Source organism: Pseudomonas sp. TREG-RG-20F-10-E-6-01 (genome assembly GCF_022662455.1).
Classification (GTDB): Bacteria; Pseudomonadota; Gammaproteobacteria; order Pseudomonadales; family Pseudomonadaceae; genus Aquipseudomonas.
Map to the genome: position 1 here is coordinate 284,374 of NZ_JAKNQP010000001.1, position 57,091 is coordinate 341,464.

Below are 57,091 nucleotides of genomic sequence, written 5' to 3' on the forward strand. Positions count from 1 at the left end.
AAAGCCCGTGACTCAAAGCAGCTATTACCGTGGGAAATTTCCCCACGGTTTGCTGCCTCAAGGAGAGCCCTATGCCGTGGTATGCCTGGTTGATTTTAGTGGTCGCGATCGGTTCGATCGTCGGTGGTTTATTGATGCTGCGTGACAGCGCCAACAAGGTGGAACTCACCGACGAACAACGCAAACGCGTGGCCGAGCGCAACGCCCAGGCAGACTCAAAGGACGCCCAGGACCGCTGAACCTGGCGCTACTCCCACGCAGCCTTGGCGATATGCAACCCGTGCTGGCCTTTATAGGCCGCACGTTCGGGCTGGCTCCAGCCATTGAGCAACTCCTCCTCCAGACGATAAATCTCCACACCCAAAGGGCGACACACCGTCAACGGATCCTGCGCGTCAGGCCCCCACATCGGCAGCGACAAATCCCCGCCCGGGCACGTCGACAGCGCGCAGAGCAAATCAATCTCGGCAAAAAACTCCAGGTAGTCGCCCTTCTGCGCCGGGCAGGCTTTCATGAAGTACATGTCATCGTGATTGAGGCCGGTGCACTGGAAAATGTTCAACACGTCATGCACGTCGAATTCCGTCAGACCGTGGGGCAGCACTGCGCGTGTCAGGTTTGAGTGGCAATGGTGATGAAAGTCTTCGCCGGTGAGCATGCGATTCACATACGGATCGCAGCGCGTGCCAAGCAAGTCGTGCAGGCGCCCGCCATGCTCATCGATGCCATAACTCGCCAGGCTGTCATCGGTGATGGTCACCAGCGGCCGCAGAAACGGCAGGTTCGACCACAGTCGATCATGAGTGCTGACATGTGCGCCTTGTAACTGGCGGGTGCGTGCGGCCCAAAGACGTTCGCGAGGATCGTTGGCATTCCACACGTTGAAGTCACCCACTTGTGGCCCAACCGGCGTGGTAACCCGGAACACATGCCCGGCCGGCACCTTCCACGCTTTGCCCGTGCGAATCGGCACGTCGAACTGCTCGATCAATGTGCGTTGGTCCGCACGATCACGAATGCGCTCATAGAACGCGGTATCAACCTGCAGCGCAGAACCTTTACTGACCTGGTACGCGGCCGGATAGTCTTTATACATGGGGCAATCCTCCATCAGGGGTGATCAAACAAGGCCAGGGAAAGGCGTTCGGAATCGTCCAGGTACAGGCTCATCGCCTCCTGCGCAGCCGCTTTGTTGCCGCACGTCAGCAACGCATAGATCTCCTGGTCGCGCTCCAGCCAGGGCGACTGGAAACGCTGCTCATCGGGTGCCGCGCAAAACACCAGCCGCAGTTGAGCTATGACCTGGGCGAAAAACTCATCAAACAGTGGGCTGCGCATCAGCCCGACAATCCGTTGGTGGAACGTCAGGCTGTGAGTCGCCACTGCGCGCCAGTCCTCGCGCTCCCTGGCCAGGGAGGTGGCTTCGATTGCGTTTTGCATGTGCTCGGACTGAGCATCCGTCAGCCCACCGCTCTGGGCGATAGCCTGCAATTCGAGGGTTCGGCGTACAACGAACAGGTCACGCACTTCATCTCGTTCCAGCCGCCGCACCATCACGCCTTTGTTGCGCACATAACGGGTAAGCCCTTCCTGCCCCAAACGGTGCAAGGCCTCGCGAATGGTATTGCGCGATGCGTTATAAATTTTGACCAGGTCCACCTCGACCAGCGCCATGCCGGGCAACAGCCGCCCGCCAATGATGTCGGCACGCAGTTCAAGTGCAATCTGATCCGCCAGAGACAAGCTGAGCGTCATCATCACCTCACGATTGTTGAACAATCCCTGAGCCAGATGTAATCACTTTTCATGCCAGTACCGCTGAACGATGTGTGGATGGGTAAAAAAGCTTAACTCCGTTAACATGCCCGCTCGTCCACGAGGCCGCCCATGCGTTATTCAGCAGACCATAAAGCCCAGACCCATCAACGCATCATCAAGGACGCCTCAGTGCGCTTTCGCCGCGACGGCATCAGCGCGACCGGCCTGCAGCCCCTGATGAAAGCACTCAATCTGACGCACGGTGGCTTTTACGCGCATTTCAAATCCAAGGATGATCTGGTGGAAAAGGCCCTGCAGGCTGCCGCTGCAGAACTGGATGCACATTGCGAAACTCTGTTCAGCCAGGAGCGGCCGCTGGATGCATTCATAGACAACTATCTGTCTGACTGGCACCAGACCTCTCCCGCTGAAGGCTGCCCGCTGCCGACCATGTCTTCGGAATTGGGCCAGAGGGGACAGCAGAGTCCGACCACGGATGCTGTGCTTGAAGCGCGATTGAGGCAGGTTGAATCAACGTTGGATCACGCGAATGCCGACGAACGAAGCCTGGTACTGATGTCGACGTTGGTAGGGGCATTGGTGCTGGCCAGGAGCGTAGAGAGCCAGGCATTGGCAACGCGGATCATGAAAGTCGTGCGCGAGAACTTGAAAGATCATATCTCAGACAAAGAAAAGGCCGGTCAATGACCGGCCTCTTGGGCAACGTTTACAGACTCAATTAATAGCCAGCCTGTCGCGGTTTTTCTCCAGCAATGCCTTACCGATGCCTTTGACTTCCAGCAACTCGTCTACTGCAGTGAAGGGCCCATTGCTGTCGCGATAGGCGACAATCGCCTTGGCCTTGGCGGCGCCAATGCCGAACAGATCGCGGCGCAGGACTTCGGCGTCGGCGGTGTTGAGATTGACCTTGGTCGTTTCTTCAACTTTCGCCATCTGGGCGACGATGGGCGTAGGGGCTTCGGGTTTGGCGGATGGGGCTGCGGTGGTGGCGACGGAGACACTCGCGAGGAAGGCAAAGATCAGGGAAGAGATATAGGTGTTTTGCATAGGTGACGCTCCATGACATCGGTAGAAGAAAAGCAGCTTTTCCGAAGCTGCCTTTCTAACTTAGGTGATGTTTGGAGGGAGTCAAAAGTGAGTCGGTTACAGCGTGTGTTTTTCTATTCCGGCAGAACGACTCACTCGTAGATTTGTAACTTTTAAACTCATGGTTCAAGTCGACGCTGCTGATATATCCAGTCAACAATTTCCCCATCCGGCGTATAACCGCTGACGGTGTCGCGCAACAACTGGCGAACCCGACTGAAATCGTCCTGATCAATTGCGGCCAGTAGCTCAGAAAGCTTGACCTTCAACACTTCCCACGGCAAGTAGTCCTCGTTAGCGCTCATGATCATCGGATGTTGTGTTGCAACAACATTGTCCCCGATAAGCAACTCTTCATATAACTTCTCGCCCGGGCGCAAACCGGAAAACTCAATGGCAATATCGCCGTGAGGATTTTTGTCGGACCGCACACTCAGCCCTGAGAGATGGATCATTTTTTCAGCCAGTTCGACAATCTTGACCGGCTCACCCATGTCCAGCACGAACACATCTCCGCCAAGCCCCATGGAACCCGCTTGAATGACCAACTGAGCCGCTTCAGGAATGGTCATGAAGTAGCGGGTGATCTTCGGGTGCGTGACCGTCAGCGGTCCACCAGACTTTATCTGCTTGTGAAACAGCGGGATCACCGAACCGGAGGAGCCTAATACATTGCCAAATCGAACCATCGTAAAACGGGTTTTATTCACCCGCGACACGTTGGTTTTGTCCCCAAACAGCACGGGGGCAGGTTCACGGCTCAATGCCTGCAGGGTCAACTCGGCAAGACGCTTGGTGCTGCCCATCACGTTTGTTGGACGCACGGCCTTGTCGGTGGAAATCAACACAAAATTCGATGCGCCCGCTTGAACCGCCGCCTGCGCCGCGTTCAGCGTGCCGATAACATTGTTCAGCACACCCTCTGCGATGTTGTGCTCGACAATGGGTACATGCTTATAGGCGGCAGCGTGGTAAACGGTATCTACCCGCCAGGCCTTCATGACATCCAGCAGCTTTGACGGGTCCCGCACTGAACCCAGGATAGGCAGCAGTTTTACCGGTAACGATTTACGAGTAATACGCTGTTCCAATTCTGAAAGAATACTGTAGAGATTGAACTCGCTGTGCTCAAACAAGAGCAAGGTTTTGGGTTTAAGCTCCAGAATTTGCCGACAGAGCTCTGAACCGATCGAGCCACCCGCCCCCGTGACCAGGACACTCTGCCCCTTGATGCAATGCTCAAGCAGATCGCCTTGCGCAGGCACCGAATCACGTCCCAGCAAGTCCGCAATATCGACCTCTTGAATATCGTCAACCTTGACCCGTCCACTGGCCAGGTCCATAAAACCCGGGACGCTACGAACGTGTAGCGGAAAACCTTCGAGAAAACCGAGAATCTCCCGGCGCCGCCCGCGATTGGAGGACGGGATTGCCAAGAGAATTTCCTGTGCTCCCGTAGCGTCGATCATCCTCTGGATATGCTTGGGCTTATAGACCTGGAGGCCCGAGATGACACGGTCCGAAATAGACGCGTCATCGTCAATGAACGCAACCGGGCGCATCACTCGGCCCATACGAAGCGCTGCCACCAGCTGATTCCCCGCCGCACCGGCGCCATAGATGGCAACACGTGAAAGACCATCGTCACGGCTGGTAAACGGGACGTGTTGGGCAGCAGCAAACCAATCGCCTAAAAAGTACTGACGCATGGTCAAACGCAAGCCACCGACCATGATCAAACTCAACCACCAATAGTTGAAAATGATCGACCGGGGCACCACGTTCTGATGGTTGCTATACCAATAAACGACCACACCCAGGATTAAAGAAGAAAGGCTGACGGCCTTGATAATTGCGACCAACGCATCGTTGCCAAAATAACGCATGACAGCGCGGTACATACCGAAGCGAATGAACAGGGGTATCGCAACCACCGGCGCCGCCAGGAACAACCACAAGTGCATTTTGACCGGGTTGATCATCTCGTCGATTCCGAGACGGACTAAAAACGCCATCCACAGTGCTAAAAATACGAGTATGACGTCCGCCAATACTTGAATCAGTCGTTTTTGATGACGAGGCAATTTCAATAGCCACGTACGCAACCGGTTTATCATGATTCACCTATCGCCTATGCGTCAGATCAAAAAAATTTCTTGATCGCATTACAACGCAGAACAAAAAACATACTTTGTATAATCAACCTGAATCGGCCAATCAAACACTGCTACGGTATTAATGTGAAACACCATCACGTTTGATGACCTTCAAGGCTGTTAAAAACAAGATTTTTAGGTCGAAAAGAACACTCATGTTTTTCGCGTAAAAAGCATCATAGCCAACCTTAACCGGTATGGGCAACTCGTCACGGCCGTTGACCTGCGCCCATCCCGTAAGACCTGGACGGATAAGGTGTACGCCTTGCTCGGTGCGCAGCTCAATCAGATCGGCCTGATTAAAAAGCGCGGGTCTGGGTCCTACAAAACTCATATCACCTGCGATGATACTCCACAGCTGAGGCAATTCATCCAGGCTCGACTTTCTTAGAAAGTTGCCAATAGGCGTCAAGTATTTAGACGGGTCGAGCAGCAAATGCGTGGCCACAGCAGGCGTACCAATACGCATCGAGCGAAACTTTGGCATCCTGAACAATACGTTGTTCACCCCTACGCGGTCAGACCAATACAGTGCGGGTCCTTTTGACGTCAATTTAACCGCCACCGTAACAAGCAAGATCGGGATCAAGAGTATGAGCAAGGCAAAGAGGCTCAGTACTAGATCAAAAAAACGCTTCATGTTTCCACCAACCTTTCAATTCACAACCGTTTAGACGAATATTTAGCGAACTTTCCTGAATATTTGGCGATTGAAACGGACAACCAGGACGCCAGCGCTTTTTTGCGCAGAATACAAGGGTGTTCTATCAAATGCCACGACAGGAGAGCCGGAACCAGTGCAACGGGAAGCGCCACGAAAATCATTTCAAAAGGCGATATTCCTTTCCACGTGTGCGCAAGGATCTCCTGGGTAGGAAAAGCATATATGTACAGACCGTAAGAGTAATCCCCGAGCTTATTGTATTGGCGTGCGAACCACTGGGTGTTGAAGGCAACGAAAAAGACGGAATAACTCCATGCGATCACGAACACTTCTACGAACAAAGGGGACTTGTAGGAACACAGCGCGGCCAACCAGCTGAGGGTTAACATCCAGACGCTCAGCTGAACCTTGGTTCGGTAGGCATAAAATACCATGCCAATAACAAACGCAAAGCTCCACTGCACCCACGTGCGAAACTGAAAACCTGCAATCAAGTATTCATTTTTTTGCAACAGGTTAAATACTGCATAAAACACAAAATACAGCACGAAAAATATCGAAACCCGGCGAGTATGTGTCAAACAACCGATAACACCGAGCGCGAACACCATCGCGTACAGCAGCACCTCATAATACAACGTCCATAACGAACCATTGATTCCGGGGTAGGGATTGTCCTGAAACAAGCCTGGCAACTGAAAGTGAATATCCTTCAGCTTCAGATTTCCTGTGATGTATTTGTGTACTTCTTTAGAAGAAAAATAATCATGCAAGCTAAAATCGGTGAACAACGGACCGATTACCCAAGCACTTAATACCAGGACCACCAACAGCGCAGGGTACAACCTTAAAAACCTGGCCACGACAAAATCAATCTTTGTCTTGGACCGCTCATAACTCAGCGATATGAAAAATCCGGATATGCAAAAAAAAGTGAATACGCCCAAGCCGCCGAGTGTTATTCCGAGCTGAGCCATCAACGGCTCAACTTCGGTAGCGCCTCGGGATAGCGGAAACGAATGTGACACCAACACGAAAAATGCCGCAACCATCCGGATAAAATTGAAATTATTATCTCTGGACTTAAGCAGCTCAGCCAAATTACCCATGCGACGGTCCGCTCTGTTTTTCTTGATAATGCCGAGCCGTGATTGCAAAAGCCTCGTCAATACTGACTGGAGGTGTCCAGTCTAAACATTCCCGCGTGTCCGTGATATCGACCTGAAGCGAACCACACAACCGTTGCAAAAACTCTTTCTTGCCCACTAACGCTGCTGCAACATTCAACAACGCATAAGGAAAAGCAAAAACATAGGATGGCTTGTTCATCGCCACGGCGAGCTTTTTCAGAATCTGTCCAATAGACAGATCGTGACCATCGCTTACTAGGAACACACGGTTCGCCGCGGCAGGATGTTTGATGCATACGCAAATCAGATCGACCAAATTATCAATGAAGACGAGGCTTCTTCGGTTATCAATCGTGCGAAAAGGAAGTGGCAGCTTCCTGTTAACGACAGAAAGCATTCGTTCAAAATTGGCTTTCACGCCTGGCCCATAGACCAGGACAGGCCGAATGATGACGACATCCATTGAGGTGTGACGCGCCAGCTCTAAAAGCGCTTGCTCTGCCTCCAGCTTGGACACTCCATAATCGTCGAGCGGCGCAGGGGCATCCTTTGACGTAAACGCACGGCCAGCGCTGGTTTCTTCACCATTGACTTTAACCGAGCTTATATAAATGAATCTCTGCACGCCGGCGTCAGCTGCTTGCCGAGCCAGATTGAGCGTCGCGTTCACATTAACTTCCCGAAACGCCAGCAACGGATTGCTATGGGTTTCGTTCATGATGTGCGCTCGACCGGCAGAGTGAATGACTACGTCAACATCCGACAGTGGCGCTGTCCAGTCAATGTCCCCGGTCAACGACTCAATAACAAAATCCTGCACGCCAGGGCGCGGCGAAGTGTCCGTCTTGCGGGTTACATTCACCACTTGATACTGAGCCTTAACCAACGCATCCAGCACTGAGCGCCCTACAAAACCCGTTCCGCCCGTAAGAAGCACTGTGGGCGCGCCTGCAGCGGAACCAACGCTAATTTCATCCAACACTGTTAAGTCCTCTCAGATGAAAGAAGCGTTTTAAATAACTTGTCGTATTGAGAAGAGACGCCTTCCCAACGATAACGACGCACCGCAATCTCATGCATTTTTACGCCCAGCGCAGCGCGCTCGGTTTCATTTGCAAAAAGACGTGACGCGCAATCGACCAGTGCCTCGCTGGACGAAAAAAACTTTGCACCGTCCTCGGTAGACGCACGATTGAAAGACACGTCGAATGCAATCACAGGCAAGCTCAGCCACATGGCCTCAACCAAAGACGGGTTGGTGCCACCCGCACTATGACCGTGAATGTAGACGGTCGCGTTACTGCGCAGCGGGCTCAGTTCCTCACTTTTGTAGATAGGATCCAATAAGTGAAGATGTCCAACGCTCGCGTATTTATCCTGCAGCGCTACGCCGTATTCGCTTTGTTTCCAGTTCCCCACAATCACCAACGGCAAGCAACCCATACTGAAGGCCTCGAGAATAATATGAATATTATTCTCCGGCTCGATCCTACAGACTGAGAATGCGTAAGGCTTACGAAGGAATGGATAATGCTCAAAGTCCGCCTCTCCCAGTGCACTGGTAGCCGCCTGATCGCCGCCGTAGGCAATGAGAGTACTTTCACGTGAATACTCATCGCGGACATAGTCCTGAAGCACTTTATTATCGGTAACAATCGCATCGGCGTATTTAACTGCCATGGCTTCTGAAAATTTCAGGAATTTTTTCGCCAGGGTCGACCACTTGGCGCGCTTCCACTCGTATCCGTCAATATTGACTACAATCTTCTTCTTGGTAAGCAGCTTTAAAAAAGGAAGCGCAATACAACCCGAAACGCCCAGCAACACCAAAATATCATTCTTTCGGTAGGCATGTAACATACTGACAATATCGTAAGGAATACTTTGCACGCCGTTAGCTTTTAACGGAAGGTAAATCAAATCGGCATTGCGATACTTTGCAGGCCGCGTTGGATATGACGTTGCGCTGCAATAGACCGAGATCTCGTATTCACGATCCAGGTAAGTGACCAATTGCTCCGATAACGTTTCCCACCCACCATACTGGGCTGGGAGACCGACCGTGCCGATCACTGCTATCTTAAACTCCATTAAACACCTCAATCACGTCACTTTCAAAGTTATCAACTGAGAAACTAAGTGACTTCACTCTCGCAGCCTCAGACAAGCGAAAGCACACCTCGGGATTTTTATGAAGAAACGCCAGTTTGGCGGCTATGTCCTCCACACGATTTGAATCAATGAGATAACCTTCCTTATCCTCCGACACCAGTTCGACAGGTCCACCTACCGGAGGAACAATACAGGGTACGCCAAAGGAAAGCGCCTCGAGAATCGTCAAGCCAAACGTTTCCACCCACTCCTGCGGCTTCGAAAGGCTCAGTAAAACACTCGCCCTCTGATAATAAGGAATCACATCCTTGCACCGGGAAATAATAGTCAAGTTATCAGGCAATGTGACCCTCGAAAAAAAATCGTCCACTTCAGAATCGCTGGCACCGAGCACCAGACTGAATTCAATATCCTTTTGATCGTTTAACAGATTAGCTATACGTACGAACTCATTCACACCTTTGTAAGACTTTAAGGAACAGATCATCAGCACACAGAATTTATTATCCGACGCGTAGGGATATACGTGACTCGCACCACTACTCGCCATATCCTGTGGAATCGAATTATAAATCACACGGCTTTCTATGTTTGAAAAACATTCAGCCTTGGCTAGAAAGCGCGAGACGAAAATATTTCTGCTGGAGCACCTTTCAACCATCCACCGCAAAAACAGCTTCAGCGGTTTAGGGCGGATTGAGGTTTCATGAATATGATAAATAACCTGTATGCCGAGCACTCTCCCTGCTAACGCCGCGCCGAAGGGAAGTAGCGTATTGACATAGAAAATCGCAGAGGCGTGACGATAGCGTAATAATTTTATAAACAGAATCAACTGCGAAAGACTATAACTCAACAGCGTCAAATACTTATTTTCAAATCTTTTATAAAAATAGCGCTTTTGTACGCATGGCGCTAAGGAGAGAAAACCACCTTCCGCGCCTCCTCCCACATACAATTCGGCCTCGAAGCCTTTCTTTGCCACTGCCTCAATAACCTGCAAAAGAACCTTCGGGCTCCCGCTATAGTCATTCAACAAGTGGAAAAATATAATTTTTTTCACTGCAAGTCCTTTAGCTGCGTTCTTTTATACGCTTTGCCGGAACGCCCGCGTATATGGAGTTGGCAGCGTATCGTCCAGCCTTCAAAACTGCTCCTGCGGCTACAACGCACCCGTCCTCAAGAACAACACCATCCAGCACAGTCACTTTAGCCCCTATCCAACAATTATTGCCGATGTGGATCCCTTCATTGTTAACGCCCTGAAGGCGAATAGGTAGTGTGGGATCAGAAAAATTATGATTCTCCGAATGAAATGAAACATAATTCCCGATGATTGTGTCACTTCCTATAGTAACGCCCCCGGCGCAACCCAAAAAACTACCGCTGCCGATGCCTACATCATTGCCTACCGAGAGCCCTTCGCCTAATTGAGTCAAACTACCCGTGCACTCGATGGTAACATTTTTCTTTAAGGAAACCCCCCGCCCAAAGACAATGCCCTTGACCGCCAATGCGTCGATAAAGCATCCATCGTCAATGACCAAGCCTTTACCTGCAGTGATCATTGATCGGGCCTTTAAAGTGACGCCTTTTCCTACAAGAATAACTGACAACCTCCTGAATTTTAAAAACCCGTTAAATGCCATTAGCGCTTTTGAAACAACGAAATTCAAAAGATAGGCATCAGAAATACGCTTGTCAATTTTGATGCCACGCTTTCTCACTCTAAAAGAAAGAAATTCAACTAATTCTATCAGCATTATTTTTTCCTTTAAACGACGAATAGTAGGAATGGAAAAATCCTGCGTTCTTATACGAGAAGCTCTTTCTTAACGATGAGACAAGCAAATAGGCCTCCATGACACAACGAAAGAGGTAACCCTTATGCTCAAAGATGACGCGCAGCCCCCGGATCATTTCTTGAAAGCGAAAAATGGCTCGTTCAGCGCTGTCCGATGTATGTTCGGAAAGGTCGTGCTGCAGGCAAGTGTCCAACACATAAAAATGAGGATAAAAGGATTCGTACCTTACAAAGAATGCGGTATCCGTCGCGTAAAACTTAAGACGTTCATCAAACAGCGGCGACATTTTTTCGTAACAAGACTTATTGAAAATCACACCACTATTGATAGCTAACTTATTACGTGATGAATTAATGCCACTGTCAACGTGGTCGGACAATCGGCCGAAGAACCAGAAGCGTAGTCCCGGACTTACCAATTTCTCTCTTGAATAAATTTTTGGCAACATGACGCCAAACAAATCAACTGCCGACGCGGCTTCATATTCAAGCGCTCGGGAAATCGCCTCAACATAATTCTGGCTTGAATAATCCGTATCATCATCCGAGATCATGAAATGCGTTGCGCCCCCTGCAAAAGCTATGTCCGCAACGCGATTATAAATATAAGCCAAACCGTTATTATCACCCTCAAACCACGTCAAATTTTCGCTCGACAACGCCGGCGAGCATTGAGGCGTATTATTCCACACGAAAAATTCAACGCTGATACCTTGCGCATCGAAGATGTCGACATTACTCAATAATGTTGTGATGGCAGCAGATTCTTTATAATGCCTTTTATAAAGAACGATCAATATCGAAATCTTAGTTTGCACGATATTTCGACTCATACATCACCACCACTGTAATTGACGCGAACAGGTACAGCACTACACTATTTGTATATGACTGAAAGAAAAAGCTGCTAAGGAAAAAAGGGTAGCTGATTACCATATAATCAGCCACTCCCCTGATAAATACATTCCCCCCGATACGCAGCTGTTGAGTAGCGATGACAATCTTGCTATAGAAACAGATCAACCCGAGCATTAAAGCAACGCCCAGATAACCAGAGGACGCCAGCAGATTCAACCACAGCGAGTCAAACCAATATGTCTGACCCGGCCCAATAGCCCCGAAACCAAGACCCAATGGCATTGTATTGAGCGATTCAAGTACCACCGACCACTGCCGAACCCTGTCAAGAGCGGAGAGATCCTCCGTATATCCGAGCGCCAGGTATAGAAAAATAGAGCCCGTCACGCAAATAAAATAACTGTATCCTAGAAGCCCGATAAAAATGCTTCGACGTAATAACTGTAACACTGCCAGGAAAAAAACAGCTGAAACCATACCGATAGCTGCCGTCCTCACCGAACCATAAATAATCAGCACAGTGGAAAATAGGGCCACCAACAGATACAGGAAAAAGCTTCGATCATAGGTCCTCTTCCTGAAGGCTTGCACAAGCAGGCAACACGCAAAGAGCGTGGTGTTCAAAATAAAGGCCGAAAACTCAAGGGTGCCCGTAAAGAAACCTGACATCCTCGGATTTCCATCTCTCATCGAATTATAGATCTCCAGTTCGAAACCTTTCTCGGACAGTAGAGGCCAATACCAGAATTGTCCCGCATCGCTGATTGTCAGGTATTGATAAATAGCATATGCGCCTGAGACAAAAGTCATTACGACGAGCGTGGAAAATATAATACGCAACTTTGTTTCAAGCGCCAGACCCAGGCACACTGAATTGATCATCAGCGCAAAGAGAATCGGCATGGCGAATGATCGGAATATTCGGAACGATGCTTCGGAAAACTCGCCGCAGATGCAATAAAATATTACAAAAAACAGGATGATCAGAAGCTGTTCTTTATACCGCCGAGGAATCGTATACCGGGTTCCCACTTGGAAAAAAGTGATTAGCACAGTGAGAAGAATATACGCTAGCACAATACCTTCGCGCCAGGCTCCAACGACACTAGGGGCGTGAAGCGTTAAAATGACGTAGTCCGAGAGTATGAGCATTATCAGAAGTAAGCGTAGACCTAACGCCCTCATGCTTTGCCCGTCCGGCTTTCTTTAAAGCGAAGTCCGCTGATTTTCAAACGCGCCAGCTTAAGGGCTACTTTGATTTTTTGCGTGGCGCTGAGTTCGAGAAATAGAGCACGCATAAATTTTTTATCAAATTCAATTAATCTGGAAACGACCTCCGGCGGAATTGCCGACGTTATTTTTCCCGGCTGCTCGTAGACGCTAATATCTCCCGTCCACGCCACGTGCTTCTCCATCTCGTTGGCACACATGATATCTTCGTAGAGACAAGCCAGATAGCGGGACTTAACTGCCTCATACCCGTTAACAGCCAGCACTGACGCAATAACAGCTCTATCATTGCTCCCCTGAAAAATGCTGTTAATAAACGCCTCTACACTGTCACGCTTCAAATTATCGGCCGGTGAATAACCTTGTATAGGCGCGCGTAACCCGACACAACGGCGGCCATTGAAGAGTTGCTCCGCAAAGGCAGTCCCGCCCGGCGTAGGGTAACTGTCGACGTAAAAATCTGCGCGCTCCAAGAGTGCCAGGTAGCTTTCGTAAGGCAACGAGGAAACTACTTTAAACCTATTCCAATAGCGCAATTTTATTGGCCACCACCACGTATTGGTAAGCGGGTTGGCGCCGACGACCCAGAAGGTTGAGTGTTTAAACTCAGCTAGCACTTTGCGTATGGCTGGCCTGAGATCATAGTCTTTGACCGGTTTAAACTTGAAGGGCGATGCCGCACTGAAAAAGTTTAATGTGCTATTTTTATTGGGCAGGCTGTGATGCTTTGATAACAACTTATTGGTCAACGGAATCCCTAGAAAAGACTTGCTTCCAGAGATCGTTTTCTTCAGGTCTCGACGACGGCCAAACGTGCTCAGTTCAAAGTATATATCTGCTACCGAACTGCCGTAAGTAAACACATGATCAGCATGGTTTACGAAATAGATCTTCGTCGTGCTGACAGTCTTTAGAATCTTGCATGCGATGACAGAAACCATATCATCTGGGTGAATATGCAACACCACTCTTTTATATGGTTTTAGGCACTGAATAATTTCAGCAATTTTCTCGATGGGTGTGTAAGCACTGATCAGGGTGCTTTCGGAAAAAAAACCTCGGGTTCGCTCAATCGCACGCTCGGCACTTTTACGCGTTATCAGCAGAGCAGGCTTTTCCGTATGCATTGTCGAAAGCTGTTCCATAAGCCGCGTGTGCCCACCAATGAGATACGGCTCAGAGATCAGATGGATACAATCCTTCAACGGCGAGTGAATTTCGCCAACTGACAATACACTCATGCATCGAGCAGTTAATATTTCCTCCAGTTCGGGATCGTCGTAAATACCTTTATCAACCGCCCACAATATTGCCCCATACACCTCCGCTAAATCGACGCTCTTGTTAACATCTTTTTGCATTAGAATTAAATCGCGGATTGAAGATAGCAAGCGACTCATGGGCAAAACATCCTCATCCTGCGTTATTTTTATTTAGTTTTCTATAAATAAGAAAGTACATGACTATCAAATACATACCGTAATTAGCTGCGTGAGCCCACGTAACACCCACCGGACCGCCCACTTTCGTCAGCAACACCGTAAGCACGTAAAAACTGAGTGCAAAAAATATCTCTGTGAGAATATACATTTTAACCATTGCCTTACCCAGCATCAGGTAAGCAAGTATCCAGCTGGCAATTTTAAGCGTGTCTCCCAGCATCTGCCATGCGAAAAAATCCCGCATCGGACTGAACGCTTGGGTGAAAAGCAAGCCGATAATAAAATCCCTCAAGCTATAGATCACCACCCCACAGACCATCGCGACAGGAAGAATCAGTTTATAACCTTGAAGAATCTCTCTCTTGATATCCAGCGGATTGACCAGCTCTGACAACTTTGGTAAAAAATACAAGCCCAGCGTTGTAGTCACTAACAGAAGATAAGCGGTACTCAGACGCCACATGGCCTCCCAATACCCGGCGGTTTCCCAGCCGAACTCCGCACCTAGATAATTACGCACCAGGATATGGCTAACGGGCACGCATGCAGCAGTCGTGAGCGCCATCGCCGTGAACTTTGTCAGGTTGATCGCAATTTGCCTGTCTAACTTGCCGAGCAGACTGGAAAATCGGAACCATTCGGTTTTGTAACACAGCAGGCATGTCACGAAGAAAGCGATAGACTGATACAGCACCAATGAAATCAGCGCACCATATAGACCAAACTGCCTCACCATAATGATAATGACTAGTAGAGAAAGGAGACTTCCACCAATATTAGCCAGTATGTATCGATTAATTTCTTTTTTGCCATTGAGGATCGCAAGCAGCAATGTATTAAATGAAAAGAATATGACGGTGGCTGCGCACCATACAAATACGCTATATAAAGCCTCATCATTAAAACACCACACAGCCAACGGCTTGCTGAATATAACGATAAGCACCGATGTCAATACAGATCCTATACAGGCAATCGTACCCGCCGTGCGCCATACCCGGCGCTGCGCATCTTCATCATTTTGATATTCAGCAGTGTACTTCGTAACGCCAGTACTGATGGCCCCTGTCGAGAACGTCGTTACCATCTGCACGGCGTTCTGAAACTGCCCTAAGGCAGCGTAGCCCGATGGACCTACATAGATGGCCAACATTTTATTGATGCCCAGCAAGGTGAGCATCTTGATAACGACCGCGATACCGTTGAGGAAGCTTGTTCTGAGCAGCGTCATATTCAGGCGTCTATAGAGAAAGCGTTGCAGGCCTCAATGACACTGTGAACTTCTGAATCGGTCATGATCGGGCTCATCGGCAGGCTCAATACCTCGCTGTGGATGCGCTCCGTAACAGGAAGCGACTGGTTATAAAAATCGGCGCTCGCATAGGCCTGTTGCTGATGAGGCGGAATCGGATAGTGAATTAATGTTTGAATACCCGACGCGTTGAGATGACGCACCAGTTTTTCCCGAACCTCGGAGCGCACCACGAACAGATGCCAGACGTGGGAAAAATGTTTCATTACATCGACGTCGCTGCCCAAGGGCAGTTTAATCAAGGGATTTTTAATTTCATTCATATAAAGGCTTGCCACACGACGACGAGCCTCTGTCTGTGCCTGCAGGTACTTGAGCTTGACGCTCAACATTGCGGCTTGAATCTCATCCAGGCGGCTATTTACGCCTTGCACCAAATTCTTATACTTTTCGTGTGAGCCGTAGTTTCGCAGAGCCTGAATCATGTTCACCAACTCAGCATCGTTGGACGTGATCGCGCCTGCGTCACCCAACGCTCCGAGGTTTTTACCTGGGTAGAAACTGAAACCGGACGCATCACCCCAGTTGCCGGCACTTCTGCCGTCGATCTGCGCACCATGAGCCTGGGCACAGTCCTCGAGTACCAGTAGATTCTCACGCTTGGCAATCGTATTGATTGCGCGCATATCGGCCAGTTGCCCATAGAGATGGACCGGCAGGATCAACCGAGTTTTGGTCGTCAGCGCACGCTCGAGATTCTCAGGACAAAGATTGTAGGTGCTTTCGTCAGGCTCGACCAAAACCGGCTTCAGGTTGTTTTCCGTTACAGCCAGTAGCGTTGCGATGTAGGTGTTGGCCGGAACAATGACTTCATCGCCATCCTTGAGCTTTCCCAGCTCTTTCCAGGCACGCATAGTCAGTGTCAGAGCATCAAGGCCGTTGGCAACGCCGACGGTGTGGCTGGCGCCGGTATAAATGGAAAACTCTTCCTCGAAGCGCTTGAGGAACTCGCCCTGAATGTACCAGCCCGAGTCGATGACACGTGTGGCCGCCTCAACGAGCTCTTCACGGAGAGCCTTGTTCAATGACTTTAGATCGAGAAATTGAATCATCAAAAATACCTGACGTAGGTGCTTCGTTATTAGGTGCGTGAAGGCACAGAAGGTCTCTGCACCACCACAAATTCATGCCCTCTTTGATCCGACTAGGATCGGAAATCCGGGCTGCGATACCTGATCTCTCCAAAGCGTCACGCTTGATCGATCGGATCCGCAAAACTTTCCGTCTTTAACTGGGCGCGTATGTGTTAACAAAACGCTGGGGCGTTGATGATACAGCGCCTATTCTCCAATTCAACAAAACTGAATGATGAAAAAGCGACTAATGCTGAAAGAGTTGCCCACAATGGTACTGATCTGCCACACCCCATTAGTGCGCAACCAATTAAATAGCTCGCTAACTTATTAGGTGTATAAGACTTTCAACAGCTTTCAATAATGAGCCTACAGAAAATACGCACGCCAAACGGCGCGCTCACCGAGTCTTCGCTCCAGACGCCTGCTCCTTTGCCCGTTGCTCGATCGAAGGCGGTGGATTCGTTAATCGTTCCAGAGCAATAGTCGCTACTTGCTTTGTATTCAAGGGCGATCACAAGGAATACTGGCGACCGCAGATGCCGCCATCCGAGACACTAACGACCGAGATTTTCTTTGAGGTAAAACGAGTTGAAGCTGCGCAGAGGGCAGTTTTGCAAGAAGAGTGTAGAGTTTTTCACTTCCAGGCGTTGTTACACTATCTATGACCTGGTGCTTCTACCAAATGAGGGTGCGCTATGCGCCATCTTTCAGCAGCATTTCCCGCTCACCCTGAATCTAACGCCTAACAGGTCAGACATATGTGTAGTACATATCCGAGTAATCAGAGTGCGGCGCACTGAATACTCAAAGAAGAAGCATTAGAATGGCTAATACCTCAAGATATCTAACTACAGCACTACAGACCCGTAAGCCCACGTGATAGAGCTCTAGCGGTTAGACAACGACCTCACCGCACACCTTTGGCATCAGGATAGGAGGTTAACCGCGCACTGCCGAGGTCGACCTATGGCGCCGGCTACGCGCCAGCCCAACGCCTAACAGTGGACCGATTAACATCCCGATGATCAACGCGACCACTACAAACACCGACACTGGCATCTGTACAGTCGTCCAGCCCAGGAATGAAAGGGCCACGCCCTGCTGGTTTTCCAGCACAAAGCCTAAAATTACTAGCACAACAATCAATGCCGCCAGCACCAGAACAACGCGCTTTACCCCACGCATAAACTTCTCCTACCCCAAAAAGACTCAGACGCCTTCTTCCTCGTCTTCGTTCACCCGGTCCCGCAATTCCTTTCCAGGCTTGAAGTGAGGTACAAACTTGCCATCAAGGCTGACCGACTGCCCGGTTTTTGGGTTACGACCGACGCGCGGTGCGCGGTAATGCAAGGAGAAACTGCCAAAACCACGGATCTCAATCCGATCCCCAGTAGCCAAACATTGGGACATTTGCTCAAGCATAGTCTTGATAGCCAGCTCTACATCCTTGGATGAAAGCAGCCCTTGATGGGTGACAATTCGTTCGATCAACTCCGACTTCGTCATATTTTTCCCTTCTTTTTCAAGCAGCTAGGAAAAGCGCTTCAAAGGTTTTAGCATGACTTGATGAATTTGAACAGCCCACTAGACAACTTATCTGCTGCACAGGCGGACACCCGCAACATGCGCCTTTGAGCCTCAATTACAGATCACCAGCATAGTGCGAGTTACAGCGCCGGCGGGATTCCAGCCGAACGGATAGTCGCCCTCTTCGTCCTTCGCATCGCTGGATCGAGTGATGACCTTATAGCCTTGCATCTTGCATTCGCGGGCAGCGCGCTTCTCGCACTTGCTCCAATTGCCACCGAGGCCCGAGCAGTCGACCTCGATACCACTGACACCGCGCTTGACGTGAGTTTTGGCGCTGGTGGTAGAGCAGCCGGCAAGCATGACTGCGGCGAAGATTAAAATAAACTTGTTCATCGAAATCCTTATTGAAACAACATCACTGACAACCGTGCTTTTAATAAAACTATAGCCAGTTCTGACACTGTGCTGCGCACCTTGGTTCTCGGTATTGATTCAACGAATTTCAGGCACAAAAAAGGGCGACCGAAGTCGCCCTTTTTCTATGGTCTGACAGAACTTAGTTCTGTTTTTCCATCTGTGCACGCAGCAGGTCGCCCAGAGTGGTAGGACCAGCAGAAGGCTCAGAAGAGGCTGGCTTGTCGCGCAGGCTCTGAATGGCTTCTTTCTCTTCGATCTCGTCTTTCGACTTGATGGAGAGCTGGATTACACGGCTCTTGCGGTCAACGCTGATGATCTTGGCTTCTACTTCCTGGCCTTCTTTCAGAACGTTACGTGCGTCTTCAACGCGGTCACGGCTGATTTCGGAGGCTTTCAGAGTCGCTTCGATATCGTCGGCCAGAGTGATGATGGCGCCTTTAGCGTCAACTTCTTTCACAGTGCCTTTAACGATTGCGCCTTTGTCGTTCTCTTGAACGTACTCGGAGAACGGATCGCTTTCCAGTTGCTTGATACCCAGGGAGATGCGCTCGCGCTCTGGGTCAACCGACAGGATAACGGTGTCCAGCTCGTCGCCCTTCTTGAAACGACGAACAGCTTCTTCGCCAACTTCGTTCCAGGAGATGTCGGACAGGTGAACCAGGCCGTCGATGCCGCCGTCCAGACCAATGAAGATACCGAAATCGGTGATCGACTTGATGGTGCCGGAGATTTTATCGCCCTTGTTGAACTGGCCAGAGAAATCTTCCCATGGGTTAGATTTGCACTGCTTGATGCCCAGGGAGATACGACGACGCTCTTCGTCGATGTCCAGAACCATAACTTCCACTTCGTCGCCGACTTGTACGACTTTCGAAGGGTGGATGTTTTTGTTGGTCCAGTCCATTTCGGAAACGTGTACCAGGCCTTCCACGCCTTCTTCCAGCTCTGCGAAGCAGCCGTAGTCGGTCAGGTTGGTAACACGCGCGGTTACGCGAGTGCTTTCTGGGTAACGAGCTTTGATAGCAACCCATGGATCTTCGCCCAGCTGCTTCAAGCCCAGGGAAACGCGGTTACGCTCACGATCGTACTTCAGAACCTTGACATCGATCTCGTCGCCAACGTTGACGATTTCAGAAGGATGCTTGATACGCTTCCAAGCCATGTCGGTAATGTGCAGCAGGCCATCGACGCCACCCAGATCGACGAATGCGCCGTAATCGGTGAGGTTCTTGACGATACCTTTGACTTGTTGGCCTTCCTGCAGGGATTCCAGCAGAGCTTCACGCTCGGCGGAGTTCTCTGCTTCCAGGACGCTGCGACGGGAAACGACAACGTTGTTGCGCTTCTGGTCGAGTTTGATGACCTTGAATTCGAGTTCTTTGCCTTCCAGGTGCGTGGTGTCGCGCACTGGACGAACGTCGACCAAAGAACCTGGCAGGAACGCACGGATGCCGTTAACGTCGACAGTGAAGCCGCCTTTAACCTTACCGTTGATAACGCCCTTGACCACTTCTTCAGCTGCGAAGGCTGCTTCGAGAACAATCCAGCATTCAGCGCGCTTGGCTTTTTCACGGGACAGCTTGGTTTCACCGAAACCGTCTTCAACCGAGTCCAGAGCAACGTGAACTTCGTCACCGACATTGATAGTCAGGTCACCAGCATCGTTGTAGAACTGTTCCAGCGGGATCAGAGCTTCAGACTTCAGACCAGCGTGAACGGTTACCCAGCGAGCTTGGTAATCGATATCAACGATAACACCGGTGATGATGGAGCCTGCCTGAAGGTTCAGGGTTTTTAGGCTTTCTTCAAAGAGTTCCGCAAAGCTTTCGCTCATTTTAATTCCTGTTGATAAGGGCGAAGAATACGCCCATCTCCACACCCCAGACGGTGTGGGTCAGTTTCAATTAAAAGAAGCACCGCAGGACTATGACTGGTCCCCTGCAGCCTTCTTGGTCACCCGGTGATATCGCGAATGGCGATTTCACTCAAGATGCGTTCCAGCACCTGCTCGATGGATAACTCCGTGGAATCCAGCTGTATGGCGTCAGCCGCCGGCTTGAGCGGGGCTACCGCACGCTGGGTATCACGCTCATCGCGTGCACGGATCTCATCTAGCAGACTCGACAGACTAACACCATCGACTTTGCCCTTCAACTGCAAGTAACGGCGGCGCGCCCGCTCTTCGGCGCTGGCGGTGAGGAAAATCTTCAACGGCGCGTCTGGAAACACCACGGTGCCCATGTCGCGACCATCCGCGACCAGGCCCGGCGGTTCCTGAAACGCCCGCTGGCGCTGCAGCAGCGCGTCGCGCACGGCCGGCAGTGCGGCAACCTGGGAGGCCCAGGAGCCAACTTGTTCGTTACGCAGATCATCGGTCACATCGTCGCCTTCGAGGATGATGCGTTGCGGATGACCTTCCGTCGCGCCGACGAACTGCACATCAAGGTGCGCCGCCAGTAGCTTCAGGGATTCTTCGTTGGTCAGGTCGACGCCGTGGTTACGCGCGGCAAAGGCCAGCAAACGGTACAGCGCGCCGGAATCCAGCAGGCACCAGCCCAGGCGCTTGGCCAGAATGCCGGCAATCGTGCCTTTGCCCGAGCCGCTTGGCCCGTCGATGGTAATCACCGGTGCTTTGATATTCACAATTGAGCCTCTTGGGCAACACGAATGCCGACATGGGCACACAGTGTAAGAAAGTTCGGAAAAGATGTAGCCACATTGGCACAGTCACGGATACGAATCGGCGCCGTCGCCCGCAGGGACGCCACACTGAAGGCCATGGCAATCCGGTGATCGCCATGGGAATGCACCTCGCCGCCGCCTATCAGGCCACCGTCAATGATAATCCCATCGGGTGTCGGTTCACACTTCACGCCCAACGCCAGCAGACCGTCGGCCATTACCTGGATACGGTCGGATTCCTTCACGCGCAGCTCTGCAGCGCCGCGCAACACGGTACGGCCCTGAGCACAGGCCGCCGCGATGAACAACACCGGAAACTCATCAATCGCCAGCGGCACCAACGCCTCGGGAATCTCGATGCCGTTCAGCGCAGCAGCACGCACGCGCAAATCGGCGACTGGTTCACCGCCGACTTCACGCAGGTTTTCCAGCGTGATGTCCGCGCCCATCAGCCGCAGGATATCGATCACACCGGTCCGTGTCGGATTGATCCCCACATGCTCCAGCAACAGCTCGGAACCCTCGGCAATCGACGCCGCGACCAGGAAGAATGCAGAAGAAGAAATGTCCCCCGGCACTTCAATATGCGTGGAGGTCAACGCATGGCCCGACTCAACCGACGCCGTAGCGCCCTGCACCTGCACCGGATAACCGAAGCCGCGCAGCATTCGTTCGGTGTGGTCACGGGTCGGTGCAGGCTCGGTCACCGAGGTTTTACCCTCGGCATACAAACCCGCCAGCAACAGGCAGGATTTGACCTGCGCGCTGGCCATTGGCAGCGTATAGGTCAGGCCTTTTAATGCCTGACCTCCACGAATAGTCAACGGCGGACGCCCTTCCGGCCCGGTTTCAATCACCGCGCCCATTTCGCGCAGTGGCTTGGCCACGCGGCTCATCGGGCGCTTGGACAGCGAAGCATCGCCGGTCAACACACTGTCGAAGCGCTGCGCCGCCAGCAAGCCGGACAACAGGCGCATCGACGTTCCGGAGTTGCCCAGGTAGATCGGCCCCGGCGCCGGCTTCAAGCCATGCAGGCCAACCCCATGGATGGTCACGCGCCCATGGTGCGGCCCTTCAATCACCACGCCCATGTCGCGAAACGCCTGCAAGGTCGCCAGGGCATCTTCGCCCTCAAGGAAACCCTCAACCTCGGTCACGCCATCGGCCAGCGAGCCGAGCATGATCGAGCGATGGGAGATCGACTTGTCGCCCGGCATCCGAATCTGTCCGCTCAGGCGGCCACCCGGGCTGGCGAGGAAGGTCTGCTCATCGGCGTTCACAGCAGTTTCCATATAGGCCCGGCGCGCCAGAATTTTGCTGAAGTGCTCACGCGCCACCCGCGCACGGGTGAACACGCCCAGTAATTGATGGCCGTCCCCGGCATCCACCGCGTCGCGCAAGGCGTCGAGGTCGCTGCGGAAGGTGTCCAGGGTGCGCAGCACCGCCTCGCGATTGGCAAGGAAGATGTCATGCCACATCACTGGATCACTGCCGGCAATACGCGTGAAATCGCGGAAACCACCAGCGGCGTAGCGGAAAATATCGAGATTCTCGTTACGTTTAGCCAGCGAATCCACCAAGCCAAAAGCCAGCAAATGCGGCAAATGGCTGGTCGCCGCCAGCACTTCGTCGTGACGCTCGACCTGCATGTGCTCGACATCCGCACCCAGTTCACGCCACAGGCGATCGACCACAGCCAAGGCGGCCGGGTCGGTTTGCTCAAGCGGCGTCAGGATCACTTTATGACGACGGAACAACTGCGCATTGGACGCCTCGACACCACTCTGCTCGGAACCGGCAATCGGGTGACCCGGTACAAAACGCGCCGGCATGCCGCCAAACGCCCGTTGCGCCGCGCGCACCACGTTGCCCTTGGCACTGCCGACATCCGTGAGAATCGCCTGCCCCAGGTCCATGCCGGCCAGCAAGGCCAGCAGCTTCTCCATCGCCAGAATCGGCACCGCGAGCTGGATCACGTCCGCACCCTGGCAAGCCAGCGCCAAGTCTGCTTCACAGCGATCCACCACGCCCAACTCAACCGCCAACTTGCGCGATTGCGGGTCCAGGTCCACACCGACCACTTCGCGGCACAGCCCGCTTTCACGCAGGCCTTTGGCAAACGAGCCGCCGATCAATCCCAGACCCACCACCACCAGGCGACCGATCATAGGCACAGCAGGTTGCAATGCAGTGACATCAACCACGAGCCAGAACCTTGGCCAACGCCTCCAGGAAGCGGCTGTTTTCCGCCGGCAATCCGATGGTGATACGCAGGTGGTTCGGCATGCCGTAGTTGGCCACCGGGCGCACGATCACGCCTTCGCGCAGCAGCCCCTGGAACACCGGGGCGGCGACTTGAGCAAGGTCGACGCAAATAAAGTTACCCTTGGATGGAATCCAGCCCAGACCCAGCTCACGAAAACCTTCCTGCAGTTGCAGCATGCCGCTTTCGTTGATGCGACGACCTTCTTCCAGGTACTCGGCATCTTTCACCGCCGCACACGCCGCCGCCAGGGCGAGGCTGTTGACGTTGAACGGTTGGCGCACGCGGTTCAGCACGTCGGCCACCACCGCCGTCGACAAGCCGTAGCCAACCCGCAACGACGCCAGGCCGTAGGCCTTGGAGAAGGTGCGCGACACCAGCAGGTTCGGGTATGCCGCGAGAAAATCCAGACCATCCGGCAGGTCGCTGCCTTCTGCGTATTCGATGTAGGCCTCGTCCAGCACCACCAGCACATGCTCCGGCACGTCTTGCAGGAAGTCGTTCAACGCTTGCGCATCGAACCAGGTGCCGGTCGGGTTATTCGGGTTGGCGATAAACACCACGCGGGTCTGGGCGTCGATGGCCGCCAGCATGGCCGGCAAGTCGTGCCCCCAGTCCTTGGCCGGAATAACACGTGCGTCGGCGCCGACAGCCTGGGTGACGATCGGGTAAACGGCAAACGCGTGCTCGCTGAATACCGCATTCAGTCCAGGCGCCAGGTAAGCACGGCCGACCAGCTCAAGAATGTCGTTGGAGCCGTTACCCAGGGTCACCTGGTTCAGCTCGACCCGGCAGTTTTGCGCCAGCAGAGACTTGAGGGCAAAACCATTACCGTCCGGGTAGCGGGTCAGCTCAGCCAACTCGTCACGAATCGCCGCCAATACCTTGGGGCTCGGGCCCAGCGGGTTTTCGTTACTGGCCAGCTTGACGATCTTCGACGGGTCCAGGTTCAACTCACGCGCCAGCTCGTCCACAGGCTTGCCTGGAACGTAAGGCGACAGTTGTTGCACGCCCGGCTGAGCCAGGGCGAGGAAGTTGCCACTCATGTTAAAGCCTCACAAAACCGCTTTCGGGTAAGAGCCCAGCACCTTGAGTGCCACGGCTTCCTGACTGATTTTCTCCAGCACGCCCTTGACCAGTGGGTCGCGGTGATGGCCGATGAAGTCGATAAAGAACACATAAGTCCATTTACCGCTGCGCGAAGGACGTGTCTCGATTCGCGTCAGGTCAATCCCGTTGTCGTGGAACGGCACCAGCAGCTCATGAAGCGCACCGGGCTTGTTGCTCATGGAGACAATGATCGAAGTCTTGTCGTCGCCGGTCGGCGGCACTTCCTGGCTGCCAATCATCAAGAAGCGCGTGGAGTTGTCCGGGCGGTCCTCGATTTTCTCGGCCAGGCGCGTCAGGCCATACAGGCCCGCTGCCATATCGCCAGCGATTGCCGCCGAATTCCACTCACCCTTGACCCGCTTGGCCGCTTCGGCGTTGCTGGACACCGCCACGCGCTCGACATTCGGGTAATGTGCGTCCAGCCACTTGCGGCACTGGGCCAGGGATTGGGCGTGGGAGTAGATGCGGCTAATGCTGTCGGTCTTGGTGCTCTCGCCCACCAGCAGGTGGTGGTGGATACGCAGCTCGACTTCGCCGCAAATCACCATGTCGTGCTCAAGGAAGCTGTCCAGCGTGTGGTTGACCGCGCCTTCGGTGGAGTTTTCCACCGGCACCACGCCAAAGTTCACCGCACCGGCCGCCACTTCACGGAACACTTCGTCAATCGCCGCCATTGGCTTGCTGATCACTGCGTGGCCGAAATGTTTCATGGCCGCCGCTTGCGTGAAGGTGCCTTCAGGGCCGAGGTAAGCCACTTTGAGCGGCTGCTCGAGGGCCAGGCACGAGGACATGATTTCACGGAACAACCGCGCCATTTCTTCGTTGCCCAATGGCCCCTTGTTGCGCTCCATCACGCGCTTGAGCACCTGCGCTTCACGCTCAGGCCGGTAGAAAACCGGTACTTCGCCTTCAGCCAGGGACGCCATTTTTACCCGTGCCACTTCCTGGGCGCACCGCGCGCGCTCACTGATCAGCTCCAGGACTTTCTCGTCCAGACTGTCAATGCGTACACGCAGGGCCTTGAGTTCTTGCTCAGACATTAGCCGTGTTCCTTTTCGAACTCTGCCATGTAGGCAACCAGCGCGTGGATCGCGTTGATGTCGACAGCGTTGTAGATGGAGGCGCGCATGCCACCGACCGAACGGTGGCCCTTGAGGTTCAGCAGGCCGCGCTCGTCGGCGCCGGCCAGGAATGGCTTGTCCAGACGATCATCAGCCAGACGGAACGGCACGTTCATCCACGAGCGGTCGGTCAGGTTGATCGGGTTGCTGTACAGGCCGCTGGCGTCGATGAAGTCGTACAGGGTGCGCTTCTTCTCTTCGTTGAGCTTGCCCATGGCGGCGACACCGCCCTGCTCTTTGAGCCACTCGAACACCAGGCCAGACAGGTACCAGGCGAACGCCGGCGGCGTGTTGTACATCGAGCCGTTATCGGCCGCGACCTTGTAGTTGAGCATGGTCGGGCACACCGAACGGGCGCGACCCAGCAGGTCTTCACGGATGATGTTGACCAGGATGCCGCTCGGACCGATGTTCTTCTGCGCCCCGGCGTAGATCATGCCGTACTTGGACACATCGATCGGACGCGAGAGGATGTCCGAGGACATGTCGCACACCAATGGCACATCGCCCACTTCCGGCACCCAGTCGAACTCCAGGCCGCCGATGGTTTCGTTCGCTACGTAGTGAACGTAGGCCGCGTCTTTCGAGAGCTTCCACTCGTTCTGACCAGGGATGGCGAAGTAGTCGTAAGGCTTGGCTGTGCCCGCCACGTTGACGTGACCGTAACGCGAGGCCTCTTCAATGGCCTTCTGGCCCCAGATACCGGTATCGATATAGTCGGCCGTGCCGTCTTCGGGCAGCAGGTTCAGCGGCAGTTGAGCAAACTGCTGGCTCGCGCCGCCTTGCAGGAACAGCACTTTGTAGTGGGAGGGGATGTCCAGCAAGTCGCGCAGATCCTGCTCGGCCTTGGTGGCAATGGACACGAACTCATCGCTGCGATGGCTCATTTCCATCACGGAGAGGCCTTTTCCATGCCAGTCGAGGAGTTCACCCTGCGCGCGCTGCAGGACTGCTTCAGGAAGCGCCGCGGGACCGGCACAGAAGTTATAGGCTCTCTTGCTCACATCCAATCTCACTCTGATCTGGTGGTAGTCACACAAACATATCAGCCGACACCCAATCCAATGTGGGAGCGGGCTTGCTCGCGAAAGCGATCCAACAGGCGACATCTCTGGTGAATGTCAGTCCGCTTTCGCGAGCAAGCCCGCTCCCACACTCGATCTCCACAGCTGTCGATATTTCCGTTCGGACAAACAACAAGGGGGCGAATCTTCATCCGCCCCCTGTGTGTCCGCTTATTCCTGCGGTTCTTCTTCGTCTGCGGCAGCATCGAGGGTTGGCTCGTCGACGTTGTCATCGCCAGCTGCGATCACCTCGCCGTCGAACTCTTCACCTTCTTCCAGCTCTTCGCCTTCGACTTCCGACGGTTCCTGCACACGCTCCAGGCCGACCAGTTTTTCATCCTTGGCCAGCTTGATCAGGGTCACACCCTGGGTGTTACGGCCCAGGCTCGACACTTCGGCCACACGGGTACGCACCAGGGTGCCCTGGTCGGAAATCAGCATGATTTCCTCGCCATCGAGCACCTGGACCGCGCCGACCAGACGGCCGTTGCGATCGTTGCTGACCATGGCGATAACGCCCTGGCCGCCACGCTTGTACTCCGGGAACTCGGTGATCGCAGTGCGCTTGCCATATCCACGCGCCGAAGCGGTGAGGATCTGGCTGCCTTCTTCCGGAATCAGCATCGAAATCAGCTTCTGCCCTTCTGGCAGACGCATGCCGCGCACACCGCGGGCGGTACGGCCCATGGCACGCACGTCGGATTCCTTGAAGCGCGTTACTTTGCCGCCGTCGGAGAACAGCATGACTTCACGCTCGCCATCGGTGATGGCAGCGGAGATCAGCACGTCGCCTTCGTCCAGCTCCAGGGCGATCAGGCCCACGCTGCGCTGACGGCTGAAGGATTCCAGCGGGGTCTTCTTCACGGTGCCTTTGGCGGTAGCCATGAAGATGAAGTGACCTTCGGTGTATTCCTCGACCGGCAGCATGGTGGTGATGTATTCATCACTGTCCAGCGGCAGCAGGTTGACCAACGGGCGACCACGGGCGGCACGCGAGGCTTCCGGGATTTCGTAGGTTTTCAGCCAGTACACTTTGCCTTTGCTGGAGAACAGCAGCAGCGTGGTGTGGCTGTTGGCGACCAGCAGGTGAGCAATGTAGTCCTCATCCTTCACGCCGGTAGCCGATTTGCCTTTACCACCACGACGCTGGGCCTGGTACGCAGCCAGCGGCTGGGTCTTGGCATAGCCACCGTGGGAGATGGTCACCACGCGCTCTTCTTCCGGGATCATGTCACCCAGGGTCAGGTCGAGGCGCGCATCAAGGATTTCGGTGCGACGTACATCGCCGTATTCGGCGCGGATCACTTCCAGTTCTTCGCGGATCACTTCCATCAGGCGCACGGCGCTGCTGAGGATGCGGATCAACTCGCCGATCTGGTTGAGAATTTCCTGGTACTCGGCCAGCAGCTTCTCGTGCTCCAGACCGGTCAGGCGGTGCAGGCGCAGTTCCAGAATGGCCTGGGCCTGTTCCGGCGACAGGAAGTACTTGCCGTCACGCAGACCGTATTGCGGGTCGAGGGTCTCGGGGCGGCACGAATCGGCGCCGGCGCGCTCAACCATCGCCACAACAGCGCTGGATTCCCACGGCATCTTGATCAGCGCTTCTTTAGCTTCCGACGGCGTCGGCGAAGCCTTGATCAGGGCGATGACCGGGTCGATGTTCGACAGGGCAACGGCCTGGCCTTCCAGGATGTGACCACGTTCGCGCGCTTTACGCAGTTCGAACACGGTACGGCGGGTAACCACTTCGCGGCGGTGACGCACGAAGGCTTCCAGCAGATCCTTGAGGTTCAGGATGCGCGGACGGCCGTCGATCAGTGCAACCACGTTGATGCCAAACACGCTTTGCAGCTGGGTCTGGGCATAGAGGTTGTTGAGGATCACCTCAGGCACTTCGCCACGACGCAGTTCGATCACTACGCGCATACCGTCTTTGTCGGACTCGTCGCGCAGCTCGGTGATGCCTTCCAGCTTCTTCTCTTTAACCAGCTCGGCGATCTTCTCGATCAGACGCGCCTTGTTCAACTGGTAAGGCAGTTCGGTGATGACGATCTGCTGACGGCCACCGACCTTGTCGATGTCTTCGATGATCGAGCGGGCGCGCATGTAAATGCGGCCGCGACCGGTGCGGTAGGCTTCGATGATGCCGGCGCGACCGTTGATGATCGCGGCGGTCGGGAAGTCCGGACCGGGGATGTATTGCATCAGCTCATCGACGGTCAGCTCAGGGTTGTCGATGAGGGCCAGGCAACCGTCGATGACTTCACCGAGGTTGTGTGGCGGGATGTTGGTCGCCATGCCGACGGCGATACCGCTGGAGCCGTTGACCAGCAGGTTGGGGATCTTGGTCGGCATGACGGCCGGGATCATTTCGGTGCCGTCGTAGTTCGGCACCCAGTCCACGGTTTCTTTGTGCAGGTCGGCCAGCAGCTCGTGCGCCAGCTTGGTCATGCGCACTTCGGTGTATCGCATGGCCGCAGCGTTGTCGCCGTCGACCGAACCGAAGTTGCCCTGGCCGTCTACCAGCAGGTAGCGCAGGGAAAACGGCTGCGCCATCCGAACGATGGTGTCGTACACCGCAGTGTCGCCGTGAGGGTGATACTTACCGATCACGTCACCGACAACACGGGCAGATTTCTTGTACGGCTTGTTCCAGTCGTTACCCAGCTCGCTCATCGCGAACAGCACACGCCGGTGCACGGGCTTCAAGCCATCGCGCGCATCAGGCAGTGCTCGACCGACAATTACGCTCATCGCGTAGTCGAGGTAGGACTGTTTCAGCTCGTCTTCGATATTGACCGGGAGGATTTCTTTGGCCAGTTCGCCCATGAGAAGCCTGATTCCTTTTTCGGGTGAAACCTCGTCACATCCTATGGGACGAACGAAGCTCGCCGCTGCCGGCAGAGTGCCTGACAACGACTTACGACAAATCAACGAGTTATGACACGGATCTGCACGTTATGGGCAGCCCCTTGAGGCAGCCCTGGAAACCGCCGGATGTTATCACAATCGCCGCCACGCACCTATCCCCCAGATGCGCATGGAGCATAGTTAGTTGACGGATGACGGGCCTGAGGGCGACGAGAGGGGCTCAGAGGTAGGGTGGTGCTGTTTTTTGAGGGCAGATCCAAGGGTTTTATTGACTTATAAGGCCAATCGGGGGCAAGCCCCCTCCCACACTCGAAGTGTGAACACAGTCAAAATGTGGGAGGGGGCTTGCCCCCGATAGCCGTCTGACAGTCGCCAACGCCCTCAATGCAGGCGCTTACGGCACATCAACTTGGCCAGCTTGGCGGCGTCCGGGCGCTCAACGATGCCTTTTTCGGTCACGATCACATCAATCAGATCAGCCGGGGTCACGTCGAACACGGGATTCAAAGCAGCCACATCCAACCGTTGCCCCATGACCTCCAGCAACTCACCGGGATCACGCTCCTCCAGGGCGACGTCTTCACCCGTGGCCATCATCAAATCGAGTGTCGAGCTGGGCGCCACCACCATAAAGCGCACGCCATGGTGCATCGCGCACACGGCCAACTGATACGTGCCGATCGTGCCGATCACATCACCGTTGGCGGCAATGCAGTCGGCGCCGACGATCACCCAGGTCACGCCCTTGGTCTTGAGGATATGCGCGCCAGCCGAGTCAGCATTCACCGTCGCCGCAATACCCTCGCCTGCCAGCTCCCACGCCGTCAGCCGCGAACCTTGCAGCCAGGGGCGCGTCTCGTTGACATAGACATGCTCGACCAACCCCTCCAGAAACGCAGCGCGAACCACCCCGAGGGCCGTGCCGACGCCGCCTGTGGCCAGTGCGCCGGCATTGCCGTGGGTCAGGATCGCCTGGGCGTTGCCCTGGTGCTTGCGAATCCGTTCGAGGCCCAACTGGGCCATGACCACATTGGCCTCTCGATCACTTTCATGGATCGCAATCGCTTCCGCCTCCAGCGCCGCCACCGGGTCGGCGTGCTTCTTGATGCGGTCCAGGCGATCGCGCATGCGCTTCAAGGCCCAGAACAGGTTCGCGGCTGTCGGGCGGCTATCAGCCAACAGCGCGTAGTCTTCTTCCCACGCGGCCTGCCAGTCGCCGCCTTCAGCGATGCGTTCACGCGCGGCGAGCACCAGGCCATAGGCGGCGCTGATACCAATGGCCGGCGCGCCGCGCACCACCATCGTGCGTATGGCATCGGCCACTTCAGCCACAGAGGTGCAGGCAACCCAGGTTTCCCGAGACGGCAAGGCACGCTGATCGAGCAGGTGCAGCGCGCCATCACGCCATTCGATGGCTTTCACTTTCTCCGCTGCTAACAGTCGGTCGCGCATCCCTTACCCCGCACTCATGAACAAAAGCCGCCGATTATAGCGATCCGCCAGCCAGGACGCTCGGGTATACTTCGCCCTTCTTTTATAGCTGCCCGGGAAGAAGCCTGCGATGACCTCCACTGCCGCCCCGCTCGACTTATTGCTGCTGCCGACCTGGCTGGTACCTGTCGAACCTGCCGGCGTGGTGCTCAAGGAACATGGCCTGGGCATCCGCGATGGTCGCATCGCCTTTATCGGGCCACGGGCCGCGGCATTGAAGCTGGCCGCCACCGAGGTGCGCGAGCTGCCGGGCATGCTGCTCAGCCCGGGCTTGATCAACGCCCACGGCCACGCAGCGATGAGCCTGTTTCGCGGGCTGGCCGACGACTTGCCGCTGATGACCTGGCTGGAAAAACACATCTGGCCCGCCGAAGCCAAGTGGGTCGATGAAGCCTTCGTGCGCGACGGCACCGACCTGGCCATCGCCGAGCAGCTCAAGGGCGGCATCACCTGCTTCTGCGACATGTACTTCTACCCCAAGGTCGCCAGCGACTGCGTGCACAACAGCGGCATGCGCGCGCAGATCGCGATTCCGATCCTCGACTTCCCGATTCCCGGCGCCAGCACGGCCGACGAGGCGATTCGCCAGGGCATCGAGCTGTTCGGCGACCTCAAGCACCATCCGCGCATCCGGATCACCTTCGGGCCCCACGCGCCGTACACCGTGTGCGATGAAAACCTGGAAAAGATCCGGATAATTGCCGAAGAGCTGGACGCCTCGATCCATATGCACGTGCACGAAACCGCCTTCGAAGTGCAGCAGGCCGTCGAGCAGACCGGCGAACGCCCACTCGCGCGCCTGGGCCGTCTCGGCCTGCTTGGCCCGCGCTTCCAGGCCGTTCATATGACCCAAATCAGCGAGGACGACCTGGCTTTGCTGGTAGAAAGCAACACCAGCGTCATCCATTGCCCGGAATCGAACCTGAAACTGGCCAGCGGCTTTTGCCCGGTGGAGCGTCTGTGGCAGGCTGGTGTCAACGTGGCGATCGGCACCGACGGCGCCGCCAGCAACAATGACCTCGACCTGCTCGGCGAAACCCGTACCGCCGCCATGCTGGCCAAGGCCGTCGCCGGTTCGGCCACCGCCCTGGACGCCCATCGCGCCCTGCGCATGGCCACGCTCAACGGCGCGCGCGCCATGGGCCTGGAAAGCGAGATTGGCTCACTGGAGGTCGGCAAGGCTGCCGACATCGTGGCCTTTGATCTTTCGGGGCTGGCGCAACAACCGATCTACGATCCGGTCTCACAGCTTATCTATGCCACCGGACGCGATTGCGTGAAACACCTTTGGGTCGCCGGCAAGCAGTTGCTCGACGACCGGCAATTGACCCGTATGGATGAACAACAGTTGACCGCCACGGCCATTGCCTGGGGCCAACGCATCAGCGGGCACAGCGAATAACGCAGGGTTTGCACCTACGCTTGAACACCTGCAAACCGATTTATCAGATTTAGAGGATTCACCATGAGCAACGTCGACCACGCCGAAATCGCCAAATTCGAAGCCCTGGCTCACCGCTGGTGGGACCGCGAAAGCGAGTTCAAACCCCTGCACGACATCAACCCGCTGCGGGTCAACTGGATTGACGAACGCGTCAACCTGGCCGGCAAAAAGGTACTCGACGTCGGCTGCGGCGGCGGCATCTTCAGCGAAGCGATGGCCCAGCGTGGCGCCACCGTGATGGGCATCGACATGGGCGAAGCCCCGCTGGCCGTCGCGCAACTGCACCAGCTGGAATCCGGCGTAAACGTGGAATACCGCCAGATCACCGCCGAAGCCCTGGCCGAAGAAATGCCCGAGCAGTTCGACGTGGTCACCTGCCTTGAGATGCTCGAGCACGTGCCAGACCCCTCCTCGGTGATTCGCGCCTGTTTCCGCATGGTCAAGCCAGGCGGCCAGGTGTTCTTCTCCACCATCAACCGCAACCCCAAGGCCTACCTGTTCGCGATCATCGGCGCCGAATACATCATGAAGTTGCTGCCGCGCGGCACCCACGACTTCAAGAAATTCATCCGCCCTTCCGAGCTGGGCGCCTGGAGCCGCCAGGCCGGGCTGACCGTCAAAGACATCATCGGCCTGACCTACAACCCGCTGACCAAGCACTACAAGCTGGCCAACGACGTTGACGTCAACTACATGATCCAAACCCTGCGCGAGGAGTAAGCCTGTGAAGTTGCGAGCGGTTCTCTTCGATATGGACGGTACATTGCTGGACACCGCGCCGGACTTCATCGCGATCTGCCAGGCGATGCGTGCCGACCGCGGCCTGGCGCCGATCAACGACCAGCACATTCGCGATGAAATCTCCGGCGGCGCACGAGCGATGGTTGCCGTAACCTTCTCGATGGACCCGGAATCCCCAGGCTTTGAAGCGCTGCGCCTGGAGTTTCTGGAGCGCTACCTCAAGGGCTGCGCGATCCACAGCAAGCTCTTCGACGGCATGGAAGAACTGCTGCAGGACATCGAAAAATCCAACCTGGTCTGGGGCGTGGTCACCAACAAGCCGCTGCGCTTTGCCGAACCGATCATGCAGCAGCTGGGCCTGGCCGAGCGGTCGGCGCTGCTGATCTGCCCGGACCACGTGAAAAACAGCAAGCCAGACCCGGAGCCGCTGATCCTGGCGTGCAAGATGCTCGACCTGGACCCGGCCAGCGTGCTGTTCGTGGGCGATGACCTGCGCGATATCGAATCCGGCCGCGACGCCGGCACCCGTACCGCAGCGGTTACGTTCGGCTACATCCACCCGGACGACAACCCCCGCAACTGGGGTGCCGATGTCGTGGTGGACCACCCGCTGGAACTGCGCAAGGTGCTGGATAACGCACTGTGCAGTTGCTGATTGTTCACCGACTGTTCTGAACGATGAAAATCCAAATGTGGGAGCGGGCTTGCTCGCGAAGGCGGCGTGCCAGTCAATGAATGTGTTAACTGACTCACCGCTTTCGCGAGCAAGCCCGCTCCCACAGGGGATCTCCACTGTTCTCAAGCTTGGTGCTGGCAACATCTTGAATTCTGTCGAGGCTATTTATGTTTGATTACTGCGCACGTCCAGAACTGCTCAAAGGCCGGGTGATCCTGGTGACCGGCGCCGGTCGCGGGATTGGCGCGGCGGCGGCAAAAACCTACGCCGCCCATGGCGCTACCGTGCTGTTGCTGGGCAAGACCGAAGCCAACCTGGCTCAGGTGTATGACGAAATCGAAGCGGCAGGCCAACCGCAACCGGTGGTGATCCCGTTCAACCTCGAGACCGCCCTGCCCCATCAATACGATGAGCTGGCCGCGATGATCGAAAAGGCGTTCGGCCGCCTCGACGGCCTGCTGCACAACGCCTCGATCATCGGCCCGCGCACGCCGATCGAGCAGCTGTCCGGTGAGAATTTCATGCGGGTGATGCACGTCAACGTCAACGCGATGTTCATGCTAACCAGCACGTTGCTGCCGCTGCTCAAGCTGTCCCAGGATGCGTCGGTGGTGTTCACCTCCAGCAGCGTCGGGCGCAAGGGCCGTGCCTACTGGGGCGCGTACGGGGTGTCGAAGTTCGCGACTGAAGGCTTGATGCAAACCCTGGCCGATGAGCTGGAGGATGTCGCGTCGGTGCGTTCCAACAGCATCAACCCAGGCGGCACGCGCACCAGCATGCGTGCACAGGCGTATCCAGGCGAAAACCCGATGGAAAGGCCGGCGCCGGAAGAAATCATGCCGGTGTACCTGTACCTGATGGGGCCGGACAGTGCGGGCATTAATGGGCAGGCGTTTGATGCGCAATAACCGCTGACCTGCCACGAACCAACCTGTGGAAGTGGCTGTTGTGGCGAGCGGGCTTGCCCCGCGCTGGGCTGCGAAGCGGCCCCAAAACCTGCCACCACGATCGCTGTGTTAGACCGCGCTGGCTCTACGGGGGCTGCTTCGCAGCCCAACGCGGGGCAAGCCCGCTCGCCACAGGTTTCGCCCCGCGTTGGGTTTAGAAGTTTAGTTTTTCACCACTTCTTCCAGGGTGAAACGCCCCAGCGGGTTCTGCAGGAAGTTGCTCACATTCTTGCGTGAGATGTTGATGTACGGGCTGTAGTACAAGTCGATCCAGTTCACATCCTGTTTTGCCAGCTTCTGCAACTCGACGTACATCTGCTCACGCTTGACCGGATCAGCCTCGATCCGCGCGGCCGCCACCAGTGCCTTGACCTTGTCGTTCTTGTAGCGGGTCATGTAGTTCTGGTTGGTGTCGTGGCCGAGCACGAAGGTGGTTTTCTGGTCCGGGTCGAGGATGTCGTTGGTCCAGTACATCACCGAAATATCGTACTCACCGTCCACCAGCATCTGCCAGCTTTGGGTCGGGTCGACTTTCTGCAGGTTGGCGGTCACGCCGACCTTGGCCAACTGGTCCTTGATGATCACCGCAATCTGCTCGTCGGCTTCGTTGCCGGCGTTGACCACGTAGTTGAGCTTCAAGTCCTTGGCCCCGGCCTCTTCCAGCAGCTTCTTGGCGGCGGTCGGGTCATACGGGCGTTGCAGGTTGTTGGCGTAGTGGTACAGCGAGCCTTTCGGGATGTAGGAATAGGCCACGGTGCCCTGACCGTAAGTGGCGGTCTTGACCAGCGATTGTTTGTCGATGGCCATGTCCAGCGCCTCGCGCACTTGCGGTTTGGCCAGCAAGCCGTGGGCGTGGTTAATCAGCAAGTGGTCTTCGCGGGTCGACGGGTCGGAGTGGATCACCACGTTCTTGTCTTTTTTCAGCTCTTCCACGCGGGAGAACGGTACGAAGATCGCCGTGTCGAGCTCGTTGTTCTGCACCATGCGCATGCGCGTGTTGTCGTCGGTCACCGACACCCACTCAACACCATCCAGGCTCACGTTGTTGGCCTGCCAGAAATTCGGGTTCTTCTTCAAAATCACCCGGTCGCCCTTGCGCCACTCGTCCACGGTAAACGCGCCGGACGTCACCGGGTTTTCCGAGTAAGCGTCTTCGCCCATCTTGGTCATGGCTTTTTCCGACAGGATCGACACCGTCGGCGACGCCAATTGCGAGAGAAAGGCCACAGCCGGAGTTTTCAGGGTGACCACCAGGGTGTGCGGGTCCGACGCCTTGGCGGTGTTGATCAGGCTGAACGGGTCGCTCCACAGCGAGGCCTTGTTGTCGCGAATACGCAACAGGCTGAACGCTGCGTCGTCGGCGGTGATCGGCGAGCCGTCGGAAAACTTCGCCTCGCGCAGCTTGAAGGTGTAGGTCAGGCCGTCCTTGGAAATGTCCCAGCTTTCTGCCAGGCCCGGCTCCATCTTGGTGCCCAGGTTATCCACGCGCACCAGCGTGTCGTAGACGTTGGCGAACACCCAGGTGTCGCGGTTTTGCGCGCTTTTGATCGGGTCGAACGTGGTGCTGTCTTCACGGCAGCCGATGGTCAGCACACCGGCGGCCTGGGCCAGGCCGGCAGTAAGGGACCACGCGGTCAACGTAGCGGCGGCGAGCAACTTCAAATGGCGGGATTGCATGTCATAACTCCTTGTTTAGTACGGCAGAAAGGGTTAATGGCGCTTCAAGCACGCAACTGTATCGATGCTCGTGCAGGAAATGCGTCGGCGGCAACACCACGGAACACATCGTTCGGGCGTATCGGCAACGCGGGTGAAAGGCACAGCCTGTGGGCAAATTCAGCGGGCTCGGTGGCTCACCGGGCAAAGGTTCTGCAGGCAACGGCCGGTGCGGATCGATCTCGGGGATCGCCTCGATCAACGCTGCCGTGTACGGATGGCGCGGTGCGGTAAACACCGCTTCCACCGGGCCTTCCTCGACGATTTTGCCCAGGTACATCACCGCCACGCGGTCGCACAGGCGCCGCACGATGGCCAGGTCATGGGCGATAAACAGGATCGCCAGGTTCATGCGCTGCTGCAGTTCCAGCAACAGGTTGATGATCTGGCCCTGGATCGACACATCCAGCGCCGCCACGCATTCATCGGCGATGATCAAGCGCGGTTCCACCGCCAGCGCCCGCGCGATACCCACACGCTGGCACTGACCGCCGCTTAAAGAGCCGGGTTTGCGACCGGCCAATTCGGGGCGCAGGCCGACCAGATCGAGCAGTTCATTCACGCGGGCCGGTATCTGCTGCGGCGCGACTTTGCGCTGCACGCGCAACACTTCGGCAAGGGTTTCGCCGATGGTGTGGCGCGGGTTCAGCGCGGCGTACGGGTCCTGGAAGATCATCGCGGTTTCATGGCGCAGGCGGGCAATGTCGATCGCGCTGCCATGGGCCATGTCGACGCCATCGAACAGCACCTGGCCGGCGCTGATCGGGTTGAGGTGCAGGATCGCCCGGCCGAGCGTGCTCTTGCCGCTGCCGGACTCGCCCACCAGCCCCAGGGTTTCCCCGGCGGCCAGGTTCAGCGAGACACCATTGACCGCCCTCACCCACTGTTTATGCAGGCCGAACACACCTGTACCGGACGCCGCGAAACGCACCTCAAGGTCCTTGATCTGCAACAGGCTCATGATCGGCCTCCCAAGGGATAGTGACACGCCACCCGCGCGCCTTCCGGCAATAACTGCGTGCACAAGGCGCCCGCCTGTGCACAGCGCGGGTTGAAGCGACACCCGTGCGGCAATGCGTCCAGCAACGGCGGCTGGCCGGGAATCGTGCGCAGCAACGCGTGCCCACTGCTGTGGGCGGGCTGACAATCAATCAGGCCGGCGGTGTACGGGTGTTGCGGGTTGGCCAGCAACTCGTACTTGCTGCCGTGCTCGCACAGACGCCCGGCGTACATCACCGCGATGGAATCACAGGTTTGCGCCACCACTCCCAGGTCGTGGGTAATCATGATGATCGACAGGCCGCGCTGGTCGCGCAGCTCCAGTAACAGGCGCAGGATTTGCGCCTGCACCGTCACATCGAGGGCGGTGGTCGGCTCGTCGGCAATCAGCACTTCAGGATTACAGCCCAACGCCACAGCGATCATCGCGCGCTGGCGCATGCCGCCGGAAAACTCGTGGGGGTAGTTGTCGACCCGCGCCTTGGGATCGGGAATGCCGACCTGGCGCAGCACGTCGATGGCTTGCAGGCGCGCGTCTTTTTTCGACGCGCCCTGGTGCAGGCGAATGCCCTCGGCGATCTGCTCGCCGATGCGCATCAACGGGTCCAGGTGGCTGCTGGGGTTCTGGAAAATCATGCCCAGTTGCCCGCCACGCACCGCGCGCATGCCGGCATCGTCCAGCGTCAACAGGTCCTGCCCGGCCAGGCGCACAGCAGCGCCTTGCACGCGCAAGTTGGGCGAGGGCAGCAGGCGCATCAACCCGCGACAGGCCAGGGTCTTGCCCGAGCCACTCTCGCCCACCAGGCCGAGGATTTCACCCTCGGCCAAATCAAAGGACACGCGGTCGACCAAGGTGACATCGCGCCCGGCATTGTTGGCGATCACGCTGAGGTCACGCACTTGCAGCAGGCTCATGCGCGATCCCCCAACACTTGCGCCACGCCATCGGCGAGCAGGCTGAAGCCCATGGCCAGCGTGACGATGGCCAGGCCCGGAAAGGTGCAAATCCACCAGGCCGTGGTGATAAACGCCTGCCCTTCGGCCACCATCGTGCCCCACTCGGCGGTTGGCGGTTGCACGCCCAGGCCCAGGTAACTCACGGCGGCGCCATTGAGCAGCACCAGCACGGCGTCAGACATGGAAAACACAATCGAACCGAACATGGCGTTGGGCAGCAAATGCCGGAACAGAATGCGCCCATGGCCAAAGCCCAGGCTTTTGGCGGCCAGCGCAAACTCGCTTTCCTTGAGCACCAGGATCTGCGAGCGGATCAGCCGCGCATACGACACCCAGCCCACCAGCGCCATGGCGATATAAAAGCTTTTCAAGCCAGGGCCGAGAATCGCCATGATCGCCAGCATCAGCACAAGAAACGGGAACGCCAGGATCACGTCGATCACGCGCATGCAGACGCTGTCGAAACGCCCGCCGATGTAGCCGGAAACCGCGCCGACGAAGGTGCCGATCATGAACGGGAAAATCACCCCGACAATGGCCAGTTGCAGGTCGATGCGCGCGCCCCAGATCACGCGTGAAAGGATGTCACGGCCGTAGTTATCCGTGCCGAACGGATGCGCCAGGCTAGGCCCGAGCAAACTGATGTCAGTGTTCTGCGCGATCGGGTCAAACGGTGCGACCCAGGGTGCAAACAGCGCCAGGGCCAACCACACCAGCAGGATCAGCAGGCCCCACGCCGCCGTCAGCCGGCCATTGCGAAAACCGAAACGCAGGCGCAAACGCCACGGGGCAGTCAGTGGGCGGCTGCTCATTGCATGTTCACCCGTGGGTCGAGGGCCACCGTCACCACGTCGGCGACGAAGTTGACCACCACCGTCGCACAGGCCAGCACCATGGCCACGCCCTGCACCACCATGTAGTCACGGGTGAAAATGCCGCGTACCAGCAATTGGCCGATACCGGGAATGGCGAACAGGCTCTCGATCACCACCGTGCCGCTGATCAGCCAGCCGATGTTCACCGCCAGCAGGTTGACCGCCGGCACCAGCGAATTGGGCAACACATGCCGACGGAACACGGCGGCCTCCGACAGCCCACGCGCCCGCGCGGCGGTGACGTGATCGGCCTGCAATTCCATCAGCATGCTAGCGCGCAGGTTGCGCACCAGCACCGCCGACAGCGCCAGGGCGATGGTCAGGCACGGCAGCAGCATATGATGGGCCTTGTCCAGCCAGGTGCGGCCGTAGCCAGACACCGGGAAAAGGCCCCACTTCACACTCAGCAACAGAATCAACATCAAACCCAGCCAGAACGCCGGCATGCCCAGGCCGACGGTGGTGAACACGCGGATCAGGTTGTCCGCCCAGCCGCCTTTATTGCGCGCCGCCCATGTCGCCAGCGGCAGCGCAATCAACAGCGCCAGCAGCACGCTACCAAGCACCAGAACCAGGGTCGGCTCGATGCGAGTGACGATCAGCTTCAAGGCATCGACTTTGTAGAGCAGCGATTGGCCGAGGTCGCCCTTGAGCAGGTTCTTGAGGAAGTAGAAGTATTGCAGCCACAACGGCTGATCCAGGCCGTATTGGGCGCGGATTTTCAGCAAGGCATCCGGCGTACTGCGCGAGCCGAGCAAGGCCCGGGCCGGGTCGCCCGGGATCGAGCGCACCAGCACAAAGGTGATCAGGCTGATGCCAAACAGCACCGGCAGCAATTGCAGCGGCCGGGACAGCACAAAACGGTAGCGCGCCAGGTTCATCCGTCAGCCCCGGTGACGCGCGAGGAAGTCCAGCAGCACCGGGAAGTACGCGTGGGGCTCCTCATAAAAAGGCATGTGGCTGCTGTTGGGGAACACGTGCAACTCGGCATGCCTGGCGGCCAGCTTCATGCGATGGGCGCAGGCGGGCGTGAGCTCATCGTGCTGGCCGGTGGTGATCAGGATCGGCATCTTGAACTCGGCCATCTCGGGGATGCGGTTCCAGTCCTTGAGGTTGCCGATATAGAGGAATTCGTTGGGGCCTTGCATGGTTTCGTACGGGCCCATGTTCCAGTCGCCGAGCGAGCGCTTGACCGGCTCCGGCCATTCGTCCAGGCGGCAGACGTGGCGGTAATTAAGCAAGGTGATGGCGGCCTGGTACTGCGGGTGATCCAGAGTGCCCATGGCTTCATGACGCTGCATCATGGCCACGGTTTCGCTGCCGAGGGCGCCGCGCAGGCGTTCGAGTTCCTGGGACAGGTGCGGAATGTCGCCGACGGTGTTTTCGAGGATCAGGCTTTTCAGCGCATCGGGGTAATGGATGGCGTACTCGATGCCCAGCCAGCCGCCCCAGGAATGCCCCAGCAGGTGCACACGGCCCAGGTCGAGGGCCTGGCGCACGGTTTCGACTTCTTCGACATAACGGCTGATTTCCCACAAGGAAACATCAGTCGGTCTGGCTGATGCGCCGGTGCCAAGCTGGTCGAATGCAACCACTCGCAGGTTATGCTCTTTGAGCCAGCCATGGGCGTCGCGCAAGTAGTCACACGGCAGGCCCGGGCCGCCATTGAGACACAAGAGCACCTCATCGCCAGCGCCAAAGCTGTAGACCACGAGGTTATGGCCGTCGACTTGCACGTTGTACTGCTGGTCGGGGGCAATTTCACGCCACATGCATACATTCCTTGTGTTGTATCGGCCTGGCAGGTAGCGGCCGTTAATCAGGCCAACACTACCGAGGATGCCGTGTGTCCATAACCTAGTATTTCTTATAGGTTTGGCCTGGCAGTCCTTCGCCGGGGCGTGGCATTCTACTTGCCGCAAGTCGAGATTCAAATGAATTCGGGAGCAGAACGGATGCTGACCAGGCTGACTGCCTTCAATAATCGTCTGATGCCGGGCAGGAGCCTGGATGAGCAGATGGACAATACCTTTATCCTGGCCCAGCAGCTGGGCTTCGACGCGCTGGTGTACGACTACACGCCGGTGCCCATCGACCAGGACGGCTCGCTGATCACGCCCTCGGTGCTGGAGCTGCGCAACACGCCGCCCGACTGGCATGCGTTATGGTGCAGCGAAGGGTTTTACCAGATCGACCCGGTGCAACACCTGGCCCTGAGCACGGTGTCCCCGTTCGTATGGTCCTACGAGGCAAAAGCCCAGACCGCGCTGCAAAAAATCATCGACCCCTGCCACGCTCCCGTGTCCTCTTACCTGCATGAACGCCAACTGACCTGCGGCGTCAGCGTGCCGATCCACCTGCCTCGCGGCGGCTTCGCGTCACTGACCGGCTTGCGCACCGGCAAGGCCAGTACGGTGTTGAAGGATGCGCAGCAGACCCTGGCGGATTTCAGCCTGATTACCCATGCCCTGCAGGAAGCGGCCTACCCGCTGTTCAGCAAAGAACTGCGCACTTACCCGCATATTCACCTGACCAAACGCGAGCGTGAATGCCTGAAATGGGCTGCCGACGGCCTGACCGCTGCCGAAATCGCCACCCAGTTGAGCCGCTCGCTGGCGGTGGTCACCCTGCACCTGGCCTCGGCGATGCACAAGTTGGGGGCCAAGAACCGCGTGCAGGCGGTGGTTCGCGCCACGCATTACCGCTTGCTGGAAGACTGACCCGTGGGCAAAACCTAGCTGTTTTGCTAGTTACCTAAACTTCACGTGCGGACTATCGTAGCCCTGATCCTTTTTTTCAGAGCAGGGTACGAAATGGAATTCATCGAGAAAGTGCGCGAAGGTTATGCGGCATTCGGCGCCTACCAGACCTGGTACCGCGTCACTGGCGACCTGACCACCGGCCGTACACCGTTGGTGATCATCCACGGCGGCCCCGGCTGCACCCATGACTATGTCGACGCCTTCAAAGACGTGGCTGCCAGCGGCCATGCGGTGATTCACTACGACCAACTGGGCAATGGCCGCTCGACCCATTTGCCGGACAAAGACCCGTCGTTCTGGACCATTGGCCTGTTCCTTGAAGAGCTGAACAACCTGCTGGACCACCTGCAGATCAGCGACAACTACGCGATCCTCGGGCAGTCCTGGGGCGGCATGCTCGGCAGCGAGCACGCGATTCTGCAGCCCAAGGGCTTGCGCGCGTTTATCCCGGCCAACTCGCCCACCTGCATGCGCACGTGGGTCAGCGAAGCCAACCGCCTGCGCAAACTGCTGCCTGAAGGCGTGCATGAAACCCTGCTCAAACACGAACAGGCCGGCACCTACCAGGACCCGGAATACCTCGCCGCCTCACGGATTTTTTACGACCACCACGTGTGCCGCGTCATCCCGTGGCCGGAAGAAGTGGCCCGCACCTTCGCAGCGGTGGACGCCGACCCGACGGTGTACCACGCCATGAGCGGCCCGACCGAGTTTCATGTGATTGGCAGCCTCAAGGACTGGAATGTGATTGGCCGCCTGTCGGCGATCAATGTGCCGACCCTGGTGATTTCCGGCCGACACGACGAGGCGACGCCGCTGGTGGTCAAGCCGTTTCTGGATGAGATCGCGAACGTGCGCTGGGCGCTGTTTGAAGATTCCAGCCACATGCCCCACGTGGAAGAGCGCCAGGCGTGCATGGGGACCGTGGTCAAGTTTCTGGATGAGGTGTGCTCAGTGCCGCACAACGTCCTCAAGGCGGGCTAATCTCCACTGCGGGAGCGGGCTTGCCCGCGAATGCGGGGTGTCAGTCAATGAAGATATCGACTGACCCAGCGCATTCGCGGGCAAGCCCGCTCGCACATTTTCAGACTGCGGTTGTTTCAGGTTTTACTGCCTTCCTGGGCGCATCCGGCACCAGCGGAATCTCTCTCCCGTCGGCATCAAACAACTTGCCGCCGCTGAAGTAATCCCCGTCGCGCAATGCCGCCACATCGTGGAAGCACAAACTGCGCTCAGTCCCCGCCACGAACACCGACTGCTGGTCCGAGTTACCCGCAGTGAAGTGGTTGAACGCCAGGTTCAACAGGATCGCCATGATCGCCGACGAACTGATGCCCGAGTGGAAAATGGTCGCGAACCAGGTTGGGAAGTGGTCGTAGAAGTTCGGCGCGGCGATGGGGATCATGCCGAAGCCGATAGACGTGGCCACGATGATCAGGTTCATGTTGTTGCGGTAATCCACCTTGGACAGCGTGCGAATACCACTGGCTGCCACAGTGCCGAACAGCACGATCCCGGCGCCACCGAGCACCGATGTCGGCACGGCCGCGATCACCCGGCCCATAAACGGCAACAGCCCCAGCACCACCAGAAACACCCCACCCGTGGCCACCACAAAGCGGCTCTTTACCCCGGTCACCGCCACCAGGCCGACGTTCTGGGCGAACGCACTTTGGGTGAATGAACCGAAGATCGGCGCGAACATGCTCGACAGCATGTCGGCGCGCAAACCATTACCCAGGCGCTTGGAATCGACCTTGGTGTCGATGATCTCGCCCACCGCGAGGATGTCCGCCGAGGTTTCCACCAAGGTGACCATCACCACGATGCACATGGAAATGATTGCCGCCACCTGAAAGGTCGGCATGCCGAAATGGAACGGCGTGGGGAAACCGAACATTGGCCCCTGGGTCACACCGGAGAAATCCGCCATGCCCAGAAACACCGCGATCACCGTGCCGATCACCATCGCCAACAGAATCGACAGCCTAGAGATTGTCGCGCTGCCGATCTTGCTCAGCAGCAACACCAGCACCAGGGTCAACGCCGCGAGGCCGATATTGGCCATGCTGCCGAAGTCCACCGCGCGGCTATTGCCGCCCATTGCCCAGCGTGCCGCCACCGGCATCAACGTGAGGCCAATGGTGGTAATCACAATGCCGGTAACCAACGGCGGAAAAAACTTGGTGATCCGTGAGAACACCGGCGTGATCAGCAAGCCGATAAACGACGCGGCCATCACCGCGCCGAGAATCGCCGGTATCCCGCCGGCGCCATCACTGCCGACTATCGCCACCATGGTTGCCACACCGGCAAAGGACACGCCCTGCACCAGCGGCAGCTGGCAGCCAAAAAACGGCAGGCCGAGGGTCTGCAACAGCGTGGCCAGGCCACCGGCAAACAGCGACGCGGCGATCAACAGGCCGATATCCGCCGGCGATAAACCGGCCGCCTGGCCGACGATCAACGGCACGGCAACGATGCCGCCGTACATGGTGAGCACATGCTGCAGGCCGTAAGCCATGTTGGCGGCGGCGCCAAGATTCTCATCTTCTGGCCGCTGCGGTGACGCCTTCGGGATAGTCATGGTGAGGGGTTCTCTGTTTTTGTTGTGCGAACACTGTATGCAATGTTTGGACTGCATGTCCATAGAGTTGTATACAATCAATCAAACAAGATACCCTCCATCGGCGTTACAAAAACAAACCGGCCGCCATGAGCCAGAACGCCAAAGGACCTCAAACAATGAAAAAGGCATTACAGGGCGCAACCGTTGCATTGACCCTTCTCGGCGGTGGGGAGGCCGTCGCGGTGGAATGGATGAACAACAGCGTAGGATTTCGCTACGGCCAACACTTCACCAATCCGAATAACCCCGATGATTTCAGCAAACGCATCTACAGCTTCACCCACGCCAGTGGCTACCAATACGGCAGCAACTACCTGAACCTGGATGTGTTCCTGTCCGACAGCCACGACCCGCGCAAGGACACCGACCATGGCGGCAGTGAGGTCTATGCCGTTTACCGGCATCAACTGTATGCCTCGCGGGTGTTTGATGTGCCGCTCGGCACCGGGCTGATCAAGGATTACGCGCTGACGCTGGGCTTTGATGCCAACCGCAACAACAACGTCGCCTCAGCCAAAAAGCGCGCACTGGTGATTGGCCCGACGTTGAAGTTCAACGCGGTCGGCGTGTTGGACCTGAGCCTGATGTACTACAAGGAAAAGAACCACACCGGCATCCCCGGCGCGCAGGAGTCAAACCATACGTTTGACGACACCTACATGCTCAACCTGACGTGGATGCGCCCGTTCGACATCGCCAACCATGCGGCGAAATTCCAGGGTTTTATCAATTACGTCGGGGAGAAAGGCGAGGACTACCATGGCCGCGACACCGCGCCAGAAACGCTGATGCGCACCGCGCTGATGGTCGCGGTACGGCCGGGTAAAAGCGTGAAGCCGAACCTGTATCTCGGCATGGGTTACGAGTACTGGCACAACAAATTCGGCGTGGACGGCGGCCGTGGGACCCGGACGTCTACGCCGACGCTGAATATGGAAGTCACCTTCTAGCCACTGAAGAAACCCAATCAACTGTGGGAGCTGGCTTGCCTGCGATGGCATCAACTGGATGTACCTGATGTACCGAGTTGTCTGCATCGCAGGCAAGCCAGCTCCCACACAAGCCAGCTCCCACAGGTTTGATTGCATTTCAGCTTTAGGCGTTTGCCAGCTCCGAATCGTCCGTCTTCGGCCGCGCCAGCCAATAACCCAACACCGCCAACGGCGCAGTCGCCAGCATCACAATCACCGTAATCAACAGCGGCTGGTCAATCATCGACGACACCAGCAGGCTGCTGAGAAAGCACAGCCCCAGTTGCAAGGTGTTTTGCAGTGCCGCCGCCTTGCCGGAATTTTCCGCAAACGGCATCAGCGCATTCGCCACCACGATCGGGTAACTGGCGCCGTTGACCAGCGCCATCAGGCAGAACGGAATCAGCAAAGTGGTCAGGGTGGGCACGGTCAACGTGGCAACCAGGTACAACGCCACCATGCTGATGCAATAAGCCACCAGCAACCAGGGCAGCAGGGTTTTGCCCTGATAGCGCTGCAAGGCGCTGCGGCAGCTGTAACCACCAATCAGAAACGCCAAGGTCGGCAGCACGTAGCTCAGGCCGATGTCATTCGGGCTGTAACCCATGTCGCCCAGGATGAAGGGCGAAGCCGTCAGCCAGGCAAAGAAACTGGCCGAGCAGGCAGCGAAGATCATCACGTTGCCGGTGAACACGCGGGAGGTCAGCAACTGCCCATAGCCGAGGCGCGAAGGCTCGCCCTCCTCTGTCCGACGTTTCGGCATTTTGCGCAGGAACAACGTCGGCAGCAGCAACAGCAGCGACACGCCCAGCAGTACACCGAAGATCGCCTGCCAGCCGAAGTGATTCAACACCATGGCGCCCAGCAACGGCGCCAGGGCCGGTGACAGCGACATCAGCGGCATGATGCTGGCGAACACGCGATGCGCCTTGTCGGCCGGGTATCGGTCGATCACCAGTGCCTGCCAGCTCACCGCCGCAGAACACACGCCAATCGCCTGCATAAAACGCAACGCCAGCAGTTGCGGCGCGGTCTCGACCCAGAACATGCCCAGGCAACCCGCTACAAACAGGCTCAGGCCCGCCAGCAGTACCGGCTTGCGCCCGAGGCGGTCGGACAACGGCCCCCACAACAACTGCCCCACCGCAAAACCGGCGAGGAAAATACTCAAGCTGGCGCCCACGGCGCCCGCACTGATCTGCAACTGCTCGCCCATGGCGCCGAACGCCGGCAAGTACATATCCATGGCGAGATAACCGAGCATGCTCAGCCCCGCCAGGTACCACGTGAAACCAAAAGAATTTTTCATTGAAGCCTTGCTGATCTTGCCATCAAACTATTTGCTGACTGGCGCCCATTATGAAGCTGACAGTGTGGGTGTGAAGCGATAATAATTGGATACTTCTATCAAATATTTTGAAGGCAACCATCATGTGGTCTGAATACTCGCTGGATGTGGTGGATGCCGTGGCGCGCCACGGCAGCTTCAGTGCAGCCGCCCAGGAACTGCACCGCGTGCCTTCGGCCATCAGCTACACGGTGCGTCAGCTTGAGGAATGGCTGGCGGTGCCGCTGTTTGTGCGTCGCCATCGTGACGTGGAGCTGACCCCGGCCGGCCGTCTATTTATAGACGAAGCCCGCGGCGTGATGAAAAAAATGCTCGGTACACGGCGTTTGTGCCAGCAGGTGGCGAATGGCTGGAGCGGCCAATTGAAGGTTGCGGTGGATTCCATCGTCAAACCCCAGCGCTGTCGGCAGCTGGTGCTGGACTTCTATCGGCAGTTTCCCGAGGTGGAATTGCTGTTGGAGTACGAGGTGTACAACGGCGTATGGGATGCCCTGGCCGATGAACGCACCGACATTGTGATCGGCGCCACCAGTGCGGTGCCGGTGGCCAGCCACTTCACCTTTCGCGACATGGGCCTGCTGAACTGGCTGTGTGTGGTCAGCGCCAAGCATCCGCTGGCGGCGCTGGACGGCTTGCTCAGTGACGATCAACTGCGGCCGTTCGCGTCGCTGTGCATGACCGACACCTCGCGCAACCTGCCCAAGCGTGACACCTGGACCCTGGATAACCAACGCCGGCTGGTGGTGCCCAACTGGTCCTCGGCGCTTGATTGCCTGCGCGATGGCCTGTGCGTCGGCATGGCGCCGGCGCATCAGGTGTTGCCGTGGATCGAACGCGGCGAGCTGGTCGCGCTGCAATTGCGCCGGCCGTTCCCGGCCAGCCCGTCGTGCGTGGCCTGGGCCCAGAGCAAGTTGTCGCCGGCGATGAGTTGGTTGCTGGAGTACCTGGGCGATACCGAAACCATGAATCAGGAGTGGCTCAACGGCCCAGATTTGTGAAAGTCACACGGATTCAATGTGGACTTGTGTGGGAGCTGGCTTGCCTGCGATGCAAGCGCCTCGGTCTTAATGTCAGACCGAGGTGATGCTATCGCAGGCAAGCCAGCTCCCACACAAGCCAGCTCCCACATTTTTATCGGGGTTCAGTCCAATAAGCGGGCGATGGCCCTTACGATCATCTCCACCTCCTTGGCCTCCAGCGTCAGCGGCGGCAGCAGGCGAATGATCTTGCCCCGCGTCACATTGATCAAAAGCCCATGCTCGTGCGCTGCGCGATAAGCCAGATCGCGATAGGGCTGTGCCAGTTCGATCCCAACCATCAGGCCTTGCCCGCGAATCGCCAGCACCTGCGGGTGCTCGCTTAACTCCACACGCAGCCGCGCCAACAGCCGCTCACCCTGTTGCGCGGCGTTCTGCAGCAAGCCTTGCTCTTCAATAATGTCCAGCACCGTGCAGCCCACGCGGCAGGCCAGCGGATTGCCGCCGAATGTGCTGCCGTGGCTGCCGGGTGTGAACAGCCGGGCCACCGCGGACCGGGCCAGGCAGGCGCCGATGGGCACGCCATTGCCAAGGCCTTTGGCCAGCGTCATCACGTCCGGCACGATGCCTTCATGCTGGAACGCAAACCAGGCGCCGGTGCGGCCGATGCCGGTCTGGATCTCATCGAGCATCATCAGCCAACCGTGGCGCGTGCAATGCTCACGCAGGGCTTTCAAGTAGCCAGGCGGCGCTGGCAGCACGCCACTTTCGCCCTGGATCGGTTCCAGCAGCACCGCGGCAATGCGCGGGCCGAAGTGTTGCGTGATGGCTTCCAGCGCCGCCAGGTCGCCAAACCCGACCTTGAGAAAATCCCCCGGCAAGCGCTGAAACCCCAGGCGCACCGATGGCCCGTCGCTGGCCGCCATGGTGCCGAGGGTGCGCCCGTGAAACGCATTCTCCATCACGACCACCAGCGGCTCTTCGATGCCCTTTTTCCAGCCATGCAGCCGTGCGAGTTTCAGCGCTGTTTCGTTGGCTTCGGCGCCGGAGTTGTTGAAGAACGCACGGTCAAGGCCAGACAACTGTGCCAGGCGCTGGGCCAGCCGTTGCTGCCAATCAATGCTGTAGAGGTTGGAGGTGTGCAGCAACAGGCCCGCCTGTTCACTGATCGCTGTCACCAGCCGAGGGTGGGAATGCCCGACATTGGTCACCGCCACACCGGCAACCGCGTCGAGGTATTCACGGCCCTGCTGGTCCCACAGGCGCGTGCCCAGGCCACGGGTGAAGCTCAGGGCCAAGGGTTGATAGGTGGTCATCAGGCAGGCGGCGGTCATGGTGGCAAGCTCCAGTGCATCATGGTGATGGCACCAGTATCGTTAGCCACCCGAGCTGGATAAACTGCGCATTCCTGTAATGACTTTAAACCAAGGCTTGATAATGGATCTGTTCCAGGCAATGTCGGTGTACGTCAAAGTGGTCGAGACTGGCAGCATGACGGCTGCCGCGCAGGAGTGCGGGATGTCGACCACCATGGTCGGCAATCACTTGCGCGCCCTGGAGCAGCGCCTGGGTGTCAGCTTGCTCAAGCGCACCACGCGCAAACAAAGCCTCACCGAATTTGGCGGGCAGTATTACCAGCGCTGCCTGGAGGTGCTGGGGCTGGTAGCCGACTCTGAAGTGTTGGCAGAGCAGGCCCACAGCGAAACGCCCAAAGGCAACCTGCGCATCACCGCGCCACCGGTATTCGGCACCGAACGCCTGACGCCCGCCCTGAGCGAATTTTCCCAACGCTACCCGCTGATCAACCTCTACGTGGTGCTCAGCAACGAGCGGATGGACCTGGTCGACAGCGGCTTTGACGTAGCAATCCGTCTTGGCGAGCTGGAAACCTCCAGCCTGATCGCCCGGCCCATGCAGGCCTACACCCTCACCCTCTGCGCTTCGCCGGATTACCTGGCACGCCGCGGCACGCCGCAGACACCCAATGACCTGCAGCACCATGACTGCCTGGCGTTCGCCTACCCGGCGACCGATAACTGGCGCGACTCCGACAAACTGTGGCGCCTGACCGGCGAGGAAGGCGAGGTGGAGGTGCCGGTGTCCGGGTCATTGACCATCAACAGCTCGCAGGGCCTGCGCCAGGCGGCCGTAAACGGCATGGGCATCATCATGCTCGCCGATGCCCTGGTGCAACCGGACCTGGAGAGCGGCAAGTTGGTAGCCTTGTTAACCGCCTACAGGCTGCCCTGCCGCCCCATGCACCTGCTTTACAGACAGGACCGCTACCGCCTGCCCAAGCTGCGCGCCTTTGTGGATTTCGCCATGGAAAAGTGGGCGCGCTAGAAGCCCACGCCCAGCGCCCGCAGGCGCGCCGCGGTACGCTCGGCCGATACGTGATGAATGCCCTGCCAACCGAGGGCGACGGCGGCCTCGACATTGCCCGCCACGTCGTCGATAAACACCACTTCGCCCGGTTGAATATCCGGCAGATGCGCGCGCACCTGGCTGAGGCTCGCGTGATAGATCGCCGCGTCCGGCTTGATTTGCTTCAACTCGCCGGAGACCACAATGTCGCGGAAATACTGCAGGAACGGGTAGTTGGCCCGCGCATAGGGAAAGGTTTCAGCCGACCAGTTGGTCAGCCCGAACAGCGGCATATCGGCTTGATGCAACGCCTCTAGAATCGCCACACCTTCGGGCAACGCGCCGCGCAGCATCTCGTGCCAACGGTCGTAATAGGCCTGGATCAAGGGTGCGTGTTCCGGGTACTGCTCGATCAGGTGGCGAGTGCCTTCGGCCAGGCTGCGACCGGCGTCCTGCTCGGTGTTCCAGGCTTGAGTGCAAATGGTGTCGAGAAAGTGTTGCCGCTCGTGATCGTCGGCAATCAGCTGGCGGTACAGGTGGTGCGGGTTCCAGTCGAACAGGACACCGCCGAAATCAAAAACTACTGCACGAATCGTCATCAGATCCTCCGTTAGCGTGGCTTGATAGCCGTAGGAGTCTGGCAGATTAAGGGCAGTGGCGGGAGCGCGATGGCTTGCAGGAGGGTTTTGACTTCACACAAAGCAAATGTGGGAGCGGGCTTGCTCGCGAAAGCGGTGTGTCAGCCACTGTATTTGATACTGACATACCGCATTCGCGAGCAAGCCCGCTCCCACCTTTTTTGACCGTGTTTTAGGCTTGAATCAGGCCGTTGATCTTCACGGTCGGGTTCACGTCAGCGTCGTAGTCCACGCCGTCGATTTCAAAACCGAACAAACGCAGGAACTCAGCCTTGTAACCGGCAAAGTCGCTGATTTCGTTAACGTTGTCGTCAGTCACCTGGTTCCACAGCGCCGCCACGGCGTCCTGGACTTTGGGCTCCAGCTCAGCCAGGTCGGCACGCAGGCGGCCGTCGGCATCCAGCTTCGGCTCTTTGCCGTACAGGCTGTCCTTGAACAGGCCGTAGACCTGCTCGATGCAGCCTTCGTGGGTGCCCTGCTCTTTCATCACTTTGAACAGCAGCGACAGGTACAGCGGCATGATCGGGATCGCCGAACTGGCCTGGGTGACCACAGCCTTGAGCACCGACACACGGGCGTCGCCCTTGAGTGCGGCGAGGTTGTCGCGCAGGGTCAGGACTTTCTTGTCGAGGTCTTTCTTGGCTTCGCCGATGGAGCCGTTCCAGTAGATGTCCTGGGTCAGCTTTTCACCGAGGTAGGTGAAAGCGGTGGTCTTGGCGCCTTCAGCCAGCACGTCGGCGTCACGCAGCGCGTCGATCCACAGCTGCCAGTCTTCGCCGCCCATGACTTTCACGGTGCCGTCGATTTCTTCCTGGGTCGCAGGCTCAAGCGTGGTATCGACCACAACGCCTTTGTCGGTATTGATACCGCGCAGGGTCACGGCCTTGCCGATCGGCTTGAGGGTGGAGGTGTGCACCACGCCTTGCGGGTCGGTACGGCGTGGCGCGGCCAGGCTGTACACCACCAGGTCGATTTTGCCGAGGTCTTTCTTGATGGTTTCGATGGTCAGGCGCTTGATCTCGTCGGAGAACGCGTCGCCGTTGATGCTCTTGGCGTACAGGCCTTTTTCAACGGCAAACTTCTCGAACGCTGCGCTGTTGTACCAGCCGGCGGAGCTCAGCTTGCCTTCTTCGCCTTCTTTCTCAAAAAACACACCCAAGGTATCGGCGCCGCAGCCAAACGCAGCACTGATGCGCGCGGCCAGGCCGTAACCGGTGGAGGCGCCGAGGACCAGCACCTTCTTCGGGCCGCCTTCGATGACGCCATGCTGGGTGACGTAGTCGATCTGCTCTTTGACGTTCGCTTCACAGCCAACAGGGTGAGCGGTCACACAGATAAAGCCACGAACCCGCGGTTTGATGATCATAAAATTTCTGCCTCTTCCAAGGTGCCGAAGGCCAATGGTGGCCATTCAACTTAATCGTACCGGTCTATGACGTCCAAAAAACCGAAGCGTCACGATAGTCGCAAATCTTCTGTTTACAAAATCCAATCCACAAAAGGCCGGATACGCCACCGCGCGGGTTAAAAACTGTGCCAGGCCTTCACAATTTCGCAATATTTAAAACGCCCAGCGCCGCCGGAACCCACTATCATGGCAACATTGTTTCGCTTTGTTTCAGGTCCGGAGCCACGCTTCATGAGTAAAAGTGCTGTTCAAAAAAAGCTGGTCTCAGCCGCCTGGGTGCTGGGCGTTCTGTTGTTCATCTACTGCTTCCCGCGCACCAGCCTGGTATTTCTGTTGCTGGTGCTGTTCTGCGGCATTTATGACTTCCTGCGCAACGGCCTGTACGACCGCGACACGATCAAGAAATACTTCGTTGGCAACGGCCGCAACACCTGGATATTGGCGCCGTTCAATACCCTGTTCGACCTGTTCAGCCTGCGCAACCGCCACGTCTACACCATGAGCGACCTGCCGCCCGCCTGGCGTGAAGACCTGCAACAGGTGATCGACGACGCCATGGCCCACAAGGACGAAATCATCGGTTACTTGGACGAACGCATGGCCGAAAAAAAGCGCGGCATGTTGTTTTTCCAATGGTATGGCCGCCCGATCGAAACCACGCTGGACATCCCGCAGCTGCGCAAAAAACTGCCGTTCGTGAAGACCATCGGGGTGTCGGTGTTCAACGAAAACCGCTCGACGTCGTTCCACTTCGGCCCGCTGCGCATGATGTTCCGAGTGCTCTACAACATGGCGCCGGCCCCGCACCACGAGGGCGTTTACATCCAGGTGGGCAAACACAAGCATTACTGGCACGACGACCCGCTATTTATCTTCGATGACACGCTGATGCACGCGTCCTTCAACAAGAACGACGCAAAGCGTTACTGCCTGTTCATCGATATCGTGCGGCCGACCTTGCTGCCCTCCGTGCTCAACGCCGTGATCTCGGGCTTTGCCGGGCTGGTGTTTACCCTGCGTCGGGTTTTCTACAAAAACTGGAAGCTGATTCAGTAAGTTCTGCGGCATGATGGTGCTGGACGGAGTTTGCGCACGGCCTCATGCCTGCCAAACTGTGCGTCTCGTGCGACCGAGTTCGGCGCTCACCATTCTCCAGCCATCGCCACCCCTGGCGGGTGCGGTGGCTGTGCTTTCAAGGAATCAGAATGCCCCAACGTCAAGTCATCAATGCCTCCGTCAGCCCCAAGGGCAGCCTCGAAACCCTGTCCCAGCGTGAAGTCCAGCAACTGAGCGAAGCCGGTACCGGCAGCATCTACACGTTATTCCGCCAGTGCGCTTTGGCCATCCTTAACACTGGCGCGCACATCGACAACGCCAAGACCATCCTCGACGCCTATAAAGACTTTGAAGTGCGTATCCATCAACAGGATCGCGGCGTACGCCTGGAACTGTTGAATGCGCCGGCCGACGCCTTCGTCGATGGCGAAATGATCGCCAGCACCCGCGAAATGCTGTTCAGCGCCCTGCGCGACATCGTCTACACCGAGAACGAGCTGGACAGCCAGCGCATCGACCTGAGCAATTCCCAGGGCATCACCGACTACGTGTTCCACCTGCTGCGCAACGCCCGTACGTTGCGTCCGGGTGTCGAGCCGAAAATCGTGGTGTGCTGGGGCGGCCACTCGATCAATACCGAAGAATACAAATACACCAAGAAAGTCGGCCACGAACTGGGCCTGCGCAGCCTCGACGTGTGCACCGGTTGCGGCCCCGGCGTGATGAAAGGTCCGATGAAAGGCGCGACCATTTCCCACGCCAAACAGCGCATCACCGGCGGCCGCTACCTGGGCCTGACCGAGCCGGGCATCATCGCTGCCGAAGCGCCAAACCCGATCGTTAACGAGCTGGTGATCCTGCCGGACATCGAAAAACGCCTGGAAGCCTTCGTGCGCGTCGGCCACGGCATCATCATCTTCCCGGGCGGCGCCGGCACGGCTGAAGAGTTCCTGTACCTGCTGGGCATCCTGATGCACCCGGACAACCGCGACGTGCCGTTCCCGGTCATCCTCACCGGGCCGAAACACGCGGCGCCGTACCTGCAACAACTGCATGCCTTCGTCGGTGCCACCCTCGGCGAAGCGGCGCAGGCGCACTACCAGATCATCATCGACGACCCGGCCGAAGTGGCGCGCCAGATGACGGCCGGGCTCAAGGCCGTGAAGCAGTTCCGCCGCGAGCGCAACGACGCCTTCCACTTCAACTGGCTGCTGAAGATCGACGAAGGCTTCCAGCGCCCGTTCGACCCGACCCACGAAAACATGGCAGGCCTGCAACTGAGCCACGCCCTGCCGCCCCACGAACTGGCCGCCAACCTGCGCCGCGCGTTCTCGGGGATCGTGGCCGGTAACGTCAAGGACAAGGGCATTCGCCTGATCGAGCAGCACGGCCCGTACGAAATCCACGGCGACCCGGCCATCATGAAACCGCTGGACGAGCTGCTACAGGCGTTTGTCGCCCAGCACCGCATGAAGCTGCCGGGCGGTGCCGCGTATGTGCCGTGTTATCGCGTGGTGCAATGAATTAGCGCTGTACCGCCACACATTTGATTTCCACCAGTAACCCGGGATGCGCCAGTTCTGACACGCCAATGGTCGTCCAGGCGCAATGCCCGCGTGGGAACAGGCGGTTTTTCACCTCGCGAAAAACCGCCATGTGCTGGCTCATATCAACGTGATACGTGGTCATGTCGACCACGTCTTCAAAACGGCAGCCGCCCTCCTCCAATACCTGCCGCAGGTTCTCCCAGGCGGCGATGAATTGCGCCTCGGGGTCTTCTATCACGGCCAATTCCGGCGTGCGGCCGACCTGGCCTGCGCAATACAAAGTGTTGCCAACTTTTACGGCAGGCACGTAGCCCGCGCGCTCTACGATGGGCTGCATGGCGGGCGGGATGATGCGGTGGCGGTCGGTCATAGCTTGTATCTCTTAGGGTCTCTGAAAAGCGTGTGAAGGTGAACACTTCGAACTAGCGTTTTACCTGTTCCCACCCACGCCTACCAGCAGAGCGACCTATGGACCAACGGATCTTGTCCTTCATCAATCCTTACCTTAGGGTAAGGAACATTACGATGGAGATCTTCACTATGGCGACCGCCACACTGACTTCAAAAGGGCAAATCACCATCCCGGTCCAAGTCAGGACCGCACTGGGTCTGGAAACCGGCGACCGGGTTGAGTTTGTCGAAACGGAAGACGGCAAGTTTTCCATCATTGCCGCGAGCAAAACCGTTCAGGACCTCAAAGGGTTGATCCGCAAGCCCGCCCAGCCCGTGTCGATTGACGACATGAACCGCGCCATCGCTGCGCAGGGAGCAAAAGCGCAATGATCGGCCTGGATACCAATGTGCTGGTGCGTTATGTCACCCAGGATGATCCCGTTCAGTCCCCCAAGGCGTCCGAGCTGATCGAATCGCTCACCACGCTTTCGCCGGGTTTCGTCAGCCTGGTGTGCGTGGTGGAACTGGTATGGGTGTTACAAAGCTGTTACCAATCGGCCAAGAGTGATGTGGTGACGGTTCTGGAAACGCTGCTGCGTACGCGTGAATTGACCGTCGAACATGCCGAGATCATCTGGCAGGCACTGCGACGATTCACGGCGGGCAAAGCCGAGTTCGCCGACTACCTGATAGAGCGCTGTGCCCATGCGGCAGGCTGTGAATACACCGCCACCTTTGACGTCAACGCGGCCAAGGCCACCGGGATGAAGCGCTTGGCCTGACCGGCAGCGTTGCAGCGAATGGCGGGCTTTGGTAAAAACCGCCCCTACCCTTGATCGAGAGAAACTCAACGTGCGCACGCTTTTGCTCGCAGCCTTGGCCCTGACGCCGACCTTTACCCTGGCCGACACCATCGCCTGGCCCGACCTGCCGAAAACCTGTTTCGTCAGCGGCCGGCCCGCCACCAGTGTGGATGTCGACACTGGCTGCGCGGCGTTCCTGATCAATGTGCAAGGCAAGGCGGCGGGCACGCCGATCAAGCTGGATATTCCCCAGTACGCCCTGCATGTGGACGAAGCCACCGGCAAGGAAACGCCGGTGATCATCATCCAGGCCGAAGAAAACGGCGAGATCAAGGCCGTGGGCTACAAGGAATTGGGCACCGATCAGCTCGGTGCCGCGTTGCTGCGGGAGGTTCGGCTGCTGGGTACCCAAAAGCCGACCTAGCGGTTTTTTGCAGGCGCGAACCAACTCACGCCCGCGGCCAGGCGTTCGGCTGGGGTTCAGCGAACCCAGCCACCGCCCTGCCAGTGGTAACCGTCATTGCGCTGCACCCAGTGCGGATGCACATAACGATAGCCTTCGCGCACTTGCTCCCAATGGCCGTGCACCGCGACGTATCGCCCGCCTGCCCAGCGCCAGTAGCCGCGTGACCAGACATAACC

At 57.2% G+C, this 57,091-nt stretch carries 55 protein-coding genes (1 of these 55 cut by a window edge); 16 read left to right on the forward strand and 39 right to left on the reverse strand.

Going from position 1 to position 57,091, the window contains the following annotated elements; translation table 11 throughout:
- The first annotated feature begins 71 nt into the window (after positions 1–71).
- Complete coding sequence (locus L8K08_RS01400) at positions 72–239, forward strand: DUF2897 family protein (RefSeq protein WP_083359476.1); 168 nt, start codon at positions 72–74, stop codon at positions 237–239.
- 8 nt (positions 240–247) lie between these two features.
- On the opposite strand, the gene L8K08_RS01405 is transcribed toward L8K08_RS01400, so the two are convergent.
- Together L8K08_RS01405 and L8K08_RS01410 are read right to left on the reverse strand one after the other, a co-directional pair.
- The gene (locus L8K08_RS01405; protein ID WP_242193836.1) at positions 248–1,096 is read right to left on the reverse strand and encodes a DUF1989 domain-containing protein; all 849 of its coding nucleotides are present in this window, start codon (positions 1,094–1,096) and stop codon (positions 248–250) included.
- A gap of 14 nt (positions 1,097–1,110) precedes the next feature.
- A complete protein-coding gene (locus tag L8K08_RS01410; RefSeq protein ID WP_242193839.1) occupies positions 1,111–1,755 on the reverse strand; it encodes a GntR family transcriptional regulator in 645 nt (214 codons plus the stop codon).
- Between the two features lie 132 nt (positions 1,756–1,887).
- Between L8K08_RS01410 and L8K08_RS01415 the strand changes: the two genes are divergently transcribed.
- The gene (locus L8K08_RS01415; protein WP_242193842.1) at positions 1,888–2,466 is read left to right on the forward strand and encodes a TetR/AcrR family transcriptional regulator; all 579 of its coding nucleotides are present in this window, start codon (positions 1,888–1,890) and stop codon (positions 2,464–2,466) included.
- Between the two features lie 27 nt (positions 2,467–2,493).
- On the opposite strand, the gene L8K08_RS01420 is transcribed toward L8K08_RS01415, so the two are convergent.
- The 24 genes from L8K08_RS01420 to mtnA all read right to left on the reverse strand — a co-directional run bounded on the left by L8K08_RS01420 (position 2,494) and on the right by mtnA (position 31,159).
- Positions 2,494–2,826, reverse strand: a complete 333-nt coding sequence (locus tag L8K08_RS01420) for a ComEA family DNA-binding protein (RefSeq protein WP_106576856.1) — start codon at positions 2,824–2,826, stop codon at positions 2,494–2,496.
- Positions 2,827–2,984: 158 nt separating this feature from the next.
- Positions 2,985–4,982: a nucleoside-diphosphate sugar epimerase/dehydratase gene (locus L8K08_RS01425; RefSeq protein WP_242193844.1), complete on the reverse strand. Its 1,998-nt coding sequence runs from the start codon at positions 4,980–4,982 to the stop codon at positions 2,985–2,987.
- Between the two features lie 118 nt (positions 4,983–5,100).
- Complete coding sequence (locus L8K08_RS01430; RefSeq protein ID WP_106576857.1) at positions 5,101–5,661, reverse strand: sugar transferase; 561 nt, start codon at positions 5,659–5,661, stop codon at positions 5,101–5,103.
- Between the two features lie 20 nt (positions 5,662–5,681).
- Entirely contained in the window at positions 5,682–6,794 is a 1,113-nt protein-coding gene (locus tag L8K08_RS01435) for an acyltransferase (RefSeq protein WP_242193845.1), read from the reverse strand.
- Positions 6,787–7,797: an SDR family oxidoreductase gene (locus L8K08_RS01440; RefSeq protein ID WP_242193847.1), complete on the reverse strand. Its 1,011-nt coding sequence runs from the start codon at positions 7,795–7,797 to the stop codon at positions 6,787–6,789. The genes L8K08_RS01435 and L8K08_RS01440 overlap by 8 nt, the downstream gene beginning before the upstream one ends.
- A 2-nt stretch (positions 7,798–7,799) precedes the next feature.
- On the reverse strand, positions 7,800–8,906 hold the full coding sequence (locus L8K08_RS01445; protein WP_242193849.1) for a DUF1972 domain-containing protein: 1,107 nt from the start codon (positions 8,904–8,906) through the stop codon (positions 7,800–7,802).
- Entirely contained in the window at positions 8,896–9,990 is a 1,095-nt protein-coding gene (locus L8K08_RS30330; protein ID WP_242193851.1) for a glycosyltransferase family 4 protein, read from the reverse strand. Before L8K08_RS30330 ends, L8K08_RS01445 begins: the two co-directional genes overlap by 11 nt.
- 10 nt (positions 9,991–10,000) lie before the next feature.
- On the reverse strand, positions 10,001–10,690 hold the full coding sequence (locus tag L8K08_RS01455; RefSeq protein ID WP_242193853.1) for a DapH/DapD/GlmU-related protein: 690 nt from the start codon (positions 10,688–10,690) through the stop codon (positions 10,001–10,003).
- Positions 10,671–11,564, reverse strand: a complete 894-nt coding sequence (locus L8K08_RS01460) for a hypothetical protein (RefSeq protein WP_242193855.1) — start codon at positions 11,562–11,564, stop codon at positions 10,671–10,673. Before L8K08_RS01460 ends, L8K08_RS01455 begins: the two co-directional genes overlap by 20 nt.
- Positions 11,539–12,492 carry a hypothetical protein gene (locus L8K08_RS01465; RefSeq protein WP_242193857.1) on the reverse strand — a complete coding sequence of 318 codons (954 nt, stop codon included), beginning with the start codon at positions 12,490–12,492 and terminating at the stop codon, positions 11,539–11,541. Before L8K08_RS01465 ends, L8K08_RS01460 begins: the two co-directional genes overlap by 26 nt.
- Positions 12,493–12,770: 278 nt before the next feature.
- On the reverse strand, positions 12,771–14,219 hold the full coding sequence (locus tag L8K08_RS01470; RefSeq protein WP_242193859.1) for a hypothetical protein: 1,449 nt from the start codon (positions 14,217–14,219) through the stop codon (positions 12,771–12,773).
- Positions 14,220–14,232: 13 nt separating this feature from the next.
- Positions 14,233–15,492 carry an O-antigen translocase gene (locus L8K08_RS01475; RefSeq protein ID WP_242193861.1) on the reverse strand — a complete coding sequence of 420 codons (1,260 nt, stop codon included), beginning with the start codon at positions 15,490–15,492 and terminating at the stop codon, positions 14,233–14,235.
- A 2-nt stretch (positions 15,493–15,494) separates the two neighbouring features.
- Positions 15,495–16,625, reverse strand: coding sequence for a DegT/DnrJ/EryC1/StrS family aminotransferase (locus tag L8K08_RS01480; RefSeq protein ID WP_242193863.1), 1,131 nt, complete (start codon positions 16,623–16,625; stop codon positions 15,495–15,497).
- A gap of 963 nt (positions 16,626–17,588) precedes the next feature.
- A complete protein-coding gene (locus L8K08_RS01485) occupies positions 17,589–17,834 on the reverse strand; it encodes a lipopolysaccharide assembly protein LapA domain-containing protein (protein WP_242193865.1) in 246 nt (81 codons plus the stop codon).
- 24 nt (positions 17,835–17,858) lie between these two features.
- Positions 17,859–18,155, reverse strand: coding sequence for an integration host factor subunit beta (ihfB, locus tag L8K08_RS01490; protein WP_003218804.1), 297 nt, complete (start codon positions 18,153–18,155; stop codon positions 17,859–17,861).
- Between the two features lie 132 nt (positions 18,156–18,287).
- Positions 18,288–18,572: a hypothetical protein gene (locus tag L8K08_RS01495; protein ID WP_242193867.1), complete on the reverse strand. Its 285-nt coding sequence runs from the start codon at positions 18,570–18,572 to the stop codon at positions 18,288–18,290.
- Positions 18,573–18,735: 163 nt separating this feature from the next.
- On the reverse strand, positions 18,736–20,430 hold the full coding sequence (gene rpsA / locus L8K08_RS01500) for a 30S ribosomal protein S1 (RefSeq protein WP_064451489.1): 1,695 nt from the start codon (positions 20,428–20,430) through the stop codon (positions 18,736–18,738).
- Between the two features lie 119 nt (positions 20,431–20,549).
- Positions 20,550–21,239 (reverse strand): (d)CMP kinase, encoded by a 690-nt coding sequence (gene cmk, locus L8K08_RS01505; protein ID WP_145163144.1) that lies wholly within the window; start codon positions 21,237–21,239, stop codon positions 20,550–20,552.
- On the reverse strand, positions 21,236–23,446 hold the full coding sequence (locus L8K08_RS01510) for a bifunctional prephenate dehydrogenase/3-phosphoshikimate 1-carboxyvinyltransferase (RefSeq protein ID WP_242195026.1): 2,211 nt from the start codon (positions 23,444–23,446) through the stop codon (positions 21,236–21,238). The genes cmk and L8K08_RS01510 overlap by 4 nt, the downstream gene beginning before the upstream one ends.
- 28 nt (positions 23,447–23,474) lie before the next feature.
- Positions 23,475–24,587: a histidinol-phosphate transaminase gene (gene hisC, locus L8K08_RS01515; RefSeq protein WP_145163141.1), complete on the reverse strand. Its 1,113-nt coding sequence runs from the start codon at positions 24,585–24,587 to the stop codon at positions 23,475–23,477.
- Between the two features lie 9 nt (positions 24,588–24,596).
- Positions 24,597–25,691 (reverse strand): prephenate dehydratase, encoded by a 1,095-nt coding sequence (gene pheA, locus L8K08_RS01520; protein WP_053132458.1) that lies wholly within the window; start codon positions 25,689–25,691, stop codon positions 24,597–24,599.
- Positions 25,691–26,776 carry a 3-phosphoserine/phosphohydroxythreonine transaminase gene (serC, locus tag L8K08_RS01525; RefSeq protein ID WP_145163139.1) on the reverse strand — a complete coding sequence of 362 codons (1,086 nt, stop codon included), beginning with the start codon at positions 26,774–26,776 and terminating at the stop codon, positions 25,691–25,693. The genes pheA and serC overlap by 1 nt, the downstream gene beginning before the upstream one ends.
- Positions 26,777–27,007: 231 nt before the next feature.
- On the reverse strand, positions 27,008–29,665 hold the full coding sequence (gene gyrA, locus L8K08_RS01530) for a DNA gyrase subunit A (protein WP_145163138.1): 2,658 nt from the start codon (positions 29,663–29,665) through the stop codon (positions 27,008–27,010).
- Between the two features lie 423 nt (positions 29,666–30,088).
- Positions 30,089–31,159 carry an S-methyl-5-thioribose-1-phosphate isomerase gene (gene mtnA, locus L8K08_RS01535; protein ID WP_145163137.1) on the reverse strand — a complete coding sequence of 357 codons (1,071 nt, stop codon included), beginning with the start codon at positions 31,157–31,159 and terminating at the stop codon, positions 30,089–30,091.
- Positions 31,160–31,268: 109 nt separating this feature from the next.
- Here mtnA and L8K08_RS01540 point away from each other — a divergent pair, with 109 nt between their 5' ends.
- The 4 genes from L8K08_RS01540 (at position 31,269) to L8K08_RS01555 (ending at position 34,967) form a co-directional block, all read left to right on the forward strand.
- Positions 31,269–32,600, forward strand: a complete 1,332-nt coding sequence (locus tag L8K08_RS01540) for a TRZ/ATZ family hydrolase (protein ID WP_242193869.1) — start codon at positions 31,269–31,271, stop codon at positions 32,598–32,600.
- A gap of 63 nt (positions 32,601–32,663) precedes the next feature.
- Entirely contained in the window at positions 32,664–33,362 is a 699-nt protein-coding gene (gene ubiG, locus L8K08_RS01545; protein WP_242193872.1) for a bifunctional 2-polyprenyl-6-hydroxyphenol methylase/3-demethylubiquinol 3-O-methyltransferase UbiG, read from the forward strand.
- A gap of 4 nt (positions 33,363–33,366) precedes the next feature.
- Positions 33,367–34,038, forward strand: a complete 672-nt coding sequence (gene mupP, locus L8K08_RS01550; RefSeq protein ID WP_106576876.1) for an N-acetylmuramic acid 6-phosphate phosphatase MupP — start codon at positions 33,367–33,369, stop codon at positions 34,036–34,038.
- A gap of 188 nt (positions 34,039–34,226) precedes the next feature.
- On the forward strand, positions 34,227–34,967 hold the full coding sequence (locus L8K08_RS01555) for a YciK family oxidoreductase (RefSeq protein ID WP_242193874.1): 741 nt from the start codon (positions 34,227–34,229) through the stop codon (positions 34,965–34,967).
- 201 nt (positions 34,968–35,168) lie between these two features.
- Here the strand turns inward: L8K08_RS01555 and L8K08_RS01560 are convergent, their stop codons facing one another.
- From L8K08_RS01560 to L8K08_RS01585, 6 genes are read right to left on the reverse strand one after another with little or no spacing between them, the layout of a single operon-like run.
- Positions 35,169–36,683 carry an ABC transporter substrate-binding protein gene (locus tag L8K08_RS01560; RefSeq protein WP_145163131.1) on the reverse strand — a complete coding sequence of 505 codons (1,515 nt, stop codon included), beginning with the start codon at positions 36,681–36,683 and terminating at the stop codon, positions 35,169–35,171.
- A gap of 1 nt (position 36,684) precedes the next feature.
- On the reverse strand, positions 36,685–37,683 hold the full coding sequence (locus L8K08_RS01565) for an ABC transporter ATP-binding protein (RefSeq protein WP_242193876.1): 999 nt from the start codon (positions 37,681–37,683) through the stop codon (positions 36,685–36,687).
- The gene (locus L8K08_RS01570; RefSeq protein ID WP_242193878.1) at positions 37,680–38,636 is read right to left on the reverse strand and encodes an ABC transporter ATP-binding protein; all 957 of its coding nucleotides are present in this window, start codon (positions 38,634–38,636) and stop codon (positions 37,680–37,682) included. Before L8K08_RS01570 ends, L8K08_RS01565 begins: the two co-directional genes overlap by 4 nt.
- Entirely contained in the window at positions 38,633–39,490 is an 858-nt protein-coding gene (locus L8K08_RS01575) for an ABC transporter permease (RefSeq protein WP_242193881.1), read from the reverse strand. The genes L8K08_RS01570 and L8K08_RS01575 overlap by 4 nt, the downstream gene beginning before the upstream one ends.
- Complete coding sequence (locus L8K08_RS01580; RefSeq protein ID WP_145163125.1) at positions 39,487–40,434, reverse strand: ABC transporter permease; 948 nt, start codon at positions 40,432–40,434, stop codon at positions 39,487–39,489. The genes L8K08_RS01575 and L8K08_RS01580 overlap by 4 nt, the downstream gene beginning before the upstream one ends.
- Positions 40,435–40,437: 3 nt before the next feature.
- Complete coding sequence (locus tag L8K08_RS01585) at positions 40,438–41,325, reverse strand: proline iminopeptidase-family hydrolase (protein ID WP_145163123.1); 888 nt, start codon at positions 41,323–41,325, stop codon at positions 40,438–40,440.
- Positions 41,326–41,508: 183 nt separating this feature from the next.
- Between L8K08_RS01585 and L8K08_RS01590 the strand changes: the two genes are divergently transcribed.
- Together L8K08_RS01590 and L8K08_RS01595 are read left to right on the forward strand one after the other, a co-directional pair.
- Positions 41,509–42,273, forward strand: a complete 765-nt coding sequence (locus L8K08_RS01590) for a LuxR family transcriptional regulator (protein WP_119739256.1) — start codon at positions 41,509–41,511, stop codon at positions 42,271–42,273.
- Between the two features lie 93 nt (positions 42,274–42,366).
- Positions 42,367–43,299: a proline iminopeptidase-family hydrolase gene (locus L8K08_RS01595; RefSeq protein ID WP_242193883.1), complete on the forward strand. Its 933-nt coding sequence runs from the start codon at positions 42,367–42,369 to the stop codon at positions 43,297–43,299.
- Positions 43,300–43,399: 100 nt separating this feature from the next.
- On the opposite strand, the gene L8K08_RS01600 is transcribed toward L8K08_RS01595, so the two are convergent.
- Positions 43,400–44,902 (reverse strand): nucleobase:cation symporter-2 family protein, encoded by a 1,503-nt coding sequence (locus tag L8K08_RS01600; RefSeq protein WP_242193885.1) that lies wholly within the window; start codon positions 44,900–44,902, stop codon positions 43,400–43,402.
- A gap of 158 nt (positions 44,903–45,060) precedes the next feature.
- Here L8K08_RS01600 and L8K08_RS01605 point away from each other — a divergent pair, with 158 nt between their 5' ends.
- On the forward strand, positions 45,061–45,894 hold the full coding sequence (locus L8K08_RS01605) for a nucleoside-binding protein (protein ID WP_242193887.1): 834 nt from the start codon (positions 45,061–45,063) through the stop codon (positions 45,892–45,894).
- A gap of 145 nt (positions 45,895–46,039) precedes the next feature.
- Here the strand turns inward: L8K08_RS01605 and punC are convergent, their stop codons facing one another.
- On the reverse strand, positions 46,040–47,224 hold the full coding sequence (punC, locus tag L8K08_RS01610; protein WP_242193889.1) for a purine nucleoside transporter PunC: 1,185 nt from the start codon (positions 47,222–47,224) through the stop codon (positions 46,040–46,042).
- Between the two features lie 122 nt (positions 47,225–47,346).
- Between punC and punR the strand changes: the two genes are divergently transcribed.
- The gene (punR, locus tag L8K08_RS01615) at positions 47,347–48,261 is read left to right on the forward strand and encodes a DNA-binding transcriptional activator PunR (RefSeq protein WP_145163111.1); all 915 of its coding nucleotides are present in this window, start codon (positions 47,347–47,349) and stop codon (positions 48,259–48,261) included.
- Between the two features lie 143 nt (positions 48,262–48,404).
- On the opposite strand, the gene L8K08_RS01620 is transcribed toward punR, so the two are convergent.
- Complete coding sequence (locus L8K08_RS01620) at positions 48,405–49,574, reverse strand: aspartate aminotransferase family protein (RefSeq protein ID WP_242193891.1); 1,170 nt, start codon at positions 49,572–49,574, stop codon at positions 48,405–48,407.
- A 103-nt stretch (positions 49,575–49,677) separates the two neighbouring features.
- On the opposite strand from L8K08_RS01620, the gene L8K08_RS01625 reads away from it, so the two are divergent.
- Positions 49,678–50,583 carry a LysR family transcriptional regulator gene (locus L8K08_RS01625; RefSeq protein ID WP_145163107.1) on the forward strand — a complete coding sequence of 302 codons (906 nt, stop codon included), beginning with the start codon at positions 49,678–49,680 and terminating at the stop codon, positions 50,581–50,583.
- On the opposite strand, the gene L8K08_RS01630 is transcribed toward L8K08_RS01625, so the two are convergent.
- Together L8K08_RS01630 and fabV are read right to left on the reverse strand one after the other, a co-directional pair.
- Positions 50,580–51,203 (reverse strand): HAD family phosphatase, encoded by a 624-nt coding sequence (locus tag L8K08_RS01630; RefSeq protein WP_242193893.1) that lies wholly within the window; start codon positions 51,201–51,203, stop codon positions 50,580–50,582. The two genes, L8K08_RS01625 and L8K08_RS01630, sit on opposite strands and share 4 nt — an antisense overlap.
- Positions 51,204–51,414: 211 nt before the next feature.
- The gene (gene fabV / locus L8K08_RS01635; protein ID WP_145163102.1) at positions 51,415–52,608 is read right to left on the reverse strand and encodes an enoyl-ACP reductase FabV; all 1,194 of its coding nucleotides are present in this window, start codon (positions 52,606–52,608) and stop codon (positions 51,415–51,417) included.
- 273 nt (positions 52,609–52,881) lie between these two features.
- On the opposite strand from fabV, the gene L8K08_RS01640 reads away from it, so the two are divergent.
- Both L8K08_RS01640 and ppnN read left to right on the forward strand, forming a co-directional pair.
- Positions 52,882–53,706 (forward strand): aspartyl/asparaginyl beta-hydroxylase domain-containing protein, encoded by an 825-nt coding sequence (locus tag L8K08_RS01640; protein ID WP_242193896.1) that lies wholly within the window; start codon positions 52,882–52,884, stop codon positions 53,704–53,706.
- 149 nt (positions 53,707–53,855) lie between these two features.
- The gene (ppnN, locus tag L8K08_RS01645) at positions 53,856–55,229 is read left to right on the forward strand and encodes a nucleotide 5'-monophosphate nucleosidase PpnN (protein WP_145163099.1); all 1,374 of its coding nucleotides are present in this window, start codon (positions 53,856–53,858) and stop codon (positions 55,227–55,229) included.
- 1 nt (position 55,230) lies between these two features.
- On the opposite strand, the gene L8K08_RS01650 is transcribed toward ppnN, so the two are convergent.
- Positions 55,231–55,623 carry a RidA family protein gene (locus tag L8K08_RS01650; RefSeq protein WP_106576897.1) on the reverse strand — a complete coding sequence of 131 codons (393 nt, stop codon included), beginning with the start codon at positions 55,621–55,623 and terminating at the stop codon, positions 55,231–55,233.
- A gap of 155 nt (positions 55,624–55,778) precedes the next feature.
- On the opposite strand from L8K08_RS01650, the gene L8K08_RS01655 reads away from it, so the two are divergent.
- The 3 genes from L8K08_RS01655 to L8K08_RS01665 all read left to right on the forward strand — a co-directional run bounded on the left by L8K08_RS01655 (position 55,779) and on the right by L8K08_RS01665 (position 56,873).
- Positions 55,779–56,036, forward strand: a complete 258-nt coding sequence (locus tag L8K08_RS01655) for an AbrB/MazE/SpoVT family DNA-binding domain-containing protein (RefSeq protein ID WP_242193899.1) — start codon at positions 55,779–55,781, stop codon at positions 56,034–56,036.
- On the forward strand, positions 56,033–56,428 hold the full coding sequence (locus tag L8K08_RS01660; RefSeq protein ID WP_242193902.1) for a type II toxin-antitoxin system VapC family toxin: 396 nt from the start codon (positions 56,033–56,035) through the stop codon (positions 56,426–56,428). Before L8K08_RS01655 ends, L8K08_RS01660 begins: the two co-directional genes overlap by 4 nt.
- A gap of 70 nt (positions 56,429–56,498) precedes the next feature.
- Positions 56,499–56,873, forward strand: coding sequence for a hypothetical protein (locus tag L8K08_RS01665; protein WP_145163093.1), 375 nt, complete (start codon positions 56,499–56,501; stop codon positions 56,871–56,873).
- A gap of 56 nt (positions 56,874–56,929) precedes the next feature.
- On the opposite strand, the gene L8K08_RS01670 is transcribed toward L8K08_RS01665, so the two are convergent.
- A protein-coding gene (locus L8K08_RS01670; protein ID WP_106576901.1) for a YXWGXW repeat-containing protein crosses the window boundary here: on the reverse strand, positions 56,930–57,091 show its 3' portion. Its footprint extends 168 nt past the window's final position; only the last 162 of its 330 coding nucleotides appear in the window; the start codon falls outside the window, past its right edge — the gene reads right to left on this strand; its stop codon occupies positions 56,930–56,932.

Excerpts from the sequence above, each read along its gene's own strand:
- L8K08_RS01400 (WP_083359476.1), top strand. The coding sequence starts at position 72 with ATGCCGTGGTATGCCTGGTTGATTTTAGTGGTCGCGATCGGTTCGATC.
- L8K08_RS01405 (WP_242193836.1), bottom strand. The coding sequence starts at position 1,096 with ATGTATAAAGACTATCCGGCCGCGTACCAGGTCAGTAAAGGTTCTGCG.
- L8K08_RS01410 (WP_242193839.1), bottom strand. The coding sequence starts at position 1,755 with ATGACGCTCAGCTTGTCTCTGGCGGATCAGATTGCACTTGAACTGCGT.
- L8K08_RS01415 (WP_242193842.1), top strand. The coding sequence starts at position 1,888 with ATGCGTTATTCAGCAGACCATAAAGCCCAGACCCATCAACGCATCATC.
- L8K08_RS01420 (WP_106576856.1), bottom strand. The coding sequence starts at position 2,826 with ATGCAAAACACCTATATCTCTTCCCTGATCTTTGCCTTCCTCGCGAGT.
- L8K08_RS01425 (WP_242193844.1), bottom strand. The coding sequence starts at position 4,982 with ATGATAAACCGGTTGCGTACGTGGCTATTGAAATTGCCTCGTCATCAA.
- L8K08_RS01430 (WP_106576857.1), bottom strand. The coding sequence starts at position 5,661 with ATGAAGCGTTTTTTTGATCTAGTACTGAGCCTCTTTGCCTTGCTCATA.
- L8K08_RS01435 (WP_242193845.1), bottom strand. The coding sequence starts at position 6,794 with ATGGGTAATTTGGCTGAGCTGCTTAAGTCCAGAGATAATAATTTCAAT.
- L8K08_RS01445 (WP_242193849.1), bottom strand. The coding sequence starts at position 8,906 with ATGGAGTTTAAGATAGCAGTGATCGGCACGGTCGGTCTCCCAGCCCAG.
- L8K08_RS01455 (WP_242193853.1), bottom strand. The coding sequence starts at position 10,690 with ATGCTGATAGAATTAGTTGAATTTCTTTCTTTTAGAGTGAGAAAGCGT.
- L8K08_RS01460 (WP_242193855.1), bottom strand. The coding sequence starts at position 11,564 with ATGAGTCGAAATATCGTGCAAACTAAGATTTCGATATTGATCGTTCTT.
- L8K08_RS01465 (WP_242193857.1), bottom strand. The coding sequence starts at position 12,492 with ATGCCGATTCTCTTTGCGCTGATGATCAATTCAGTGTGCCTGGGTCTG.
- L8K08_RS01470 (WP_242193859.1), bottom strand. The coding sequence starts at position 14,219 with ATGAGTCGCTTGCTATCTTCAATCCGCGATTTAATTCTAATGCAAAAA.
- L8K08_RS01475 (WP_242193861.1), bottom strand. The coding sequence starts at position 15,492 with ATGACGCTGCTCAGAACAAGCTTCCTCAACGGTATCGCGGTCGTTATC.
- L8K08_RS01480 (WP_242193863.1), bottom strand. The coding sequence starts at position 16,625 with ATGATTCAATTTCTCGATCTAAAGTCATTGAACAAGGCTCTCCGTGAA.
- L8K08_RS01485 (WP_242193865.1), bottom strand. The coding sequence starts at position 17,834 with ATGCGTGGGGTAAAGCGCGTTGTTCTGGTGCTGGCGGCATTGATTGTT.
- ihfB (WP_003218804.1), bottom strand. The coding sequence starts at position 18,155 with ATGACGAAGTCGGAGTTGATCGAACGAATTGTCACCCATCAAGGGCTG.
- L8K08_RS01495 (WP_242193867.1), bottom strand. The coding sequence starts at position 18,572 with ATGAACAAGTTTATTTTAATCTTCGCCGCAGTCATGCTTGCCGGCTGC.
- rpsA (WP_064451489.1), bottom strand. The coding sequence starts at position 20,430 with ATGAGCGAAAGCTTTGCGGAACTCTTTGAAGAAAGCCTAAAAACCCTG.
- L8K08_RS01510 (WP_242195026.1), bottom strand. The coding sequence starts at position 23,446 with ATGATCGGTCGCCTGGTGGTGGTGGGTCTGGGATTGATCGGCGGCTCG.
- hisC (WP_145163141.1), bottom strand. The coding sequence starts at position 24,587 with ATGAGTGGCAACTTCCTCGCCCTGGCTCAGCCGGGCGTGCAACAACTG.
- pheA (WP_053132458.1), bottom strand. The coding sequence starts at position 25,691 with ATGTCTGAGCAAGAACTCAAGGCCCTGCGTGTACGCATTGACAGTCTG.
- gyrA (WP_145163138.1), bottom strand. The coding sequence starts at position 29,665 with ATGGGCGAACTGGCCAAAGAAATCCTCCCGGTCAATATCGAAGACGAG.
- mtnA (WP_145163137.1), bottom strand. The coding sequence starts at position 31,159 with ATGCGCGACCGACTGTTAGCAGCGGAGAAAGTGAAAGCCATCGAATGG.
- L8K08_RS01540 (WP_242193869.1), top strand. The coding sequence starts at position 31,269 with ATGACCTCCACTGCCGCCCCGCTCGACTTATTGCTGCTGCCGACCTGG.
- ubiG (WP_242193872.1), top strand. The coding sequence starts at position 32,664 with ATGAGCAACGTCGACCACGCCGAAATCGCCAAATTCGAAGCCCTGGCT.
- L8K08_RS01555 (WP_242193874.1), top strand. The coding sequence starts at position 34,227 with ATGTTTGATTACTGCGCACGTCCAGAACTGCTCAAAGGCCGGGTGATC.
- L8K08_RS01560 (WP_145163131.1), bottom strand. The coding sequence starts at position 36,683 with ATGCAATCCCGCCATTTGAAGTTGCTCGCCGCCGCTACGTTGACCGCG.
- L8K08_RS01565 (WP_242193876.1), bottom strand. The coding sequence starts at position 37,683 with ATGAGCCTGTTGCAGATCAAGGACCTTGAGGTGCGTTTCGCGGCGTCC.
- L8K08_RS01570 (WP_242193878.1), bottom strand. The coding sequence starts at position 38,636 with ATGAGCCTGCTGCAAGTGCGTGACCTCAGCGTGATCGCCAACAATGCC.
- L8K08_RS01575 (WP_242193881.1), bottom strand. The coding sequence starts at position 39,490 with ATGAGCAGCCGCCCACTGACTGCCCCGTGGCGTTTGCGCCTGCGTTTC.
- L8K08_RS01580 (WP_145163125.1), bottom strand. The coding sequence starts at position 40,434 with ATGAACCTGGCGCGCTACCGTTTTGTGCTGTCCCGGCCGCTGCAATTG.
- L8K08_RS01585 (WP_145163123.1), bottom strand. The coding sequence starts at position 41,325 with ATGTGGCGTGAAATTGCCCCCGACCAGCAGTACAACGTGCAAGTCGAC.
- L8K08_RS01590 (WP_119739256.1), top strand. The coding sequence starts at position 41,509 with ATGCTGACCAGGCTGACTGCCTTCAATAATCGTCTGATGCCGGGCAGG.
- L8K08_RS01595 (WP_242193883.1), top strand. The coding sequence starts at position 42,367 with ATGGAATTCATCGAGAAAGTGCGCGAAGGTTATGCGGCATTCGGCGCC.
- L8K08_RS01600 (WP_242193885.1), bottom strand. The coding sequence starts at position 44,902 with ATGACTATCCCGAAGGCGTCACCGCAGCGGCCAGAAGATGAGAATCTT.
- L8K08_RS01605 (WP_242193887.1), top strand. The coding sequence starts at position 45,061 with ATGAAAAAGGCATTACAGGGCGCAACCGTTGCATTGACCCTTCTCGGC.
- punC (WP_242193889.1), bottom strand. The coding sequence starts at position 47,224 with ATGAAAAATTCTTTTGGTTTCACGTGGTACCTGGCGGGGCTGAGCATG.
- punR (WP_145163111.1), top strand. The coding sequence starts at position 47,347 with ATGTGGTCTGAATACTCGCTGGATGTGGTGGATGCCGTGGCGCGCCAC.
- L8K08_RS01620 (WP_242193891.1), bottom strand. The coding sequence starts at position 49,574 with ATGACCGCCGCCTGCCTGATGACCACCTATCAACCCTTGGCCCTGAGC.
- L8K08_RS01625 (WP_145163107.1), top strand. The coding sequence starts at position 49,678 with ATGGATCTGTTCCAGGCAATGTCGGTGTACGTCAAAGTGGTCGAGACT.
- L8K08_RS01630 (WP_242193893.1), bottom strand. The coding sequence starts at position 51,203 with ATGACGATTCGTGCAGTAGTTTTTGATTTCGGCGGTGTCCTGTTCGAC.
- fabV (WP_145163102.1), bottom strand. The coding sequence starts at position 52,608 with ATGATCATCAAACCGCGGGTTCGTGGCTTTATCTGTGTGACCGCTCAC.
- L8K08_RS01640 (WP_242193896.1), top strand. The coding sequence starts at position 52,882 with ATGAGTAAAAGTGCTGTTCAAAAAAAGCTGGTCTCAGCCGCCTGGGTG.
- ppnN (WP_145163099.1), top strand. The coding sequence starts at position 53,856 with ATGCCCCAACGTCAAGTCATCAATGCCTCCGTCAGCCCCAAGGGCAGC.
- L8K08_RS01650 (WP_106576897.1), bottom strand. The coding sequence starts at position 55,623 with ATGACCGACCGCCACCGCATCATCCCGCCCGCCATGCAGCCCATCGTA.
- L8K08_RS01655 (WP_242193899.1), top strand. The coding sequence starts at position 55,779 with ATGGAGATCTTCACTATGGCGACCGCCACACTGACTTCAAAAGGGCAA.
- L8K08_RS01660 (WP_242193902.1), top strand. The coding sequence starts at position 56,033 with ATGATCGGCCTGGATACCAATGTGCTGGTGCGTTATGTCACCCAGGAT.